The organism is Streptomyces sp. NPDC053560 (assembly GCF_044544605.1).
Taxonomy (GTDB): domain Bacteria; phylum Actinomycetota; class Actinomycetes; order Streptomycetales; family Streptomycetaceae; genus Streptomyces.
Map to the genome: position 1 here is coordinate 1 of NZ_JBITXI010000019.1, position 57,671 is coordinate 57,671.

The window sequence follows — 57,671 nt, forward strand, 5'->3', positions numbered from 1 at the left end:
CGCCCCCTGGTCCCCAAGCTCAAAGCGCTGAAGACCAAGGCGCAGAACTTCATCCGCGACCACAAGGATGATGAGGACGGGGACTACGACGAGGACCTGATCGCCGAGCACAATCGGATCCGCGATGACATCACCGCCACCGTGGCGGCGTTCTGGGCGGCGGAGCGGACCTGCCACAACAAGATCACTGCGTTGTGGCACGGCACGCAGATGGTGGCCGGCGATGGTTCGGACAAGAAGAACCAGTACGGCTTCAGCGCCGAGGACATGAAGAACGCCAAGCTTCCCTGGGGCGACCCGGTGGAGGAGAAGCACCACTGGTACGAGGTCGGCCACTGGGTGAAGTCCTTCGTCTGGGACGGCCTGATCGTCGACGGGATCTGGGGCACCATCAAGGGCCTGGGCACCCTGGTCGGCTTCGGCGGCTGGGACGCCATGGGCCAGGCCTGGAAGGGCCTGGCGCAGCTGGCCACCGGCCTGGCGATCTCCTCCATCCCCGGCGTCGGCGCCGCCTTCTGGACCCTCCCCGACGACAAGATGCCGTCCTGGCTGCGGGATTCGCGCACCGCGATGAAGGAGACCGGCAAGGCCCTGGTCGCCTGGGACGAATGGGGCAAGAACCCCGGCCGCGCCGCCGGAGCCGTCACCTTCAACGTCGTCACCACCGTCTTCACCGGCGGCGCGGGCGGCGCGGCGGCCGGCGCGGGCAAGGCCGGCGCCGTCGCCAAGGCCCTGTCCGTCGCGGGCAAGGCCGGCAAGGTCATCGACCCGATGACCTACGTGGCCAAGGGGGCGGGCGCGGGCCTGTCCAAGATCGGCGACATCGCCAAGAGCATCAAGGGCATCGGCAAGGTGGACCTGCCGACCATGCCCGACGGCTCACTGCACCTGCCCGACGGACAGCTCCCGCAGACCGGCGGCCACCTGCCCGCCGCGAACGGCATCCCCACGTCGCCCTCGGTCCCGCACCAGACGGTCCCCGGCACCGGTCTGCCCCAGTCCTGGACGATCGACCAGCCGGCGGCAGCGGCCGCGCACACGGGGAACGGCTTCCCCGGCGTCACGCACGCCAACGACTCGTTCCCGACGGGCGGCCACAACAACACCCCGGTCAACGCCGCGCACCACGCCCCGGCAGGCTCCTACGGCCCGCCCCCGAGCGGCTCGTACGGCCCCCCGCCGAGCGGTTCCTTCGGGCCCCCGCCCAGCGGTTCCTACGGCCCCCCGTCCGGCGGAGACTTCGGCCCGCACGGCGGCGGCTCGTACGGTCCCCACGGCGGTCCGTACAGCCCGCACGGCGGCTCGTTCGGACCCACGGGCGGCTCGTTCGACCAGGTCCCGGGCAACGCGGGCAACCACGTACCGGCCACCCACGTCGACCCGGCCGGCCACGTCCCGAGGGGCGCCGTCCCCGACCACGCCCCGACGGGCGGGCAGCACGTGCCCACCGGCGGTCAGCACGTACCCGGCGCCGCCGGTCACCCCGGTACGCCGAACGCCTGGTACCACCAGACCCCGACGAACTCCGTCACGCACGACGTCCCGACCACCCCGCACCCGGGCGGTCACGACGTACCCGGCACCGGCGGCCACGGCACCCCGGACGCCCCGCACCACGGCCCGGGCCACGACGGCCCCGGCGGGCACGGCGGGCACGGCGGGCACGGCCACGACGGCTCGCACGGCGGCGGCCACGCCGACGACGCGGCCCACGCGGGCGACGACGCGGCGCACGCCGGCGACCACCCGGACTTCGGGGACGGCGGCGCGCACCACGGCACCGACACCCCGACCGCCCCGGGCCACGGCGGCACGGACGTACCGGGCCACGGCGCCGGCGAACCGTTCGAGTACAAGCCGCACATGTCGGACGCCGAATTCGCCAAACTCTCCGCTGCGGAGAAGCACCGGGTGGCGCTTGCGGAACTGTCCGACGGCACGGTGGATTTCCCCAGTGACATGTCCGCCGAGAAGTACGGCCAGGGGCACTGGAACGACTACGCGGAGAACATGCCGCAGTCGCAGAAGGACGCGGTCTTCGACTACACGAAGGAGCCCCCGCAGCCGACGCCGACCTACAAGGAGATCAACGGCTACCTGCGCGGCAACTCGGACTTCGACACCCCGCAGGTGCGGCACGAGGTCGAAGAGATCGACAAGGCCCTGGCGGGAAGGACCATGCCCGAGGACATCATGGTCGTCCGCGGGACGGGTCTGGGGCACATCGACGTACCGAGCCCGGTGCGTATGGCGGGCAACACGTACCCGGACCACGGGTACATGTCGACCTCGCTCGGCAACCACCCGGTACCGAGCTTCGCCGGCAAGGAAGCCATCCTCCGCCTGCGCGTCCCCAAGGGGACCCCGAGCATGTGGGTGGAGAAGGTCAGCGCCTTCGGCAAGGGCGAGCGCGAACTGCTTCTCGGCCGCGGCACCGAGTACAAGGTGTCCCGTGTCTTCATGGATGACAGCGGCCGGTGGCAGATCTACGGTGAGGTCCTTCCCAGGACGTAAGCGAGAACAGGCACAGACATGAGCAACGAGGACCGTCTCAACCCGCGCTTGAACGAGGATCTGCACTTCGAGCGTAGCGCCGGGCCTCCCGACTACGGCTACCGGACGGACAAGCCCGTCCGCTACTTCGCCGTGGCGGACGAGACCGACACCGTACTGGGATACGTGTGGGCCAATGACGAGGACGACGCCGCGGCCTGGCAGCCGCGGCCCGCCGCCGGCCCCAAGGCGTTCAACGGCGGATTCCTGTGGGAGATGAAGCTGCGTGAGTTCAAGGCGCGCGGTATCGCTCCCACCGTGGCCCTGGACGAGCTGGTCAGGAACGCGAGCGACATCGAAACCGGTCATGTCGTCGCCGGCTCCCTGGCGGAGGCCCCCAGTCTCGCCGCGCTCAAGGAACTGGCCTCTGGTGGCTGAAGCCGATCCGGTCGAACGGCCCGAGGTCTCCGGTCCGGTGCAGTACGTCAGCGTCGCCGCCCCCGACGGGCAGGTGATGGGGTATGCCTGGTTCGGCGGCGACGGTGTCGGCTGGGCGGACCGCAAGGCGAGCAGTGCCGACGCCTACAAGGCGGGGCTGGAGTGGTACGAGACGCACGTGCGTGAGCCGCGGGAACGCGGCCTCGCCCCCGTGGACATCCTCGGCCGCCTCGGTCGCGTGCCCGGCGTCGGCCCCGTCACCGCGGCCCCCGATGCGGCCGCGGTCGAGGAGCTCGCCGGCACCGTCACCCCGGCCGACGACCGGCGTCTCATCGCCGCGCTCGAACGGGTCGACGCGGCGGCCTGGCGTACGCTCGCCGATGCCTTCGACGCGCTGACGGACGAGGACCGGAAGGTCGAGTGGGGTGGCGGGGAGAAGAACGCCAGAGGCGCCATCCAGATCTCGTATCCGCGGTACGGCAAGGCGCTGTTGCGGGCCGTCAGCGCGCTGCGCAACGTTGTCGTCACGACCGAGTACCGGTGGTCGGCCAACCCCCTCCCCCAGTTGTCGTCGGACGGCCGGCTGTCACCGGCCGACGCCGTCCGCGTGGCCATGGCGCTGGTGCTCGGGGAGCGGGTCAGCGAGGGAATGATCGACGAGGCGCTGCAGAGCGGCCTCCTGGACGCCGCCGTCGCGTCGCTCCGCACCTGGTACGCGACCGAGGGCGCGCGCTCCGCGCACGAGCCCGCCGCGCCTGGGGCCTCGGCAGCCCGCACGGCACCGCAGTACGCCACCCACCCACTTGCGCACCACACGGGGAACACCATCACCACGCCACCACCGCCCCGGCCCACACCCCCGTCGGCCAACCCCTACGCCCAGCAGCCCGCCCCGCCCCAGCCCGGCCAGCCGCAGTACGGCTATCCGCAACAGGCGCAGCCGCAGTACGGGATGCCGCCCGCGCCTCAGGGGATGACGCCGCAGCCGTACGGCTATCCGCAGCAGGCTCAGTTCCCGCAGCAGGGCCAGGCCCCCTACGGGCAGCCGCAGTACGGCCAGGCCCCGTACGGGATGGCGCCGCAGGCCGGGTACGAGCCGTGCAGGTTCTGTGGAGGAATGCCGACGGCGCGGGTCACGTTCCGGGCGCATCAGGGGTTTCTCATTCTGATGCGATTCCTCAAGTACGACGGTCCGATGTGCGGGACCTGCGGCATGGCCGTCTATCGCACGATGCTGACGGCCACCCTGTGGCAGGGCTGGTGGAGCCCGTTCTCGCTGTTCATTTTCACGCCGTTCACGGTGATCTGGAATCTCGTCGCACGCGGCAAGGTGAGCAGGCTGCAGCGGCCGGCGCCGGGGCAGCACGGTCAGCAGAAGGATCCGGGCAAGCCGATGTACCAGCGGCCGCTCGCGTACGTCGCGCTGATTCCCGTGCTGTGGATCTGTTTTCTGATCTTCCAGGGGATCGGCGGGTCCTGACCCTGGGCTGTACTGCTTCCTCGCGCATGCCATATGTTCCAGGGACCACGACCCACGCAACGGACGACTGAGGCAACGGACGACAAGACGGATGGCACGGGATTACGACAGCCAGCTTCTGGAGTCGGTGGCGGTACGCCGGCGCAGGATGCGGGACGCGCTGCTGTTCGGCGCCCAGCGGGCCCGGCGGACGGCGGACGAGCGGCTGGGCAAGGTGTTCGCCGGGATCGCCATCGCCGCCGTGCTGTGCGCGGGCTGCGTCGGCTGGTCCTTCCTCCAGCACACGCTGGCGAAGCAGAAGGCCGAGCAGGAGAAGCAGCAGCGCCAGGAACAGCAGTACCAGCAGCCGGCTCAGACGGCGAAACCGGAGGATTCCGGGAAGAACGCGAAGAATTCTCCGGATTCGTAGGCTCAACCGGATTCGTACTCGGATTCGCCGGCTACCCCCGGTTTCGGGGGCTTACGCGGGTCCGTGGGCATACGCGAGTTCGTAGGTTTCTCCGGGTTCGCAGCATTCACCGGATCTTCGACGGTCGGCAACTCGCTCGCACAAAGCGGGAATCCGGCGCTCGGATCAGTAATTCCACGCAAATGGGGAAAGGGCCCGGCACTAGTAACATGAACGCCGCACAGGCCCGACTCCTCAACGCCGCGACGATAGGTTCCCGTAAGTGGTGAGCACAGCAACGACATCCCGGGCGCAACTCAGCCGGGTGACTCTGGTCGGCGAGCGACGCCGGGCCGACATCGTCCTGCCCTCCGACACCCCGATCGGACAGCTGCTGCCGGACATCCTGCAGCTGCTCGACGACCGGGCGGCGTCGCGGCCGATGACCCGGCAGCTGATCACGTCGGACGGTTCCGCGCTGCCGCACGACAGCACGCTGGCGTCGGCGGAGGTCGCGGACGGCGCTGTGCTCCGGCTCGTCCGGGCGCACTCCGCGCCCCCGGCCCCCGTCGTGCACGACGTCACCGACCTGGTCGCCGACGACCTGGATCTCCAGGCCTGGCGCTGGCGGCCCGCCACCCGCCGGATCAGCGCGGGCGTGGCGACCGTCGCCTTCGCCCTCACCGCCGCGGTACTGGCCCGCCAGGAGTTCGCGCTCGGCTCGCTCGTGGGCGTGCTCATCGCGGTCACGCTCCTGCTGCTCGCGGCCGGTGCCCTGGTCTCGAAGATCGGGCAGGGCAACCGCGGGCTCGCCACGGCGCTGCTGCTCGCCTCCGGCGGCCTCGGCGTCCTCACCGCATGGACCGCTGCCGACGCGTACGACTGGTCGGGAACCACCCGGCTCGCGGCCGTCGCGGGCGCGCTCGTCGTGATGCTGCTGCTGCTCGGGTACTTCTCGCCGCTCGGCCGCGGCGGGCTCATCGGCGCCGCTGCCACCGCCGGCATCGGTGTGGTGTGGGAGGCCGTCGCCGCGATCCAGGACGATCCGGTCCGGCTCGGTGCCGTGATGGCCGTCTTCTCCGTGATCCTCCTCGGGCTGCTGCCACGGCTCGCCCTGATGGCGTCCGGGCTCACCGCGCTCGACGACCGCCGCTCCGGCGGCACCTCCGTCAGCCGCCACCAAGTGGCCAACGCGCTCGCGGCCACCCACCGCGGTCTCGCCCTCGCGACGATCGTCACGGCGGCGTCCGCCGCGGCCGGCAGCTGGCTGCTCACCCGGGCGGAGACGCCGACCGTGTGGACCGTAGCGCTGCCCGCGCTGGTGGCCCTGGTGCTGCTCTCCAGGGCGCGCGCCTTCCCGCTGGTGGCCGAGGTCGTGGCGCTGTTCGCCGCTGCGGCGGTCCTCGTCGTACGGCTGGTGATGGTGTGGATGGACCACGCCGGGGGCGCCGGTCCGCTCGTCGTACTGTGCGCGGCCGCGGTGCTGCCGCTGCTCGTGCTGGCGGTACGGCCGCCCGAGCACGTGCAGGTCCGGCTGCGCCGCGTGGCCGACCTGGTCGAGTCGATCGGCGTGGTGGGACTCTTCCCGCTGGCCGTGGGCGCGTTCGGCGTGTACGGACAGCTGCTCGACAAGTTCTGACGCTCGACAAACGCTCAACAGGTTCTGAGAACGACGCGCAGGCGCTCCGGGCGGGGCAGCAGGGCGGAAAAGAAGGGCTGACATGCCGAACGGAGACAACTGGCAGGGCGACGTGCTGCGTGACCTGCGGGGCGGTGCCACGCCGCAGGGCGGGCAGCAGCAGGGTGCCCAGGGCGCCCAGGGACCTGCCGGGCAGCAGCAGGGCGGGCAGGGGCGCGAAGCCGCGCCCCAGGCCACCCCCACCCCCGGCCACCCCGCACCCCCGCAACAGGCACAGCCGCAGCCGCAGCCTCAACCCCAGGCGCAGCCACAGGCACAGCCGCAGCCGGCCGGCTACCAGGCCGCGCCGAACCAGCAGTACCCGCAGCAGCCGTACCAGCAGGCCCAGCACCAGCAGGCTCAGTACCAGCAAGGTCAGTACCCGCAGGAAGCGCAGTATCCGCAGCAGGTGCCGGCCCAGGCCGGATACGCGCAGGCACCCGCGCGCCGTACCCCCGACTCCCGGCCCGTGGTCGACAAGAGCCTGGCCGTCGCCGGGCGCAAGCCGCGGCACGGCGAGTCGTTCGCCGCCCGCGCCACCCGCAACCTGCGTCGCACGGTCTCCTCCTCGGCCGCGCGCGAGGTGGCCGACACCACCGCCACCGCCGAGGTGCTCCAGCAGCCGGTGACCACCGGCCGGCAGATCGCCGTCACCTCCATCCGGGGCGGCTCCGGCAAGTCCACCGTGGCCGCCCTGCTCGGCACCGCGTACGCGCACTACCGGCAGGACCCCGTCCTGATGGTCGAGGCCGACCCCTCGCTCGGCTCGCTGCCGCTGCGGCTCGGCGCGGAGACCCTGCGCTGGACCACCGGCGACCTGGCGGGCATCGTCGAGCCGCAGATGTCGCTGCTGGACGTGACCGGTTACCTCGTCCAGCTGCCCAACAACGCCTGGCTGCTGCCCGGCAGCCAGGGCCAGATCGGCGCGATGCTGGAGACCAGGGCGTACGAGCGGGTCATGGTCTCGCTGCGCCGCTACTTCGGCGTGACCGTCGTGGACTGCGAGACGCTGCCCGCCGAGGTCGCTCGCGTCGCGCTCTCCGCCGCCCAGGCCCGGGTGCTCACCGCGCCCGCCACGCTGGAGGGCATCACCAGCACGTACTCGATCCTCCAGTGGATGCAGGGGCTGCCCCCGCACGTGATCGCCGGCACGGTCGTGGTGCTCAGCGAGCTCGTGCCGCACTCCGGGCTCGACCTCGACGAGGCCGTCGAGAAGCTGAAGTCCACCGGAGCGAGCGTCCTGATCATGCCGTACGACCGCCACCTCGCGGCCGGCGGCACGATCCGCACCGAACTCCTCGCCCACGCGACCAGGGAAGCCGCCACCCGCCTCGCAGCGGACGCGTTCCGGCTCTCCCAGCAGCGCCACTGATCCCCATGCCGAGCCCGACCGTGAGTGACGGACGCCGATGAGTACCCGACTGATCCACCGCCCGGCCCGTACCGCGCGGCCCCAGGCCGCGGCCGAGGCGCGCACCATCGAGGCCCCGCCCAACCTCCCCGAGGGGAAGTCGGGCAACATCGCGATGTCGCTGCTGCCCGTCGCCGGCGTGCTGTCGTCCGTGATCATGATGACGGTCGTCCGCAACAGCCAGTTCGCCGGGCTCGGCGCGATCATCGTCGTCGTCACCCTCATCGGCACCCTCGGCCTCGCCTTCTCGCAGCGCGGCAAGGCCCAGCGCACCCGCCGCACCCAGCGCGAGGCGTACCTCTCCTACCTGGAGGACCTGCGCGAGGAGCTGTCCGCCGAGGAGCGCGAGCGGCGCGAGCAGGCCGACGTGCTGAACCCGCCGCCGGACGCGCTGTACGACATAGTCCGTGACCCGGCCCGGCTGTGGGAGCGCCGCCGGATGGACGGGGACTTCCTGCGGGTACGCGTCGGCACCGGCGAGATGCCGGTCCGCGATCTGCAGGTCGCCCAGCAGGGCTCCTCGGTCCTCACCCCGCCCGACCGCTTCATGCTCAACGAGGCGTCGGCGCTGATGGACCGCTTCCGCACCGGCACGGAACTCCCGCTCACCGTCCCGCTCGACCGGGTCGGCAACATCAGCGTCGTCGGCCCGCGCGAGGACTGCCTGCGCGTCGCCCGCGCCCTGCTCGTGCAGACCGCCGCCACCCACGCGCCCGACGACGTGGCGATGGCGCTGGCCGTACCGGGCGCCCGGCTCCCCGACTGGGAGTGGGCCAAGTGGATGCCGCACCTGCTCGACACCGAGCAGTTCGACGGCCCGGTGGCGGCCCGCCGGATCGCCCCCTCAGCGCCCCAGCTCGCCCGGCAGATCGGCCCCGAGCTGCGCCGCCGCGCCTCGTACGCGGCCGAGGTGCGCCGCGGCCTGTCCAACCGGGACGCGCTGGCCATGAACTCCCGCCTGCTCGTCGTCACCGACGGACACGGCGAGGACGCCGTGGACCTGCCGCGCCCGGACGACGCGGTGGGCCTGCGGGACATGGGCGTTACCGTCCTGCACCTCCTGGAGCAGCGCATCCAGGAGCCGGGGCAGATCAGCGTACGGATCACCGTCGACGGCGACGAGGTCTTCATCGAGGACCTGCGCGAGCAGGAGCCGATCAGCGCGCACGGCACGGTGGACGAGGTCAGCGTCCCGTTCGCCGAGGGCCTGGCCCGGATGCTGGCGCCGATGCGGCTGTCCGCCGAATCGCTCGTCGACGCCCCGCTGTCCGGCCCCGTCGACTTCGCCGAGCTGCTCGGCATCGACGACGTGGCGCAGCTGGACCTGTCGCGGCTGTGGGCGCCGCGCGGCGAACGCGCCTTCCTCCGCGTACCGATCGGCATCAGCGACTCCCGCGAACCGGTGCTGCTGGATCTCAAGGAGTCCTCCGAGCTGGGCATGGGCCCGCACGGCCTGTGCGTCGGCGCGACCGGTTCCGGCAAGTCGGAGCTGCTGCGCACCCTCGTACTGGCGCTGGTCGCCACCCACCCGCCGGAGGACCTGGCGCTGGTCCTGGTCGACTACAAGGGTGGTGCGACCTTCGCGCCCTTCGCCGACCTGCCGCACGTCGCCGGCGTCATCACCAACCTGGAGAACCAGGCGGGCCTGGTGGAGCGCGTACACGCCTCGCTGGCCGGCGAGGTCAAGCGCCGCCAGCAGGTGCTGAAGGACGCGGGCAACGTCGCCGACATCGGCGACTACGCCCAGCTGCGGGCCGAGAAGCGCCCCGACCTGGACCCGCTGCCGCACCTCTTCGTGGTCATCGACGAGTTCGGCGAACTGCTCACCGCCAAGCCGGACTTCATCGACCTGTTCCTGTCCATCGGCCGGATCGGCCGGTCCATCGGCGTGCACCTGCTGCTCTCCAGCCAGCGCATCGAGGGCGGCAAGCTCAAGGGCCTGGACACCTACCTCTCGTACCGGCTCGGCCTGCGCACCTTCTCCGCCGACGAGTCCCGTACGGTCCTGGACACCACGGACGCCTTCCACCTGCCGCCGCTGCCCGGCTTCGGCTACCTCAAGGTCGACACCACGCACTACGAACGCTTCAAGGCGAGCTACGTGTCCGGTGCCTACCGCGGGCCCGTGCAGCGCCACGAGGAGGAGGACACCGGGCCGCTGGCCCTGGAGTACGAGGCGTTCAACACCCTCGCCGAGCCGGAGAACACCGGCGAGCAGGAGCCGACGGTGCGGCGCCGGGAGACCGGCCCGACCGAGATGGGCGTGATGGTCGGCCAGCTGGAAGGCGCGGCCGCACAGGTGCGCCGGATCTGGCTGCCGCCGCTGCCCGCCGCCATGCCCCTGGACAAGGCCGCGGGCCCGGTCGAGGTCGGCGCGCGCGGCATGCAGCTGGCCGCGCGCCGCGGGCCGCTGCAGATCCCGCTGGGTCTGCTGGACGACCCGACCAAGCAGTGGCAGGGCCAGTACGTCCTGGACCTCACCGTCGCGGGCGGCCACGCCGCGATCATCGGCGGCCCGGCCTCCGGCAAGACCACGCTGCTGCGCACCCTCGCGCTGTCGACCGCGCTGACCCACACGCCCCAGGAGGTCGGCATCTACGGCCTGGACCTGGTGGGCGGCGGCCTCCAGGCGCTGTCGGAACTGCCGCACGTGGGCGGTGTCGCGGGCCGCGCCGACCGCGAGCGCACGGGGCGCACCGTCGAAGAGGTGCGCAACATGCTCGGGCTGCGCGAGGAGCTGTTCCGCGAGCACGGCATCGACTCCGTCGAGCAGCTCCGCATGCTGCACGCCGCCGGCCGGCTGCCGCAGCTGGCGTCCGCCGAGATCGTGCTGGTCATCGACGGCTTCGGCGCGCTGCGCGACGACTTCGAGGAGCTGGACGAGGCGGTCGCCGACATCCTCAAGCGGGGCAGCGGCTACGGCATCCACGTCGTCGCGGGCATGCTCCGCTGGAACGACGTACGGATCGCCACCCAGTCGTACTTCGGCACCCGCGTCGAGCTGCGGCTGAACGACCCCAGCGAGTCCAGCATCGACCGCAAGCTCGCCCAGACCCTCTCGCCCGACGAGCCCGGCCGCGTCCTGACCGACGGCAAGCTCTTCGCGCAGATCGCGCTGCCCCGTACGGACGGCCTGGCCGACACCTCGGAGCTGGGCGCGGTCCTGGAGCGTACGGCCCGTACCGTGCGCGCCACCTGGAGCGGCGAAGTGGCCCAGCCCGTACGGGTCCTGCCGCGCGTCCTGGAGCCGCATCTGCTGCCAGGGCCGGCGGCCGAGCCGCAGCGGGTCCCGATCGGTCTGGACCAGACGGCGCTGGCGCCCGTCATGGTCGACCTGTTCCAGCACGACCAGCACCTGCTGATCCTCGGCGACAGCGAGTGCGGCAAGACCAACCTGCTCAAGACCGTCGCCAACGGTCTCATCGAGCGGTACGGCGAGGACGACCTGGTCTTCGCGGTCATGGACCCGCGGCGCGGGCTGCGCGGCGCGATCCCCGAGGAGTTCCGCGGCGGCTACGCGTACAACCCCAAGATGTGCGCGGGTCTCGCCCACGGCGTCGCCGGCCAGCTGGAGAAGCGGCTGCCGGGCGACGGCACGGACGTGGAGGACCTGGAGCCGGGCAGCTGGGGCGGCGGCCCGCGGATCGTCGTCCTCGTCGACGACTACGACGTCCTGACGACCGCCGGCCAGGCCCCCCTCGAACCCTTCCTCCCCTACATCCCCTCAGCGGCCGACATCGGACTCCACTTCGTCCTCACCCGCCGCGTGGCGGGCGCCTCGCGCGGCATGTACGAACCCCTGATGCTGAGCCTGCGCGAGTCGGGCGCCTCGGCGCTCCTGATGTCGGGCGACCGCAGCGAGGGCCAGCTGTTCCCCGGCACGTACGCCTCCCTCCAGCCCCCGGGCCGCGGCATCTTCATGCAGCGGGGCCGGCCCAACCGGCTGATCCAGACGGTGTACACGGAGGGGTGACGGGGGCGGCCCGCACCGGCCGTCCTTCGCCGAGAAGGGCCGGGCGGCCGCCCGCCGGCGCTGCCGTACGGAGCGGCCCCCGACCGGCACAGCCTTCCGACCACGACCACGACAATTGACCATGACCAGGAACCGGACGCGCTCATGACCAAGGACGTCATCACCCTCACCCCGAAGATGCCCGACCCGATGACCGTGCTCGCGGGTCTGCTGTCCGGTGGTCCCGACAAGCTCGTCGGGACGACGGGTGAGGACGCGGTCGTGCAGCTCTGCGACCCGGAGGGCCGCCCGCTGATGTCGGTCGAGGCCCCCCTGCTCGTACAGGTCGCGGGCGAGGCCGAGCGGCTGCTCGGGGCCACGCCGCCGCCGCTGCCCTTCTGGTGGACGGAGGCGCGCGCCACGACCGGCGTCGGGGAGGCCGAGCGGCTCGCGGGCACCTTCTCCGCGCGGCTCGCCTCCCTGGCCGGCGGCTCCGCCTGGCCCCCGGAGGCCGCGCGTTCGCTCGCCGTGGTGGAGACCGACGGGGTGAGCGTCGCGCCCACGCCCGCGGCCGCGCAGCCCGCCGTCGACGTGCTCACCGACAAGGTCGCCGTCGTCATCCAGGACCGCCCGGTGGTCGCCATGACGGCCTGGCTCTCGGACGCGTTCCGCGCCGTCGCCAACGCCGAACTGGGCCTCCAGATCGTCACGCCCGCCGGCACCACCCTCTCCCCCGCCGTACGCAACAGCCTGCCCGGCTGGCCGTCGCGCTGGGTCGTGCAGGACGAGCGGGACGGCTACTACGACGGCCTCTCCGGCGCCGTACTCCGCTTCCAGAACGGCCTGTTCGCCCCGGTCGAGGGCGAGGGCGCAACCCCGATGGACGCCCGTACCCCGCTGGCCGCCTCCTTCCAGGAGGTCACCGACACCGGTGAACGCCAGCTGGCCGTCTCCTTCCGTACGGTCCACCCCGCCGACGACCGCCTGGTGCTCGGCGGCGCGCTGGAGTCGGTCTGGCGCGAGCTGACCGGCGAGCCGCCGGCCGGCTGGGGCACCGCCGAACCCGCCAACCTCCCCTGGTCCCTGCGCCAGCTCACCGACCTCGCGCACGACCGCTCCCCCGAACCGACCTGGGTCGTGGTCGTCGGCTCCCCGGAGCGGCCGGGGCTCGCGACGGTCCGCATCACCCGCACCAAGGGCGGCGTCGAGGAGGACGTCACCCTCGCGTTCGGCTACGGCCCCGGCGAGGAACCTCCGGTGGACGCCCTCACCCGCACCGCCGAGGTACTGGCCACCCGCCACCACCTCCAGTCGATGCTGGTCCAGCTCCGCAAGGCCCGCCGCGACCTGGCCGTCCCGCCGCGCTTCGAGGGCCCCGGCGTCCCCCTGGCCTTCGTCCTCGGCGCCGAAGAGGTCCGCGAAATGCCCGGTGACCGCGCCCGCCACACCCCCCTCTCCGAGCCCCCCGTAGCACTCGGCCCCAAGACCCGTCCCGCTCTCTACTACCCCCTCCCCGGCGACCCCTCCGACCTCTCGGGCTGGCAGGACTTCGAACGGCTGATGAGGCACTTGAAGGGGGCGTGAACCCGGCGCCTCGGTGAAACCGAGGGAACCGACGGGGCGGGCGCGACTGTCAGTACCTCGTGATACAAAAAGTCATGTCCGTCACGCGGGGTGACCGCCGCGCCGGAGCGGCCGGTGGGGGCCGGTTCCGGGGGCGGACAGCGAGGCGAAACGTATCGGCATAGGGATATGCCACAGTCGGGGGGCGGTAGCGATGAAGATCGAGCTCAAGCCGGACCAGATTCCGCTGTACACCGGCGATCTGCCTCAGCTGGAGAAGGACCACGCCGCACTCAAGAAGGACGCCGGCCACATCCGCAAGACCGGCTCCGACGTCCACTCCCACTTCCAGGGCCTCTCCGCGTTCTACAAGGCCCCGGAGGCGGAGCAGCTCTTCGCCACCACCAAGCCGGTCCAGACCCGCGCCGACGAATTCGCCGACGACCTGGAAACGGTCTCCTCCGCCCTCTCCTCCTACGCCGACGAGATCCGCCCCCTCGTCCCGAAACTGGAGTCGCTGCAGCGGAAGGCCAGGGCCTTCATCCGCGACCACAAGGACGACGAGGACGGCGACTACGACGAGGACCTGATCGCCGAGCACAATCAGATCCGCGATGACATCACCGCCACCGTCGCCGCGTTCTGGGCGGCCGAACGCACCTGCTACAACAAGATCGTCGCCCTCTGGAACGGCCCCAAGATGGTCGCCGGCGACGGCTCCAAGAAGGAGCACCAGTACGGCTTCAGCGCCGAGGACATGAAGAACGCCAAGCTTCCCTGGGGCGACCCGGTGGAGGAGAAGCACCACTGGTACGAGGTCGGCCACTGGGTGAAGTCCTTCGTCTGGGACGGCCTGATCGTGGACGGGATCTGGGGCACCATCAAGGGCCTGGGCACCCTGGTCGGCTTCGGCGGCTGGGACGCCATGGGCCAGGCCTGGAAGGGCCTGGCGCAGCTGGCCACCGGCCTGGCGATCTCCTCCATCCCCGGCGTCGGCGCCGCCTTCTGGACCCTCCCCGACGACAAACTCCCCTCCTGGCTGCGCGACTCCCGCACCGCCATGAAGGAAACCGGCAAGGCCCTGGTCGCCTGGGACGAGTGGGGCAAGAACCCCGGCCGGGCCGCCGGAGCGGTCACCTTCAACGTCGTCACCACCGTCTTCACCGGCGGCGCGGGCGGCGCGGCGGCCGGCGCGGGCAAGGCCGGCGCCGTCGCCAAGGCCCTCTCGGTGGCCGGCAAGGCCGGCAAGATCATCGACCCCATGACCTACGTGGGCAAGGCCGCCGGCGCGGGCCTCTCCAAAATCGGCGACATAGCCAAGAGCCTCCGAGGCATCGGCAAGATCGACATGCCTCCCCTCCCCGAAAACGCCATCGAACTCCCGGAGGGCGCGATGGCACTGCCCGACGGCACGGTGCGCCTGCCCGAGGGCGCGGCGCTCCCCAAGGGCGCCGTCGAACTCCCCGACGGAGGCGTGCGGCTCCCCGAAGGCTCGGTCCCCCTCCCCGAAGGAACGGTCAAGCTCACCGACTTCGACGGCAACACCGTCTACGCCGACCCCAAGGGCAACCTCTACGACGACACCGGCGCCCTGAAGCAACACCACACCGAAGCCCCCCAGGACATCGTCGACAGCACGCCCCACGCCCCCGCCGACGCAAACACGCCCCGAGTGGAAACCCCGGCCAACGACCGCGTCCTGGTCGGCGCCAGCGCCACCCACACCGCGGACAACGCCGCCCACGTACGCCTGGGCAGCAGCCTGGACTCACAACTCGGCGACACGGGCCGCTTCGGCGACGACGCAGCCACGCCGGGCGGGCACGTCGGTGATCCCCCGGGGCACGGCCCCGGCCACGTCGGCGGCCACGCTCCCGGCGGCATGGCCGGCCACCTTCCCGACGGCCACGCCAACGACCTCGGCCACACCCCCTCAGCCAGCCACGAACCGCCCACGGGAAGCGGCGGCCACACCGGTGCCCACGGTGATGGGCCCACCAGCGCGCGCGGCGACGGTCCGGGCGGTGGCAGCGGTCACGGTGGCTCCGGTGGGGCGCACGCTCCCACGCCGCCTCGTCACAGCGACTCCACACCCGGCAATCACGCCGCCGACGGCATCCACCACGCCTCCGATGACGGCCCCGGACACAGTCATGAACCGCACACGGACCGCACTGATCACAACGAGATGCCCACGGACGACAGCCTCCCGCACCATGGCGACGCCGTGGACGGGCCGGACAGTGGGCCTTCCCACGACACGGCCGACGGGCCTCAAGGCACATCTCTGGAACCGCAGCCCGACTGGCACGGTCAGAGCGCCGACCAAATGCGCCACTACCGGCGCCCTGCGCTGGATGTGTCGCACCTGACCCCGGAGGAACGGCTGGCCGTCCTGGAGCGAGAGGCAGTAGAGCTGGCCGACGAGGCCCGCAAGGCACCGGCCGGAGAGGCGCCCCCAGGCCAGAATCATCTGGACACCGGATGTGCGGGGAGTTTGCTGCACGACAACGTGATCACCGTGCACACCAGCACGACTAAGATGCACGGTCAGACGTTGCCGCACACGCACAAGGTGCTGGACGACATGCTTCAGAAGATCGCGGACGACGCAAAGGCCGGCGTCATCGAGAAGAAGGGGAGCGGGCACGGGAAATGTGCGGAGATCTCCCTGATCAGTGACCGGCTGCGGCAGCTGGATCCGACCGGTACACAGGTCCGTACAATTGATGACGCCCGCCGCGTGTTCGACGGGAGTGTCATGCACACCAGGCGTATCGGAGACTTCGTCATCAAGAAGACCGGAGAGGTGCGAAACCGGCACGGTGACTATTTCCCGCCATGCGACACCTGCAAGCATATTCTTCCGCAACTTGGCATTCGCGCGCATGAGTGAGGGCACGCCCCCTGGAGGGAAAGAATGACTCCGACCACGCCACCCCCGGACGTGTTGGCATGGCTGACGCAGCACGGCTGGTTCGACGGGCGGGATATTGGGGACGAGGCGCAGCACCTCATCTCCGTACGTCTACAGGACGCCGCCGAGCAAGGCTTCCCACTAGAGGCCGTGGAAGCCGCAGTGCGCATCATCCGCACCTACGGGCTGCTGAAGCTGACGCATCCGAGGGCATCGGACTCGGCATTCGAAATGGAGCCGACAGGCGGGTACGAAGGCGACGCCCGGGAAATCGCCGAGATGGCGTCGGGATTGGGTAAGAAACTCTTTCCGGTCGGGTTCGAGTCGTCGGAGTACGGTCTACTCCTTGTCGATGAAACAGGGCGCTGGTTCCTGTTGCATCACACAGGAGGGTATTTCCTGGGAGAGGACGAATACGACGCTTTCTCTCGATTCATGACCGGGGACGACACTCCGGACGTGGAGGACTTCTTTGTCTGAGCAATTCCCCGCCGTCGCCTCATCCCTGCTGATCCATGGGACAGTGGTCAGCCACACCAGCATCGTCGGCAGCGAACGTCCGAACCTGCACCCCTCCATCTGGAAGTTCGCAGAGGAACTGTCACCGGAGCAACGCATGCCGTTCACCGCCCGCTGCGCTGAATCCGCCCTGGTGTCCGATCAGCTGTGGGCAATCGACAGCGCGCGAAATGATGGCCGGACAACGACCCTTCGTGAGGCGGCGCCGCACTTCGAGGGTTCCGTACTCATCTCGAAGATGGTTCGCGGCCAGGGCCACCCCGACCACGGCCGAACCACGGAACCGTGCGGATTCTGCACACTGCTTCTACAAGAGTTGGGCGTACGCGTCATGCTCTGAGCCCGCTCGGTGCGCGCCGCGCCTGATGCCGGTGCAACACTGACGGCCACCGTCGTTCGCGAGAGTTTCTGACTACGTGTTCCCACCTCTGTATAGCGCAGAGGGAGCTTCGTCACCTTCCCCGACCAATGGACCAGCAGTTCGGGACAGTCGTGAAGTCGCCCATGTTTCACCCCCACCTGGTCGGCCTCGTGAATTCGGAGGGTCATCAGCACAAGCGGCACATTCCACACGCTGAAATACCGAAGAAAAGAACCGGAGCCGCTCTCCAAGAGAACGACCCCGGTTCCAAGCATGGATCACACGTTGAAGCGGAACGTCGGGCGGCTGATTTTGACCTGTGGCGGGACTCCCTCTACAGGGCTGACCTGGGGTTTCGCCGTTTGGTTGCGTTGGTCATCGGCTGGCGTTTACGGGGGCCCTGCGGACTGTATGCGGACTGATCGAGGCTGCCGATCGCGGGCATCCATAGTGCGCTGATTCTCTATCGAATGCGCTGAGCGCGGCGTCGAGTGCCCTGTGGTGGCGGGCGCGCTCTTCGTCACTCGGGGCCGGGATCTGGAGGCACCGGCCTGCCTTCGTAGTCCGCGATCAAGGCTACGTCGATTCCAGTGCCTGGCCCTCTTCCCCGGCTCGGAGGAGGTCCGCGAGATGCCCGGCGACCGCACCCAAAACACCTCCTGTCCGAGCCCCCGTCCAGCTCGGCCCCAAGACCCGCCCGGCCATGTACTACCCGCTCCCCAGCAGCCCCCTCCGGCCTCTCGCCGGCGGGCAGGTCCGAACGCCTGATGCGGCATTTGAAACGGGTGAGGGGGCCACGTGGATGCTCCGGTGGTGCTGAGGGAACCGACTGGACGGGAGTGACTGTCAGTACCTCGTGATACAAAAAGTGATGTTCGTTCAGTACCGACACAGGTGACCGACACAACTGACACGGGTGCGAGAAGGCGCCTGCTGGACGCCGTGCTGACGTCCGGACCAAGACGCCAGCCGATCGGATGCTGGACGGACGGCGAGCGGAAAACGTATCGGCGGTAGGCCGCAGTCGGGGGCGGGGGCGAAAGCGTTGGACATCAAACTCAAGCCGGAGGAGATCCCGCAGTACACCGGCGACCTGGAACAGCTGGAAAAGGACCATGCGGCCCTGAAGAAGGACGCCGGCCACGTCCGCACCACCGGCGCGGACGTCCACTCCCACTTCCAGGGCCTGTCGGCGTTCTACAAGGCCCCCGAGGCGGAGAAGCTCTTCGCCACCACCAAGCCGGTCAAGGACCGCGCGGACGAATTCGCCGACGACCTGGAGACGGTTGCCTCGGCCCTGGCGGACTACGCGGATGAGGTCCGGCCGCTGAAGACCAAGCTGGAGGGCTTGAAGAAGAAGGCCCAGGCATTCATCCACGACCACAAGGACGATGACGACGCGGACTACGACGACGAGCTGACCGCCGAGCACAATCAGATCCGCGACGACATCAACGCCACCGTCGCCGCGTTCTGGGCCGCCGAACGCACCTGCTACAACAAGATCGTCGCTCTCTGGAACGGTCCCAAGATGGTGGCCGGGGACGGCTCCAAGAAGGAGCACCAGTACGGCTTCAAGGCGGAGGACCTCAAGAACGCGAAGGTGCCGTGGGGCGACCCGGTGGAGCAGAAGCACCACTGGTACGACGTCGGCCACTGGGTGAAGTCGTTCGCGTGGGACGGCATTGTCGTCGACGGCATCTGGGGCACGATCAAGGGCCTGGGCACCTTGGTGGGCGTCGACGGCTGGGATGCCGCCGGGCAGGCGTGGAAGGGTCTGGCGCAGCTGGGTACCGGCCTGGCCATCCTGACCATCGGTGGCCCCGGGGCAGCCGCCTTCATGGCCCTTCCGGACGACAAGCTGCCCTCCTGGCTGCGCGACTCCCGCAACACGATGAAGCAGACCGGCAAGGCCCTGGTCGCCTGGGACGAATGGGGCAAGAACCCCGGCCGCGCCGCGGGCGGCGTCACCTTCAACGTCCTGACCACCGTCTTCACCGGCGGCGCGGGCGGCGCCGCGGCAGGCGCGGGCAAGGCCGGCGCGGTCGTCAAGGCCCTGTCGGTGGCGGGCAAGGCAGGCAGGGTCATCGACCCCATGACGTACGTCGGAAAGGCCGCCGGCGCGGGCCTCTCCAAGATCGGCGACATCGCCAAGAGCATCAAGGGCATCGGCAAGGTCGACATGCCTCCACTTCCCGAGAACGCCGTCGAACTCCCGGAGGGCGCGGTAGCACTGTCCGACGGCACGGTCCACCTGCCCGAGGGCTCGGCGGTACCCGCCGGCGCGGTCGAGCTCCCGAACGGCAGCGTCAAGCTTCCTGAAGGCTCCGTCCCCCTCCCCGAAGGCACGGTCAAACTCACCGACTTCGACGGCAACACCGTCTTGGCCGACCCCAAGGGCAACCTGTACGACGAGACCGGCGCGCTCAAGCAGCATCACGCCGACGCGCCGCAGGAAGGCTCGCCGAACCCCCACCCGACCACCGATGCCGACACCCCACGGGTGGAGGCTCCCGCCCGCGAGCCCGCCCTGGTCGGTGCGGGCGCCGCCCACATGGCCGACGACGCCACACCCGTCCACCTGGGCAGCAGCGTCGACGACGTGGGCCGCTTGGGCGACGACACCGCCATACCGGGCGGGCACGTCGGAGACGCTGCGGGCGGCCACCGCCTCCCGGGCTCCGGCCCGGGCCACGACATGCCGACCGCCCACGCCGGCGACAACGTGCCAGGCAACGGCGCACACCACATTCCCAGCAGCCACGCCGCGAACCACCTACCCGGTGGTCATGCCGGCGATCTCGGGCGCAGCCCCTCAGGTGGCCATGAACCGCACACCGGGAACGGCAGCCATTCCGGTGGACATGGTGATGGCCCCAGCGGACCGCACGACCCTACGCACTCGCGTCCGCACCACGACGATGCGACGCCTCACAGCCATGGTGACGACGGGCCTCATCACACGAATCCTCACCACCACGAATCTGGCGCGGGTGGACACGGGGACGACGGAGCTTCGCCAGACACTCCTGCTGACGGCGACCACCAGGGCCACGGCCAGGGGCATCACTCATCCGATCCACACGGCGGCGAGGCTGCTGCCGACGACATCCAGGTCGGTGACCAACCCGCGCCCCCGCCGGGACCGGGCGAGAAGCTGCTCGGAGACCTGCCGGAGGACCGGGTCCGGCGCTCGGAAGACGGCCTCATTTCTCATGTCGACGACCAGCCGGTCAACGAGTTCCTGGACAAGTTGTCGCACGAACGCGCACTCAAGTACCTCGAAGCAAAGGAAAACGGCACTTTCCCTCGTGCCAAGACCGGCGCGTGCGTCGGCTCGGTCGTCGACCTGCGAACCGGCAAAGTGATCGAAGGAATCAACGGGCCGAAGGGCAGCCTCGGGGAGCTTCCCATGGACCGGCTGCATCCCACGCTGCTGGAGCGCTACGAGATGATCGCTGACGCACCCCCGCACAGGGCGCCGATCCTAGCTCATGCCGAGGTCAAGGCCACCAATGAACTGTTGTGGGCACGAAGGGAGGCCGGGCTTCCGGACGATGCCTCCGCGCTCACGGAATTGCGCGCCTCGGTACAGTTCCCGTTCATGCCCGACATGGCAACAGGCGTACGTCCACGCCCCGCACCGTTCTGCGGCAACTGCAACCATATGCTGGAAGGAGTGCCCAGTAGCTATGGGCGCTACCTCAAGGACCCACCCGGCCCGGAGAACTGGATTCCCTGATGACGCTGCAGCGGATCGATATCGATGACCCCGAAGTGGAAATGGACGCCGCCGAGACGCTTTTCTACGCGGGCGTTCCGTTCACAGGTGAAGTCGTCGAATACCAGCGAGGGGCACTCGTGAGCCTCATCACCTATAAGGACGGCGTCGAGGATGGCCCCGTCAAAGAGTGGTACACGGATGGAACTCTGGAATCCGAGGGAACCATGCGAGGCGGCTTCCCCGTGGGCGAGTCCAAGAAGTGGCACCCCAATGGCACTCTGGCCGCGCGAATGGTCATGAGCGCCGATGGCCTGCGGCAACTGGCTCGGACCGAATGGGACGAGGAAGGGAACTTGATCAAGGAGTGGCACGCCGAAGGTGCCTGACGCTGCCGGCGAACCCCATCCCGCATATCGGACGAGACCGAGTCGGGGCCGGCGGTACCTCGACGTGGTACATCTGTGCTCGAACGATGAGCGCTAAGCGCCGCGGACTGGGGGCGGTCCGGGTGGTGGCCATGCTCCACGTAGGAAGAGCCGTTTTCAGTGATCTCCTCCTGCCGCCTCCCACCATGTCTCGGCATGCTGATGAGGCCACGGCTCTTCAGGGCCCGGGCGACGACCATCGGTACGTGGTGACCGTCGTGCCGGTCCCGCCAAGTGCCGCGGGATGGTGACGTTCCACCCCGTTTGTCCGAGCACTCATGCCTCCGTCGCGTGCATCCCGGAGGCGCGCTTGCCCTCCCAACAGGCTATCGTCGGCACATACGCTGCGGCCATGAACGATCACGTGCTCACCGCCCGCGAACACTGGTGTGGGATCGATTTCCTGCCGCCCAGGCAGCCTTCCTCACCAGCAGCGTGCTGGCCGACCGCCGGACGCCTAGGTCCGCTCTTGACATCGTGGTCCTATTAAACGAGCCGCCCGCGCCCTACCGGGAGAACTTGCTGTACCGCAGCTGGCCAGTGGAATTGTTCGTGCAAACGGCTGCCGGGCACAGCTTCGCCGACCAGGAGAGCGCGTAGGGGAGTTCGCCGTTGCTCGCCATGTGTTCCGAGGGCATACTCCTGGTGGACAAGGCTGGGCTGGGCACTTCGTTCCAGGCCGAGGCACGAAAGCGTTGGGCTGCGGGCCCGCCGCCGCTCTCGGACCGTGAGCGGAACCGTCAGCGGTACGCCCTGACCGATCTGCTCGATGGCCTGCTTGGCTGCTCGGATGCTGCCGAGCACATGTATTTGGTTTCGCACATGCTGCAGCGTGCCTAGCCGGCTAGGCCGTTTCGTTTGGATCAGCGGGCTGACCAGAGGAAGATGCCTGCGACATGGAGGCCGGCAAGGTAGATGGTCGCAGTCTTCTCGTAGCGGGTGGCGATCCCTCGCCATTGCTTGAGGCGGTTGATGCACCGCTCGACGGTGTTGCGCTGCTTGTAGGTCTCACGGTCGAAGGCGGGAGGGCGCCCGCCTCGGCTGCCTCGCCGCAGCCGGTGGATGTTCTGGTCCGCCCGGACGGGGATGACTGCCCGGATACGACGGCTGCGCAGGCGCTCGCGGATCGCGCGGGAGGAATACGCCTTGTCTGCCAGGACCACGCCCGGCCGAGTGCGGGGCCTGCCCCGGTGACGGGGGACGCGCAGACGTGCCATCACTTCAGTGAAGGCAGGCGCGTCGTTGGCCTGCCCGCCGGTGAGGACGAACACCAGAGGACGGCAGCGGCCGTCGGCCGCAAGGGGGATCTTGGTGGTCAGTCCTCCGCGGGACCGACCGATGGCGTGGTCGGCCGGCTCGCCTGTCGGGGCCCCTTTTTGCGGGCCCCGGCAGCGTGCTGGTGAGCACGGACGATCGTGGAGTCGACCGACACCACCCAGTCGAGGTCGTCCTCGTCGTCGGCCTGGGCCATCAGCGCGGTGAACACGCGCTCCCAGATGCCGTCGGCCGCCCACATCCGCAGCCGGTTGTAGACGCCCCGCCAGTTGCCGAACTTCTCCGGCAGGTACATCCACTGCGTCCCGGTCTGGAACTTGTAGGCGATCGCGTCGATCACCTCACGGTGATCCCGCCACCGGCCACCCCGCTTCGGGGAGCGGTCCGGAAGTAACGGCTCGATCCGCGCCCACTGCGCGTCAGTCAACGGCACACCCGACCAACGATCAGACGATCGGAAGGGAGCGGCTATACGCCGGCCACGTCACCGGCCCTGCCGGTCGACGTCCACCAGTTGATCACGCGGACGGCCATCGCCTCTGGCCGCAGACCCAGAGGGTCGAGACCGAAATGATCTTCCAGCTCGTGCCGGAGGAACTCACCGATCTCGGTCCGGTCGGCACCGGACCGGAGCCGTTGGAGCAGAGGAGCGAGCATGCAGTCGTACTCGTCCTGCACATCGTCAGCCACGCCGATCGGATCCCACTCATTGAGCAGATGCCGCAGGTCGTCCTTGGCGGTGTTCCAGGGTCTCATCGCCCAAGACTGCCACCCACGAACGACCATCACCACCCGACCCCCTGATCCAAACGAAACCTCCTAGGCCGCTTCTGACGGCTCTTTTCGGGCGGAGTGGACCAAGCCGCGAGCCGGGCAGGCATCGGGCATAGTGCGACGACATGGCTGACCGACGCGCAGTGGCGGACGATCGAGCCGTTGTTGCCGACCAACAGCCGACTTGGCGGGCAGTGGTCGGACAGTGGTGAACGGCGTACTGTTCCGGGCTCGTACCGGGGTGCCCTGGCGAGATCTGCCGGAAGGGTGCGGCCCCTGGCAGACCGTCTACGATCGGCATCGCCGCTGGTAGAACGAGCGGCACCTGGCAACGAATCCTGGCCGAGCTGCAGATCGAGGCCGATGCCAGCGCCTCGGCGGCACCCTGGTCCGTAGCCCGGAGCAGGAGTGGGCGGTGAGCATCGACTCCGCCTCCTTCCGGGCCCACCAGCACGCGGCCGGCGCCGGCACCGACCGCCGCGGGACTTCCCGGAAAAGGGGCCGGGGGCGCGTGTGGAGGCCGAAGGGCGGGAGGCCCTGAGGCACTCAAGGGGCGGACTTACCACCAGATTTACCTGCTGGCCGACGACCGGGTTCGCCCGCTGACCTGGCTGACCACTCCAGGCCAACGCGGCGACAGCCCATGCTCAAGCCCTGCTGCAGGGCCTGCCTGCGCGTTCCGCGGCGCGGTCCGGCCGCCCACGCCGCCTACGCGGCGACAAGGCCTACCTCAGCCGCGTAAACCGGGCCCATTCACGACGTCGGTACATCGAAGCCACCATCACCGAGCCGGGCGACCAGCGAGGCAACCGCCGACGGCGAGGCCGATCCGGCGGGCGCCCGCCGGCCTTCGACAAGGTCCAGTACCGGCACCGCAGCGCGGTCGAGCGCTGCGTGAGCAAGTGGAAGCAGTTTCGGACTGTGGCCACCCGCTTCGACAAACGCGCTACCTGTTCACCGTCACGCTGACCGTCGCCGCCATCGTCATCTGGCTCCGCGACACCGTCCAAGAGTCCATCACAACCGACCTAACCCTGCTGGTCGGCGGACAGTGGCTCGACGGCGGCAAGTGGTTGTCGCGGCGGTTGGACGCTGCCGACCCCGGGCTGCACTAGGCGTTGATCGAGGCCGCAGAGCAAGCGATTGCCGGGCACACGGGCGTCTTCGCCGCGATCGCGGCAGGGTGTCGGACCAGGTCGGCGGCCCCCTGTGGGACGGGTACACCCTCCGATGGATAGCTGGGGCGCGACTAACGCTTCGGATCCCCTGTCGGCCTCGAACCGAAACCTTCGCTCTACAAGTGGCGGTGATTCACCGATCGAGGGTGTTCGTGCCTGCCGGGTGGTGCTGTCCTCGCAGGTCAGTACCACCCGGCCTAACGGGGCGCCTCTCAGTGCCTCATGTTCCGCCGTCCGCTCACGCACGGAAAGCTATCGGCGCGGCGGGATATGAACTCACGACCTCCGAACGAGGCCCGGTTGCTGATCCCGCCAGCCAGGATGACATTTCCGCGGGTCAGATGGGTGGGATCGGTTGGTGTCGCGGGAAGCTCGAAGAGGCTCGGAGGGCGGGTTGGCCCCCGGGGCGGCGCCGGCCCCACCGCAGCGTTGCATTCGAGGCCGGACGGTGGTGCACACGCCAACCGTTTACCTGATGCAGGTCAGCAGTGTGCGGCGTCCATATAACCACCGGGCGTCGCACACTGCTCGGTCATCCAAATTCCCATGGCTCGAACGGCCGGTCGGCCATCGCCTGCTCACCACTCGCAGCCGCGACTGGTGAGCAGCGAGTCGGCCTCAGCGGTTGAGGAACCGAGTGGCCAGGACCTGGATAATGACGCCACCGCCGGCGAACGCGGCACCCTTGAGGATCTGGAGCACCAGGGCCCAGCGGAGGAAGCGGAGTCGGCGGCACACCTTTCCCCACTGGAGCCCGAGACGCCTCCTGGGGCCAACGGCAGCGCGGAGCTGTCGACAGACAGCCTTGATTGTCCTGGCCAGTCGAGCCAGGAGGGCCTTACTATTCAAGACGAAACTCCTAGTTGGTCATCGTTCTAACGGGTGTTTCGGCAGGGGAGGTCGCGGTTATGGTTTTGCAGACCCTTCCGACCGGGCCTCCCCTGCACTGCCGGGCGGGGGTGCGCGACAGTTGCCATCAAGAAGGCCGCAGCATCCCCCGCAGCTGTTGCCGGGCATACATGCCCCTCTGTTTCTGATTCGACTGAGAACCAATCATTCGAGATGCTAACGGAGCCCGCCGAGAGCGATTGCAATCTCCATCGAATTCCTTCCAGCAGACCCCGCAGAGCGAATAAGGATTTCCATATCTCCTTTCATGCCTGCACGAGCGAGGGCATCTGCAGCGGCGCCGACCTCCGCCTCGCTCAGTGCCGCTGCCAAGCTCTGCAGAATATCGACGCGGTCGGCAACAGCCATCGCCGCCAGGCGCGCGGGGAAATCCGGTTTCGGCAGCAGCGCACTGCGCTCTCCGCACGGCGGCGCGGCGGTTGATGGACCGTTGCGCCGGTCCCTCTTGCCAGCAGGGGTACCGAGGGGGCCGTTGCGCCGGTCCCCCTCGTCGGCGGTGTCGGAAACGATATTGCGCCGGTCCCTCTTGGCTCCCGCCTCGTTGCAAGTGCGGGCCCCCGCCGTCCGCCGGGCTGCATGGAGGAGCGACTTGAGCACTGCAAACTCGCAGGCCAGTGCGGCGACATCCTGATCGTTCGTCACCTCCTCCAGCGCCAGCCTGGACAAATCCTCCACGGCCGCCAGACGCGGAAGCCGCCGCCCGTTGAGCCAGTGGGAGAGGAGCGGCGGCGAGACGTGCAGGGCCTTGGCCTTCTGCGCCATCGTCGTGCCGGGGCGAACATGGTGGATGAGGCGCTTGAGGGTGTTGGCGAAGTCCTGCACCTCCTCCGTGGCCCCGGGCGCGCAGGTGGTGCTAATCGATCCAAGTGACGGCATGCCAAACGAACCCTTCCGCTCGCCCGAAATCGCCTATGGAGAGAACCGGTGATCACCGGAAGCCTAGCCACCCCCGGGCTCCATGGCGTACGGTTCCGCGCTTTTTCCCTGACTACTTTTCACGAGGGGACTTTCAACTCCGATGACGACAAACGATGCCGAATCGGATCTTTACGGACTCCCCTTTTTCCCTCGTCCGAGTAAAGACCTCTAATCGCTGGAATGAGTGCGCAGGGCCGTGCTAGTAATGAATGCCCGCAGTCCACTACCCACCAGCGCCACCCCAAGGGTCTCCCGGCGGGAGGCCTCGCGAATGGAGATTTCATGCCGTCCTGGCAGGATGCCGGCCTCGGAACGATGAAGCGCGTGGCCTTGTGGTTGGTCTCCGTGGTCGGTGAAGGCAACACCTTCACCAAGGAGGACCTGCGTACGGCCTTTCCCGGGGTGTCCCAAGTCGACCGCCGCATGCGAGACCTCCGCAATTTCGGTTGGCTCATCGCCACCAACAGGGAAGACGAGGAGCTTGACTCTCACGAGCAGCGCTTCGTGAAGCCCGGCGATCCTGTCTGGGAGCCGGGCCGCGCGACCCGCAAGACAGGAACGATCGCGATCGGGGCAGCGCGCCGACGCGAGGTGCTGGCTAGGGACGGGAACATGTGCCGCTCCTGCGGCATCACCCCCGGCGAGATCTACGCCGGCACCTATGAGGCAGCCCAGCTCGACATCGCCCGTAGGGAAGTGGTGAAGCCGGACGGCACCGAGGCCACGGAATTGGTCACCGAGTGCAAGCGGTGCCGGGTGGGAGGCAGGTCGCTCGCCGCGGATCTCGACAAGGTACTCAAAGCAACCGACGCTCTTGACCCGGCCGAGCGCAGCGTACTGTCCAACTGGATGGCGGCCGACCAACGGGAGTTCAATCGCCTGGAGCAAATCTGGAGCGACTACCGCTCTCTGCCTGAGGCGTCGCGTGCGCAGCTCCGGGCGGAACTGGGAGTTAGCTGAGCAGTCCGGTTGCACGGAACAATCCTCGTAAGAACGCGAACGGAAGCAGGAGCAAGTACATGGTCAAGGGCTACGGTCTGCCGCCGAGTGCCGAGGAGAACCGCGCCCTCGTCCGGTCCCGGTTGGAGGAGATCGCGGCCGGCGGCGGCCCTCGGGAAACCTTCACTGTCGAGTGGCGGGGCGGGCCGGAGCATCTGGAAGTCATCCAGATGCCGGTGGGCAGCCTCTACTACAACCCGGCAACCCACCGCATCCGCGCACAGGCCGGCCACGACCCGAAGCAGGCGGCAGTGCTTGTGGACGACCCCTGGAGCAGCGACAGCCAGGCATACCTGGCCCGCCTCCTACAAGTGCTTCCGGCAGACCCCGCCCGGACTGATCCTGAGTTCGACGAGCTGACAGCGAGCCTGAAGGAGTACGGGCAGACCGAGCCTGGGCTGATCACTCACGAAGGCGTCCTCGTCAACGGCAATACCCGGCGTGCTGCTCTAATGCAGCTTTACGGCCCCAACCACGCCATGCGTGTGGCTGTACTGCCGCCTTCTTGCGACTGGCAGGACATCGCCGCAATCGAGCTATCGCTCCAGTTGCGCAAGGAACACCGGCGGGACTACTCGTACATCAACCGGTTGCTCGCGGTTCAGGAGCTGGTAGATCAAGGAACGCCCCTCGCAGTCATCGCCGCTACCTTTCGCACGACCGCGGAACGCTGTCGGCAGGATCAGTGGGTGCTCGCCCGGATCGAGTCGCTGATCGAGCGAAGCAAGACGGCCGGCGAGCAGCTGTCCTTGGTCGCTTTCGAGGACCAGGCCGAGAAGTTCCGAGAACTGCAACGCGCCTACGCCAAGCAGTATGCGGTCAATCCCGAGAAGGCAGATCTGCTGCTGGAGAACCGAATGGCGGCCATGCTCCTGGGTTTCGCCAAGACCGATGTCCGGTTCATCGACCACGACTTCCGCGACCGCTACCTCTCCCGGACACTGCCTAACGGTGAGACCCCGTCTATGGGGTCGGAGGGTGTGGCGATCCCCGGTCTGGGGCGGGCCGTGAAGGGTCCGTCCGCCTCTCTTAGCGCGGCCATAGCGCTGACAGACGCCGTCCTGCACGCACGAGTTGTCAGCCGACCGGACAGCACGGCCCCGCAAGAAGTCGCGGCTGAGGCACAAAAAGAGGTCAGGCGGTTGCAGGAGGCGATGGACCAGGCCATCAGCTTCGCCGGCCGAGACGCGCGTATCAAGAAGCGTAAGCAGGCTGCTCCTGCCCGCCTGGCTGAGGCCGGCCGCTGCATCGAGCTGTGCGTTACTGACCTGGCCCTGTCCCGGGCGCAGCGGAGCCTGGACGAGGAATCGTTCGACGACGCCGTCACTGACCTGCGGCAGAAGCTGGAGAAGCTCGCTGCTGAGGTGAAGCGCACCGTGCAGCAACCCGGAGACGCTGTGACGTGGTTTCTGGAGACGTTCGGTAAGGCGCAGTAGATGGCCGACGAACCCAGTCTGACGATCGGCTTCGACGTCACTCGCACCCAGGCAGCGTTGCGGACTGTGCCCGAGTGCCGTGGTGCGCTCGGGCAGTTGATCGCCAGCTTCCCCAGCGGCCGGATGACCGACAAACTTTCGGCATCTGTCCCCATCGACGGCTTTCTCGCCAGTATTAGCGCGCTCGGGACCTGGCCCCGTCCGGACAGCGTTGTCTGGGAGGGAGACTTCCGCCTCCTTGTAACCGAGATGCTCGACACGGCGGACACGGCGGAACGACTCCTCAGCGGCTCTCCCGAAGAGGACACCGTCGAGCTGGAGTCGGTGCCGACTTTGCTGGGCGACGACTGGACCGGTCCCCTCACCCCGTTCCAGCTCCGTGACGTAGCTCGACTGCTTTCGGTTGGCCACGGCGCCAACTTCAGCGTGCCTGGCGCCGGCAAGACTCGCGTCTCTCTCGCTGTGTTTTCTGCGCTCCGCGAGCGCGGAGCTGTGGATCGCATGCTCGTAGTGAGCCCCAAGTCCGCTTACGAGGCATGGGAAGGGGAGGCCGAGCAATGTTTTTCCACTCAGCTCGACGTGCAGGTGCTCGGCAAGTCGGCGCCAACTCTGGCGGACATCCTCCTTGTCAACTACGAGCGTCTGGACCGGGCTCTCGCCGGGCTGTCCCAGTGGTTGAAGGCAGCTCCGGCGATGCTCGTCCTCGATGAGGCGCACCGCATGAAGCTCGGGGGAGCTGGGGTGTACGGCGCCGCGTGCATGGCTCTGGGCCCTCTCAGTCGAGTCCGGATGATCCTCAGCGGTACCCCTGCGCCTAATGGCGCCAAGGACCTGGAGAACCTGCTTTCCTTCGTCTGGCCGGGGCACGGTCGGCGCGCGGTCACCCAGGCCGTCGACGGCGGGGACCTCGCCCATGCCAGCCGAGTACTGCGCCCGCTGTATACGCGAACGACCAAGGAGGAGCTGGGGCTGCCTCCCGTGGAGACGAGAACGCGCCGTCTCCCGATGCCGCCACTACACCGCGAGATCTACGACGCTCTGGTGGGCAGGCTCTCGGCCAGGGCGGCGGCGGACCGAACCGACTTCGAAGCGCTCGGCAAAACGGCGCTTCGCCTACTGATGGCGGCTACCAGCCCGGCTTTGATAGTGGCAGGCTCCACACGCCACGAGCCTCTGCACTTCCGCGTGCCACCGTTGCAGGTCGCCGAAGAGGACTCGCTTTCCATGCTCCTTCGCCAGCTCCCCGACTACGAGCTGCCGCCCAAGTACCAGGAGACTCTCTCCATCGTCTCCGCCAATGCTGCGGCGGGACGCAAGACTCTGGTATGGACGAGCTTCGTGCGCAGCATCACGTCGCTCCGAGTACTGCTGGCCCCGTTCCAGCCAGCAGCTGTGCACGGGGGCACCCCCGACCGGGAAGCTGAGTTGCGCCGCTTCCGGGAAGATCCGGGCTGTACGGTCCTGATCTCCAATCCGGCGACCCTCGGCGAGGGCATCAGCCTTCACCAGGTATGCCATGACGCGGTCTATGTGGACCGTGATTTCCAGGCCGGCCGGTTCCTGCAGAGCCTTGACCGCGTTCATCGCCTCGGCCTCGCCCCGGACACGGAGACACGGGTTACGATCCTCGCAGCCGAGGGCAGCGTCGATGAGGTAGTAGCTCTTCGACTGGCGGAGAAGCTGGACTTCATGGGGCGGATTCTCGACGATCCGGAGGTGCAGCAACTCGGCGACCCCGAGGAGGAGCTCCCGCTTGCCGCGGGGATGGATGTCGCCGACGTGCGAGCGCTTCTGGAGCACCTAGGGGCGGGAGCGGCTTAGCGTCGGCGGAATTTCGATTCAGAGAGTCCCGTATCGCAGCAGTGCCTCGACGGCATCCGCTTCTCGCTGCAGCACAATGCGCCCACGCCGTTGCTGAAGGCCGGAATCCGGCCGCCTGCGTCCAGCCCCGCCCCCGCCAGGTGCCCCAACGGCAGGGACGCTCGGCCCTCGTCACCGATCTGCAGTTCTGCTGGTTCGCGTATCGCAGCCAGAGTCCGCCGTTTCCCACCGCAGGCTGGGCTGCCGTGCCGCCAGGAGCCCGGATAGAGTCCCGCCGTGGACGGCGAAGCGATGAGCACGCAGGCGGCCCTGTGGCCTGTTGACGAATCCGACGACCCAGAACTGGATGCAGTTGTGCAGCAGGTCCTTGCCGCCGACCCGCACGGCAGGAGGCTTGCAGCGGCGATCCGGCGGAGCATCGACATGCTCCTGGACGGCCAGCACACTGGTCGCTTCCGGTGGGACCAGTTGTACAAGACCGAGAAGGCCCACTTGGGTACCCTGATCGAAATCAACGTCCAGCGCGAGTTCGGTTTTACGGACGGCCTCAAAATGGACTACTCGATCGCCGGCACCGATGTCGACTGCAAGTACTCGCAGACGCTCGGCGGGTGGATGATCCCGCCAGAGGCCCTCGGCCACCTACTGCTTGTCGTCTGGGCCAGCGACGAAGAGTCCAGTTGGTCCGCTGGTCTCGTGCGCGCCCTGCCCGAGAGGCTGAACAACGGCGGCAACCGGGACTCCAAGAAGACGCTGAACGCTGCAGGACGGACTGCCGTGCGGTGGTTGTTCCGCCGGGCTCGCCTCCAGGAGAACATGCTGCTGCGGCTCTCCGAAGCCGACATCAAAGCGATCTTCTCTCACAAGAGCGGCCAGCGCCGAGTAGATGATCTCTTTCTGCGAGCTCAGGGCCTGCGGATCAGCCGTACTGTCGTCGCTACTGTGGCGATGCAGGAGGACTACATGAAGCGCGTCCGCTACAACGGCGGAGCGCGCTCGCGACTTCAACCCCGGGGCATCGTTATCCTGGGTCATTACTCCAGCCACGGCCGGATCGCCGAAGCGCTCGGTCTGCCCGTACCGGGTTCGGGCGAGTCGGTGAGTGCACGACTTGCGGCTGCCCGCCCCCACCACGGGGAGGCGCCGAGAATAGAGCTGGGTGGACAAGAATGGGTCCTCGCCAAGCCGGATGACCCGGAGGAAGCCGTCCCTAAACTGCCGGAGATATGAGCAAGCAAGGACTACCAGAAGCGCAGAACGAGCAGTGGACGCCTCCCGAGGGATCCTGGGCGTCTTCGGCCGCGAACCGGCGGAGCATGCTCGGCAACCGGAATCGGGACACCGCACCCGAGCTACTCCTCCGCTCGCTCGTGCACGCTGCCGGACTGCGCTACCGGGTTGCTGCCAAACCGCTTCCGAAGATGCGCCGCACCGCTGACATCGTCTTCCGCCCAGTGAAGGTGGCCGTTTTCATCGACGGCTGCTTCTGGCACGGCTGTCCAGAGCACTTCGTGATGCCCAAGACCAACCGGCCGTACTGGGAGGACAAGATCGGCCGGAATATGCAGCGCGACCGTGATACAGATGACCGCCTCAGCGAGGCCGGCTGGCTGGTGCTCCGCTTCTGGGAGCACCTCGATCCGGACACGTGCGCCCGCACTGTCGTCGAAGCCGTCACCGCACGGCGGCAGGGGGCTGCGCCGCTGAAGCGCCAGGGCTAGCCGTCCCTGCCACCGGGTGGCTGCGGCAGCAGCGCAGCGATCAGCTGATCTTCGCCTGGTTCATTGCGAAGAGCTCGTGCCGCTGGTGGCCTTCTTGGCCCACAAATGCCTTGAATTCGCCGAGCTTGTATCCCAGGGCACCGCTTGAGCGCGGAACGCGGGTGATGACGAAATCCCGCTCCAGGTGGGCGAGGCGCCTCTCGACTTCCGGCTCGGACATGTGCTGCCCCTGCTTCTCCAGCCGCCGGATGATCTGATCGACGCCGAGAGGGCGTTCCAAGCCGCGAAGCAGCCTGTATACCGGGTCGTGGACGGCCTCCGTGGCTTCCACGAGTTCGTTCCGCTCGCCTTCCTTCCGCAGAGCCCGGGCGATGGACTGACCGACAGCCTCGGCGACGGGAGGCGGGAAGGCATTGCCCACCTGCCGGTACGTGGTGGTCTTGCGGCCTTCGAAGACCCACTTGTCTTCGGGCTTCCACCCCTGGATGCGTGCGACCATCTCGACGGTGAGTTTCGGCCCGGGCTTGCCAGCGGCTGGCTTCCAACCGGGTCCAGGGGCTTCGTCTTCAACGCCCATGGCATCTACGCCCAGCTTCGCCCACGCTGCCTTGGCTCGGGTCGGGCCAAGATCCGCTCCGCCATGCTTCTTCGATCCCCCCACGATAGTGGGCGCGATGTTGTTTGCGCTGTCTGCCCAGGCGCGGGCGCCTTCCCACCCCCGGGCTGCCATCAGGTCGTAGAGCGCCTCGCCCACAGTTGGCTGAAGGCCAGGGAGCTCCTCCGGCCAGGAGAAGTACTCTGCGTACTCGGGGAGTAGCGCTACGAGCACGAAGCGTGGTCGGAGCTGGGGGACGCCGAAGTCGGAAGCCTGCAGGAGCTTCCACTGGGCCGCGTAACCTGCACTCTGCAGGGTGTCCAGGACATTCTGGCGATATGCGGCGAAGCGGTTAGCGCTCAGGCCTCGGACGTTCTCCAGCAGGAGGGCCTTCGGCTGGACCCGCCCGGCCAGGTTGACTGCCCAGGCGAACAAGTCGCGTTCATCTGTGGCGCCGAGCTGCTTGCCTGCGATCGTAAACGGGGGGCAGGGCACACCGCCCGCGAGCAAGTCCAGCTGCTCGCCGTCCACGGTGCGGTAGTCCTCGGGGGTCCATGTTCCGGGATCTGCGACATCGCCTTCCACTACATGCCAGGCCGGACGATTCCGACGAAGCGTGGCAGCGGCATTTGCGTCAAGCTCTACCGCCAGGGCGTGCTCGAAGCCTGCGCGCTCCAAACCAAGGGCCTGCCCACCCGCTCCCGCACAGATTTCGACCACATGCAGATCCGTCATACGTCCTCCATACACGCGCACTGCCCACCGCCTACTCGGCTGCACTCGGCGGGCCGGACTCGAACGTGCGAACGGGTCCGTCTGTCGCACGAACATCCCAGCTGCGCGGCAGGAAGTCCATCGCGACTGAGACGTACAGCTGACCGCGAACGCGACCAGTGGGGATGACCAGTCTAAAGGGCCGGTCGCCTGCCGACCGGGGCCCACCGGGTGGCTGCGCAAGATTTTCAAGAAAGCCCGTCCAAATGCAGCTCACCTGCGAGTTTCTCCACTACCGCGCACTGGGGCAACCTGCCCCACGCCCATCTCAGCAGCTATGGCGTGGAAGCTGGAGCTGGATCGCAACCCGCCACCACGCCGTCTGACTGCTCTGTGTTGTCGCCTCGATGGAAGAACCTGGCGGCCGAGGCGCCTGCCGTCATGTGTTCAGCGGCGCGGAGCGCAAGACCGGTGAGTGACCTCGTTAGCTGCGGGTCGCGGTTGCGAGGGCAGCGTGGTGGGGCGCACCTGTGTCGCGTAGCCGCTGCGGGCCTGGGCGGCGAGGGCCTGGCGCTGGGTGCGGGACGGTGACCGAACCGCTGGATGCGCCAGGTCAGCGTCCTTGCAGGTGAGCGGGCGTCGTCCAGCGAGCGTTGGCGGGCAGCCTGCTCGATGAGCATACCTGGCCGGTGGCCGACGGTTTCACCGTCGGTGAGCACTGCGGTGAGGGCCGGCCAGGCGGGATCTTCGAGGATTACCTCCGCGCGCTGGGGCAAGATCGCGCGGATTTGCTGGGCGTGGTGTTCGGCGGTGTGAGCGGGTGGGGTGCGCTGAGAGAGGGCGGCCAGGGGTACGGCTGCGGCCTGGTCGTAGGCGGCCTGGATGTGCAGCAGGCTCTCGCGGGCGGCCAGGACCTGCTGGTCGTGGCGGCGAGCCTGGTGCCAGCGGGCGGCGGCGATGGCAACGAGGACGGCTGCGTCTAGGAACATCGCGAGGGTGGCTCCGTCCTTGGGGCGGGTTCTCGGAGCATGGAGCGGACGGCCCCGCGTAGTGCGCGTGCGTGGTGGTGTTCGGTGCGGATGCGGGAGCGGGTGGCGCGTTCGAAGGCTTGGGCGGCCTGGCCGAGGTGGGGCCGGACTTTCTTGGGTGCGAGGACGGGGAGGGCGTCGAGGGCTTCGCCGAAGGCGGCGAGGTGGGCCTGCGCGGCCGCATCGTTTCCCTGGTCGAGGAGGGCGGGGATGCGTTCGGCTGCGGCGGTGGCCTGGTGCCATGGGTCGGGCTGCCGTCGGCTTCCCGGCTGCTGGTCGGCGGGGTCTGCGTCGGTGGCGGTCAGGCGTTCGCGGATCTTGGGGAAGGACAGGTCGGGGGCGAGTTTGGAGCCGGAGAACCAGATGTGCTGGCCTGCGGCGTTGGTATCGCCGTCGAGGGCGACCTTGTAGCCGCGGATGTCACCGGAGGGGAAGCGTTGCACGTCGACGAGGACACCGGTGCCTGCGAGCACGGTGAGGAACTCCTCGGGATCGGTGGCCACCGCCACAGCGGTGCGGACGGTGGTGCGCAGGCGCTCACGGGAGGTGGCCTGGTGGCCGGCGCGGTGGGCCTTTTCCTGTTCGGCGCGGGTAGGGCGTCGGGCTGCGGTGCGGTCACCGCGAACGACGCGGTGAAGGTCGTATTCCTTCTCCACGGCGGCGAGCTCGCGGTCGGCGGTCAGGTAGTCGTTCCAGTGGCGGGCAGGGCGCAGGCCTGCTCGGACCTTGGTGGCGACGATGTGGATGTGGTCGGGAGCGTGCCGTACGGCGACCCACCGGCAGCCGTCGGGATCCGCGGCGGGGGCGATGCCGGTGGCCGCGACGACACGACGGGCGATCTGGTCCCAATCTTCGTCGCTGAGGATGCGGTCCTCGGGTGCGGCACGGAGCGAGCAGTGCCACACGTGCTGCTCGGGAGTCCGGCCGAGCCTCCTGGCCTGCTTGACGTGCAGGTCGAGGTCTTGGATGAGGAGCTTCTTGGTGGCGTCGAAGTCGGCGGCGCGGCCAGGGTCGGGGGCGAAGCCGTCCCAGGAGGCGACCAGGTGCGGGTCGGTGTGGTCCTTGGCCTTCTTGGTGTCGAACAGGTACCGGATCAGGCCGGTCGTGCTCTTGCCACTGCTGATCTTCGCGATCACGCGGCCGCCTTCGCAGAGACGGCTCGGTTTGCGGCCGCCGCGATGCCGCCGATGGTGCTCCGGACGGTGTTCAGGGTGCGTTCGGCCTGGGCCAGGGTGGCGGCATCCCCAGCGTGTGGATTGCCGCCGGAGTTGAGCACGCGGGCGATCTGGTTGACGTTGTTGCCGATCCTCGCGACCTGGGCGCGGAGGGCGTTGAGCTCGTCGATGTAGTCGTCGGTGGGGGTGCGCTGGCCGGGCACGGAGAGATCACCGTCGACGTAGGCCATGACGGCAGCACCTACGAGGTAGGCGCCAGTGATGTTCAGTGACTGGGCCTTGGCGCGGATCTTCGACTTCTCCTCGACGCTGTAGCGGGCGTCCACCCGCTCCTTGCGCTGCCCCTCGCCGTAGGGGCGGCGGCGGGCGATGCGATGCAGGGCTGCTACGTCGGCGGCGCGCGGCAGTGGCGGAGCGGCCGCATCGACGGGCTTGGCCTCCTCGGGCACCCCCTGGTGCCCGAGCCCGAGTGCCTGCGCCACCCCTGGGGCGCTGGCTTCCCCGTTGGCGCCGTCCGTGGACGGTCCAACGGGATACCTTGCTGGCGCGTGGATGGCGTGGTTGGTCAGTCGGCTGATGCGATGAGCTTGGGTCGTGTCGGAGTTGTCCGGGGCCGGGTCAGTGCTCTGATGAGGCTTGGGGAGGCCGGTGTGGCGGGGCATGGATCGCTCCTGAGAGAGGGAGGGGAATTTGGTAGGAGGAAGGCGTGCACGGAGGAGCGTTCACGCGTGCCCCCCTTTAAGAGGGGGCACGCGCGTGAACGGTCCGGGGCGTGAACGCCGTGTGCGGTGGCGTGATCGCCTGACCTGGGGTTTCTTGTGGTTCGTGAACGCCGTGATCGGTCCGTGCAGGGGGTCACGCACACGGTGGGCGTGAACGGTTCCGTGAACGCTTTTTGCGGTCCGGCAGGCGGTTGCGGGGGTGCCTCAGCGGGCGGTCGGTGCGTTGTCCGGCCGGTCACCGGAGTCCGGTCAGGTCCGGTCAGGCCACCGGAGCTGACCGGGGCTTTGACCGGGAGTGGCCGCGGTCGGAAGAGAGGCGACCGCAGGTGCGCCGGATGCGCGCCTGCGGCTCGGTGAGCGGTCGGTCAGATCAGGAGACGGCGACCAGGCGGCGGGCCCGGTAAGTGGCCTGCTGACCGCCGCTCGCTCCGCCGGCGGTGCCCTGGGACTTCTCCGCGTGTCCGGCCTGGGCGAGCTGGTCCAGCTTGCGGCGGGCCTTCTCCACGTCCGCGCGGCTGGGCTTTGCCTCCTCGGCCAGGTGGGCGGCCAGATCTCGCGGGGTCAGCCCCTCGGGACTGGCCTGCAGGAGGGCGAGCGGGTCGAGGGTCTGCTCGACGTAGGAGGTGCCGCGCTGGTGGTTGTGGATGACCGGCAGGGGACCGATCTCACCGGTCACCATCTTGAGGTGGTGGACCTTGACCGCCGGGTCGCCGGACTCTCCGGCGATGAACAGCACGCTGCCCGCGCCGGAGGTGAACCAGGTTGACCCGTAGACCCGGTCCAGGACAGGGCGCTGGTCGCGGGGTGTGTCACCGGTCCACTTGCGCTGGTGATGCAGCTCCAGGAGCTGGGCGCCTTCGCGCAGGGCGTGCTGGCGGGCGTTGTTGTAGGCAATGGCGGCCTCGTCCTCGGTCAGGCGGCTGACCGCGTCCTTCAGGCTGTCGATCACGACCGTGTCGGCCTGGTGGGCGGCGGCCAGTTCGGCGAGGAGGTGGGGATCCTTATCGAGAGTGGTGGGCAGCGGGCCGGACCACACCCGCAGCCGGTCGCGCAGCGTCGGCTCGTCCTTGGGGCCCAGGTGGCGTGCCAGGGCCTTGGCGATCTGCGGTGGTCGGTCCATGGCGAGGTAGAGGACGCGCCGGCTCTCGGCGACAGGGAGGTCCAGTACGGCGGCGTACACGCCGAGCCGGGCCAGGATGACCTGATGGGCGAGCGTGGTCTTGCCGACGCCCGGCGGCCCCACGATCATCAGGCTCTCGCCCGCTGCCCAGGCCGTCTGCTCCGGAGTGCCCCACAGCGGCTCGGTTTCCGCTCCGATGTCGGAGACGAACGCCCGGCCGTCCGAGACGTACCGGTCCAGACGCGAGGTACCGGCGTTCCGGACACGCTCACGCTCGGTGCGAAGCGTGTCCTCCAAGGCGGTCTGGAGCTCTTCCGGGTCACCGCCTGGATCGCTCGCAAGCTGGGCGGCGCGCAGACCGGCGCTCTCTACGCGGCGCAACCGTGCCGTGCGCGCCACGATGTCGGCGTAATAGCCGGCGCTGCCGGACGCCACGCTTGCGTGCGCCAGGCCGTGGACGGCGGTCGCGCCGCCGACCCGTTTGAGGTCGCCCTGGCGCTGAAGCAGGTCGGAGACGGCAATGGGGTCGGTCGAATTTCCCTGCTGATGGAGCTGGAGCAGAGCGCACCAGATCGTCTCGTGGGCAGGGCGGTAGAAGTCCGTGCCGTCGAGCAGTTCGCGCACTTCGGCGATGCTCTCGACGTGGTGCATGCAGGTTCCGAGCACGACCCGTTCGGCATCGGCGTCGTGCGGGGGTGCCTGCCCTCCGGCGTCTGCGGGCTCGGGTGACGGACCCGGGAGAGGGGCCGTAGGGTGGGGCACAACAGGTCCTCACCGGTGGTGCGATGCGGGCAAGGCCCCGCACCACCTCAGGTGTCGTTCAGCAGTGGGCGATCTCGTGGGACTTCGGACGGCCTTCGGTGTTGACGCGCCGGGGGCCGTTGCCGTGTCCGGGGCCGGGGCTTCTCATGCGGCCCATCCCCACTGCCGCGGGCCCTGCTCCAGAAGCTGCCGGTCGAAGCGGGCCAGCTCGGCCTCGCTGTACAGCACGCGGCGACCCACCTTCACTCCGCGCGGCCCGTACCCCTGGTGTCGCCAGTACCGCACGGTGCTGGCTGCGGTGCGGTAGGGCTCGGCGACCTCGGCGGTGGTCAGGTAGCGGTCCATCTTTCCCTTTCGGCTAGGCATCGAGTCGGTACGCATAGCTGTACCCGACGATCAGCGGTTAGGCAAAACGGAGAGGGTTTGATTCAATCGGGATAGCGACGGTGAGAGATGGAAGAGAGGGAGGCTGGCATGGCCACACCGCCTGTTGGCGAAGGGGTACCGCTGCTCTACAGCGAGGGGAACGCGGCCGAGCGGGTTGCGCTGGAGCGCGAGGTCAGAGGGTGGAGCACGACAGAGCTCGCCGCCCGGATGACCGAGGCCGGCGTCCCCATGAACCAGACCGCGGTCTGGCGCATCGAGAACGGCACGCCCCGACGGAAGATCACCCTCGACGAGGCCCTTGGCTTCGCCCGCGTCTTCGAGCTGCCCCTGGAAGAGCTGATGTCCCCGCCCCAGGAGGGACTCGACATCGAAGGAAGGCGGTGTGTCCAGGAAGCCGTGGATGCGTTCTACAAGGCTCGCGATGCGCAGGACCACCTGCACCAGGCGGTCGTCCTGGCCGCCGAATACATCCGGGCCCACCCCGACAGCTCGGGTGCCTTCCACAAGCAGTGTCTCCGCCTCGCGGGCGAGGAACGCGACGCTCGCGCTCTCACCCAGCACATCGAGGACGGTGGCTATTACCACCACAACTGACCCACCCCAAGGAGAACCACTTGGCGAACATTCAGAAGCGCCCTAACGGCAAATGGCGCGCCCGCTATCGCGACCTCGACGGCAAGGAGCACGCTCGTCACTTCGACCGCAAGGTCGACGCCCAGCGCTGGATCGATGAGGTTACGGCCAGCGTGATCACGGGTCAGTACGTCGATCCGCGGTCGGCCAAGACGCCGTTCAAGGAGTACGCGGAGAAGTGGCGGGCCAGTCAGCCGCACCGACCCTCGACGGCCAAGGCCGTGGCCCAGCACCTGCGTTGTTACGTCTACCCGATCTGGGACAAGCGGGCTCTCGGCGCCATCAAGCCCGGTGACATACAGACGTGGGTCACCAGCCTGACGACCAACCACAAGCTCGCGGCGAGCACCTCACGGACCGTCTTCAACACGGTCAACGCGGTCTTCCGCGCGGCGGTCCGCGACCGCATGATCCCCCACAACCCGTGTGCCGAGGCGAAGCTACCCGCCGTGCCTCGGAAGAAGGTGGCGCCCTTGGCGGTCGAGCAGGTGCGGACGCTGGCCGAGGCGGTGCCCGCCCGTTACAAGGGCCTTGTGCTGCTGGGCGCCGCCACCGGACTCCGGCCTGGCGAACTCTTCGGCCTCCAGCTCCGCCACATCGACCTGCTGCATGCGGCCGTCTCGGTCGAGCAGCAGATCCAGCAGACGGCGAAGCACGGGGTGTACGTCGGGCCGCCGAAGACCGCGCGTTCGTATCGCACCGTGCCGCTGCCGAGGGTGGCGGTCGATGCCGTTGAGGCCCACCTGCGGAAGTTCCCGGTCGACGGTCCGGAGAGCTGGGTCTTCACTGCACCGCAGGGCGGTCCCGTGGTCTACACGCACTTCATGGACGGGGCGTGGCGGCCTGCCTGTGCGAGGGCCGGCATCGCGAAGGGCACCGGGCCTCACGCCCTCCGGCATCACTACGCGAGCCTGCTGATCAAGCACGGTGAGTCGGTGAAGACCGTCTCCGAGCGCCTCGGCCACACCAACGCGGCCATGACGCTGAACATCTACACCCACCTGTGGCCCGACTCCGAGGAGCGGACGCGGGCCGCCGTCGACAAGGCGTACGCGGACCGATCCGACGCGGGCGCGGAGCAGGCCGCCGAAGCGGCGTAGCCACTCCCCCCACACGCCGACCGACGTCAGCACGCTGCGGACTATGCGCGGACCACAAAGGCCGCCCAACCCACTCCCCCGCAGGTCAGACGGCCTTTCGCCAAACGACTCAGACGTTGAAGCGGAACTCCACGACGTCGCCGTCCTGCATCACGTAGTCCTTGCCTTCCATGCGGGCCTTGCCTGCCGAGCGGGCTTCTGCGACCGAGCCGCATTCGACGAGGTCGTCGAAGGAGATGACCTCGGCCTTGATGAAGCCCTTCTGGAAGTCGGTGTGGATGACGCCGGCGGCCTCGGGGGCCGTGGCGTTCTTCTTGATGGTCCAGGCGCGGGATTCCTTGGGGCCGGCCGTGAGGTAGGTCTGCAGGCCGAGGGTGCGGAAGCCGACGTGGGCGAGGGTCGCGAGGCCGGGCTCTTCCTGGCCCACGGACTGGAGGAGCTCCAGGGCCTCCTCCTCGTCGAGCTCGGCGAGGTCGGCCTCCAGCTTGGCGTTCAGGAAGATCGCCTCGGCGGGGGCGACGAGCGCGCGCTGCTCGTTCTTGAAGTCCTCGTCGGTCAGCTCGTCCTCGTCGACGTTGAAGACGTAGAGGAAGGGCTTGGTGGTGAGGAGGTGCAGGTCGTGCAGGAGCTCCTCGTTGCCCGAGCCCTGGACGATGCCCGCGGAGAAGAGGGTGTCGCCCCGCTCCAGGATCTCCTTGGCCTCCTCGACGGCCTTGACCTTCGGGGCCACGTCCTTCTTGATGCGCGACTCCTTCTGGAGGCGCGGGAGGACCTTCTCGATGGTCTGGAGGTCGGCGAGGATCAGCTCGGTGTTGATCGTCTCGATGTCGTCCCGGGGCGAGACCTTGCCGTCGACGTGGACGACGTTCTCGTCCTTGAAAGCACGGATGACCTGGCAGATCGCGTCGGACTCGCGGATGTTCGCCAGGAACTTGTTGCCCAGTCCCTCGCCCTCGGAGGCGCCGCGCACGATGCCGGCGATGTCGACGAAGTCGACGGTGGCCGGGAGGACCTTCTGGGAGTCGAAGATCTCGGCCAGCTTGGTCAGGCGCGGGTCGGGGACGCCCACGACGCCGACGTTGGGCTCGATGGTGGCGAACGGGTAGTTGGCCGCCAGCACGTCGTTCTTGGTCAGGGCGTTGAACATGGTCGACTTGCCGACATTCGGCAGACCGACGATTCCGATCGTGAGCGACACGTTGGCGACTCGACTTCCGACGGGAGGTGGGGTGGGCGGGCATCGGCCCGGGGGCCGGCGCCCGGCTGCTGGGCAATGGCCCCGGTGGGGCACCGCCCCGGACGGGCAAGCAGTGCAGTGCCCAAGGGGGGCCGATCCACCAGTCTACGGGGCAGGGCGGGTGGCCATTGCGCGACGGTCCGACGGCCCGTCCCCATCCCCGCGCCTACGACGCCGCCCCGGTCCTGCGCCTCGCCCGCCCCCCGTACCTACGACGCAGCCCCGGTCCCGCGGCCCGCTCGCACCCCCGTACCTACGACGCGGCCCCGGTCCGGCGCCCCGGTGAACGTCGTACCGACACGCCCACACGTACGACGTTCGTACCGCTTCCGGATGGTGATCCGGCGGCATCGTCGCGGAAAGCGCGTGTCCTACGGGCTATTAATCCCACTTAGCGGCCTACCGTTGGCGAGTGGAGCAACACGAAGCGCGCGCACCTCAGCACACCCCGTCCCGGACCGGCCGTCCGGCCGCGGGGCGGGCCGTCGGGAACCGCCCCGCCGCGGCGCCCCCCGTCGCCCGCGGCAGCCGCCCCCCGGCGAAGGCCGTGCAGGGCGCGAAGGGCGCAAAGGGCGTGCAAGACGCTCAGGCCGTACAGAGCGCTCAGGCCGCCGTGCAGGGTGCGCAAAGCGCATCGGGCAGGTCGGCCAGGTCGAGCGCGGCGGACGGGGCAGACGGTGGTCCCGCCATCGCCGAGACCTCGACCGTTTACCGGGCGGGGGCCCGGCGCGTGCTGCCCGGGCCGGTCGCCGCGCTGGTGCGCAGGCTGCCCGCGGCCAAGCTGACCGGGCTGGGCTGTGCCCTGCTGACCACCCTCGCGCTGCTGGCCCTGGCGTTTCTGGACCGGCTGCTGGCGGGCGGCTCGCCCACCGTGTACGGCGTCTGCTTCGTGCTGGCGGGGGCCGCGGGCGCGCTGTGGGTACGTCCGTACGACCTGGTCGTCGCGCCGGTCACGCTGCCGATCGCGTACACCGTGGGCTGCCTCCCCATCGCCGGCGCCGGCGGCTCGGGCAGCCTGCTGATGGGCGTCTTCACCGTCCTCGCGGTGAACGCGGGCTGGCTCTACCTCGGTACGGCCCTGAGCGTGCTGCTCGTCGGCGTACGGAAGTGTCTGCTCATCCTCCGGCGGCGGGCGCAGCGTCCGGACGTCCGGCAGGACCGGGATCGGCGGCCCCGAGACCGGCGTCCCGCCCCGGAGCGGGAGCGGCGGCAGCCGGGGCGCAAGCCCGCCGGGCGGCCATTGCGGCCCCAACGATCCCCGCGTTGTTCTGAAGCTGCGCAGGCACGATCTCAGCCTTGACGCCCTTGATCAGGGGCAGGAACTTGTGGGCCTTGCGGCTCACCCCGCCGCCGATCACGAACAGCTGGGGCGTGAAGAGCATCTCGACGTGACGGAGGTACTTCTGGAGCCGGTGCGCCCAGTCGTGCCAGCTCAGGTCCTCCTCGTCCTTGACCCGGGTCGAGGCGCGGGTCTCGGCGTCGTGGCCGTCCAGTTCGAGGTGGCCCAGCTCGGTGTTGGCGACCAGCTGCCCGTCGGTGAAGAGGGCGCTGCCGATGCCGGTGCCCAGGGTCAGCATGATGACCGTGCCCGTACGGCCGCGCGCGGCGCCGAAGTGCACCTCGGCGAGGCCCGCGGCGTCGGCGTCGTTCAGCACGGTGACCGGGCAGGGTCCGGCTTCGCCGCCGAGCCGGGAGGTCAGCAGTTTCGCGGCGTCGGTGCCGATCCAGGACTTGTCGACATTGGCGGCCGAGCGGGTCACCCCGCCGGTGACCACGCCGGGGAACGTCACCCCGACCGGCCCCGACCAGTCGAAATGCTCCACGACCTGCTGGACGCCGTCGGCGACGGCTTCCGGGGTGGCCGGGTGCGGGGTGAGCACCTTGAAGCGCTCCTCCGCCGGCTCGCCGCGTTCCAGGTCCACGGGCGCGCCCTTGATGCCCGACCCGCCGATGTCCACACCGAATACGTTCATGGGGAAAAGGCTAGGCGCGGAGAGGCCGGCTCACCCGTCAAAAGGCGAACCGGCCCGGCGATGACGAGGGAGAAACCTCACGCCGCCGCGACGACGAGGGGAGACCTCACACCTCCGGCGCGGACTCACCCTCGGGCTTCGTCTCCGTCACCGGCTTCGCCTCCGTCGCCGACTTCGCCTCCGAGCGCAGGTCGCGGCGGAGCTCCTTGGGCAGCGAGAAGTGGATGGACTCCGTGGCGGAGGTGATGGTCTCCACGTCTTCGTACTCGCGCTGCGCCAGCCACTCCAGGACGCCTTCGACGAGGACCTCGGGGACCGAGGCGCCGGAGGTGACGCCGACCGTGCGGACACCCTCCAGCCAGGCCTCGTCGATCTCCTCGGCGCCGTCGACCAGATGCGCGTCCTTGGCGCCGGCGCCGAGCGCGACCTCGACGAGGCGGACGGAGTTGGAGGAGTTCTTGGAGCCGACGACGATGACGAGGTCGGACTCGGCGCCCATCTGCTTCACGGCCGTCTGGCGGTTCTGCGTGGCGTAGCAGATGTCGTCGCTGGGCGGGGAGAGGAGGTTGGGGTAGCGGCCCTTGATGGCGCCGACCGTCTCCATGGTCTCGTCGACCGAAAGGGTGGTCTGGGAGAGCCAGACGACCTTGTCCGGGTCGCGGACCTCGATGTTCTCCACGTCGTCGGGGCCGTCGACCAGGGTGATGTGCTCGGGGGCCTCGCCGCTGGTGCCGATGACCTCTTCGTGGCCCTCGTGACCGATCAGGAGGATGTCGTAGTCCTCCTTGGCGTACCGGACGGCTTCCTTGTGGACCTTGGTGACGAGCGGGCAGGTGGCGTCGATGGTGGCGAGCTGTCCGCGCTTGGCCTCGTCGTGGACGACCGGCGCGACACCGTGCGCGGAGAAGATCACGATGTTGCCCGGGGGCACCTCCGCCGTCTCTTCGACGAAGATCGCACCCTTCTTCTCCAGCGTCTTGACCACGTATTTGTTGTGGACGATCTCGTGGCGCACATAGACGGGGGCGCCGTACTGCTCCAGGGCCTTCTCGACGGCGATGACGGCTCGGTCCACGCCGGCGCAGTATCCACGAGGGGCGGCGAGGAGGACGCGGCGGGAAGTCGGGGTGGTCATGGTTCCCATCGTACGGGTCGGGGTGGTGTCCCACGGAAGGCCTGGCCAGGGGTGGGGACAGGCCGTTACCAGGCCATAACAAGGGCATATGTCCGCACGGCAGGGCGGCTTGCCCGAAACGACGGGACGGCCGACGATCATGTGAGGCCGGCGAGCGCCGCCGGACCGTTCGTCACGCAGAGGTGTCCGTCATGCCCCCAACGGCCGAGCCGCAGCCCCCGCACGGCGGCGTTCCCGATCCCGCCGGCCCCGCGGACCCCGCCGGGGCGACCGTGGCCGCCGGGGGCCGGCTGCGGCGGACCCTGTCCTTCCGGGACCTGATCGTCTACGGGCTGCTGTTCATCGCCCCCATGGCACCGGTCGGCATCTTCGGCACGCTGCAGGCGAAGTCGCACGGGGCGATCACGCTCGTGTACGTCGTCGCCACGATCGCGATGGCGTTCACGGCGTACTCGTACGCGCAGATGGTGCGGGTCGCCCCGCAGGCCGGCTCGGTCTACACGTACGCCCGGGTGGGCCTGGGCGAGGGCGCGGGCTTCGTCGCGGGCTGGATGGCGATGCTCGACTACCTGCTGATCCCGGCGGTGGCGTACCTCTTCTCGGGGATCGCGCTGCACTCCCTGGTGCCGTCGGTGCACCAGTGGATCTGGACGGCGGTGGCGGTCGTCGTCACGACGCTGCTGAATCTGTGGGGCGTACGGACGGCGGCCGTGGTGGGCTTCCTGGTGCTGGCGATGGAGATCGTCGTGCTGGTGGTCTTCGTCGTGGCGGCCGTGTGGGTGCTGGCGACGGACGGCGCGCAGCGCGGCTGGACGGTGCCGCTGACGGGTGAGGGCGGCTTCTCGGCGAGTGCGGTACTGGCGGCGGTGTCGGTGGCGGTGCTGTCGTACCTGGGGTTCGACGCCATCGCGGCGTTCGCGGAGGAGTCGGCCGGCGGGTCGAAGCGGGTGGCGCGGGCCGTGCTGACCTGCCTGGTGGTGGCCGGTGTGCTGTTCGCGGTGCAGACGTACCTCGCGGCGCTGCTCGCCCCGATGTCGGCGGCAGAGCTGGCGGCGAAGCCGGCCGAGCAGGGTGATGCCTTCTACACGACGGCGAACGCGGCGGCCGGCGAGTGGCTGCAGAAGCTGGTCGCGGCGAGCAAGGCGATCGGTGCGGCGTTCGCGGCGCTGGCCGGACAGGCGGCGGCCGGGCGGCTGCTCTTCGCGATGGCGCGGGACCGGCGGCTGCCGGGGGCGATGTCGAAGGTGGACGCGGGGAGCGGGGTGCCGCGCCGGGCGCTGCTGGGCGCGGCGGTGGTGACGCTGGTCGCGGCGGTGTGGGCGGCACGCCGGGACGACGGCCTGGACCAGCTGTCCTCGATCGTGAACGTCGGGGCGCTGACCGCCTTCGGGCTGCTGCACGCGTCGGTGATCGGCTACTTCTGGCTGCGCAAGCGGGCCGCCGCGCCGAAGGTGCTGAGCCATGTGGTGATCCCGCTGCTGGGGCTCGCGGTGGTGGTCGCGGTGATCGTCGAGGCCTCCCCGACGGCCCAGGTGGTCGGCGGCGTGTGGCTGGTGATCGGGCTGGCGGTGCTGGCGGTGCAGTACGCGAGGGGGCGGAGGGCCGACCTGCCGGGCGTGTGACTGCCGCCGCAGCTGTCGCCCGCCGCCGCGGGCGTCCACCGCGGCCCGCAGCGGAGCGTCGCCGGACTGTCGGTCCTCGCCGATACGCTCGTTCCCATGGCTCTACAGACGTCCGCAGAGACACCGATCCCGGTCGGTCAGGTGTCGCGGCTGATCGGCGGGTGGATCGACCGGCTCGGCGCGGTGTGGGTCGAGGGGCAGATCACCCAGCTGTCGCGGCGGCCCGGCGCGGGCGTCGTCTTCATGACGCTGCGCGACCCGTCGCACGACATCTCGGTGAGCGTGACGTGCTATCGCCAGGTCTTCGACAAGGTCGCCGACGTGATCAGCGAGGGCGCCCGGGTCGTGGTGCACGCGAAGCCGGAGTGGTACGCGCCCCGCGGCCAGCTCTCGCTGCGGGCCGCCGAGATCAAGCCGGTCGGCGTCGGCGAGCTGCTGGCGCGGCTGGAGATGCTGAAGAAGGCGCTGGCCGCCGAGGGGCTGTTCGCGGCTGAGCGCAAGCACCCGCTGCCGTTCCTGCCGCAGCTGATCGGGCTGGTCTGCGGCCGGGCGAGCGCGGCGGAGCGGGACGTACTGGAGAACGCCCGGCACCGCTGGCCGGCCGTCCGCTTCGAGGTGCGCAACGTCGCGGTGCAGGGCATACACGCCGTGCCGCAGGTGGTCGAGGCGGTGCGGGAGCTGGACGCCCGGCCGGACGTGGACGTGATCATCGTGGCGCGGGGCGGCGGCAGCGTGGAGGACCTGCTGCCGTTCTCCGACGAGCAGCTCGTACGGACCGTGAGCCAGGCCCGAACGCCCGTCGTGTCGGCCATCGGGCACGAGCCGGACAGCCCGCTGCTGGACCTGGTCGCCGACCTGCGCGCCTCGACGCCGACGGACGCGGCGAAGAAGGTCGTACCGGACGTGGGCGAGGAGCTGGCCCGCATCCAGCAGCTGCGGGAGCGCGCGCTGCGCGCGGTCACCGGCTTCCTGGACCGGGAGGAGCGCGGCCTCGCGGGCGCGCTGAACCGCCCCTGCATACGGGAGCCGCACCGCATGGTGGAGGCGCGCGAGGAGCAGGTCACCGCGGTGCTGGAGCGCGGCCGGCGCACGCTGGGCCATCTGCTGGACCGGGCCGACTCCGAGCTGACGCACACCCTCGCGCGGGTGGTGGCCCTCTCCCCCAAGGCCACGCTGGAGCGGGGGTACGCCGTGCTGCAGCGCGCCGACGGCCATGCGGTCCGCACGCCCGAGGAGGTCGGCGAGGGCGAGGAGCTGCGGGCCCGGGTCGCCGAGGGCGACTTCACGGTCCGTCGGACGGACGGCTCTGTCACACCCCCCGCTTAGGCTGGGGCCCATGGCCAAGGCGAAGACGGACACGGGCATGGAGACGGACGGCGCGGCGGGCGCCGGGGCGGCGGGCGCGCCGGACGTGACGTCCACGCTCGGGTACGAGCAGGCGCGGGACGAGCTGATCGAAGTGGTCCGCAGCCTGGAGGCGGGCGGCACGACGCTGGAGGAGTCGCTCGCGCTGTGGGAGCGCGGCGAGGAGCTGGCGAAGGTGTGCCGACGCTGGCTGGACGGCGCCCGCGCCCGGCTGGACGCGGCGCTGGCGGAGGACGAGGGCGAGGACGGGGCCGGGGAGTCCGAGGAGGACTGAGGTCGCCGCGCGGGCGCTGTCAGGAGCCCGCGCGACACTCTTCCCTTCGCTCGCGCAACGCGGCCATGTGAAACCGCTCACAACCCTCTCGCTTTAGTTGAAACTTAATCTATCGACGTTAGAGTGGAGGGTGTACAAACCGGACCGGCCCGGCCCGGAACCACCACGAATCACCGAGGTGCCCTTCATGACTCTCGCCCTTGACGCCGCCGCTGCTGACCTCCTCTTCCGTGAGGCCCAGACCGCCAACACGTTCACGGACGAGCCGGTCACCGACGAGCAGGTTCAGGCCGTCTACGACCTGGTGAAGTTCGCCCCGACCGCCTTCAACCAGTCGCCGCTGCGCCTGACGCTGGTCCGCTCCGAGGACGCCCGCAAGCGCCTCGTCGAGCACGCCATGGGCGCCAACGGCCCGAAGACGCTGTCGGCCCCGCTGACCGTCATCCTCTCCGTGGACCTGGACTTCCACGAGAAGCTGCCGGAGCTGTTCCCGCACGCGCCGGGCATCAAGGACACCTTCTTCTCCGAGGCCGCGGCGCGTGAGGTCGCCGGCACCCAGAACGCCACCCTCCAGGCGGGCTACTTCATCCTCGGCATCCGCGCCGCCGGCCTGGCCGCCGGCCCGATGACCGGCTTCGACTTCACCGCCATCGACAAGGAGTTCTTCGGCGACGGCAAGCAGAAGTCCTTCATGGTCATCAACGTCGGCAAGCCGGGCGCCGACGCCTTCTTCCCGCGTTCGCCGCGCCTGTCCTTCGAGGACGCCGCCGCCACCGTCTGAGCCACGGCGCCGGCCGGCACCCCGGCCGCCTCGCACAGCAAGAGGCCGCCGCACCCGCACCGGGTGCGGCGGCCTCGTCGTGCTCAAGGGTGGTCGTGCGTACGGGGCGAGGGCCGGGCCGCTGCTTCCTCCTCGGCCTTCGGCTGCTTCTGGCTCTCGGCCTTCGGCTGCTTCTCGCGCCTTCGGCTACTTCCCGTTCTCGGCCTTCAGCGCGCCCGCCAGCTCCGCGAGGCCGTCGTAGGACGCGGTGCCGGTGACGACCGTGGTGTGGCCGGACTCCTTGCGGACGAGGGCCTTGTACGTATCGCCCTTGTACCGGTCCCAGCGGGCGCCGTCGACCTCCTGGCCGCCGCCGGCCGGGGTGGCGTTCAGCGTGACCTTCTTGACGAAGTCGCGGGCCGGGGCGTCGCTCTGCTCGACCGCGGCGTACTGGTCCTTCGGGTCCAGGAAGCCCAGGTGCCAGGCGCCGCCCTTGCCGTCGCTGTCCGCCTTGTACGAGACGGAGGTGGCCCGCCAGCCCTTGGGCAGCCCCTCGGGCGCGGCGACCGGGTACGGGGCCGCGCGCCGGGCCGTCGCGAGTTCGACGCGGTAGCCGACGGTCTTCACCGCGGCCTTCTCCGCGTCCTTGCTGTCGTTGTGCGGGATGAAGAGATAGATCGCCGCGACGACGATGCCGATCACGGCCATCGACAGGACCATGTCCCGCACCGTTTGCTTGCCTCGCATACCAGCCACGCCCCCTATGGTCCCCCATGCCGGGAACGCATCGGACAAGACCCCCACTCCGGCCACGCACCGGGCCACGCGCACGGCTCTCCGGGGCCGGTGCGCACTGCTCATACGTGGGGCGCCCTGCTCATAATCTCGACATAGCGATAAGGTCAAGCGAACCCTCATCTAACCGGCCGTCGCCGTACAGAAAGGTGCGCTCCGATGACCGAGCATCATCTGCCGTCCCAGCTTGAGGTCAGCCCCGAGGCCCCCGACCGCAACCTCGCCCTGGAACTGGTCCGCGTCACCGAGGCGGGTGCGATGGCATCGGGCCGCTGGGTCGGCCGCGGTGACAAGAACGGCGCGGACGGCGCCGCGGTCAAGGCCATGCGGGCCCTGATCCACACCGTCTCGATGAACGGCGTCGTCGTCATCGGCGAAGGCGAGAAGGACCAGGCGCCGATGCTGTTCAACGGCGAGCGCGTGGGCGACGGGACCGGCCCCGAGTGCGACGTGGCCGTGGACCCCGTGGACGGCACGACGCTGACGGCCAAGGGCATGGCCAACGCCGTCTCCGTCATGGCCGTCGCCGACCGCGGCTCCATGTTCGACCCGTCCGCGGTCTTCTACATGGACAAGCTGGTCACCGGCCCCGAGGCCGCCGACTACGTCGACATCAACGCTCCGGTCGAGGCGAACATCCGCCGTATCGCCAAGGCGAAGAAGTCCAGCCCCGAGGACGTCACCGTCGTCGTCCTGGACCGCCCCCGCCACGAGGGCATCGTCAAGGAGATCCGCGAGGCCGGCGCCCGGATCAGGTTCATCGCCGACGGCGACGTGGCCGGCGCGATCATGGCCGTACGCGAAGGCACCGGCGTGGACCTGCTGCTGGGCGTCGGCGGTACGCCCGAGGGCATCATCACGGCCTGCGCGATCAAGTGCCTGGGCGGCACCATCCAGGCCAAGCTCTGGCCCAAGGACGACGAGGAGCGGCAGCGCGCGATCGACGCGGGCCACGACCTGGACCGCGTCCTGCACACCGACGACCTGGTCAGCGGCGAGAACGTGTTCTTCGTCGCCACCGGCATCACCGACGGCGAGCTGCTGCGCGGAGTGCGGTACCGCGCGGAGACCGCCACCACCCAGTCGCTGGTCATGCGCTCCAAGTCCGGCACGATCCGGCAGATCGACTCCGTGCACCGGCTCTCCAAGCTGCGCGCCTACAGCTCGGTCGACTTCGAGCGGCCCAGCTGAGACAGCGCTCCGTACGGCCGACGGCCCGGTGCCCCCCCGCTCTCGCGGAGGGGCACCGGGCCGTCGGGGATTCGTACCGGGTTCAGCCCGCGGCAGGCATACGGGCCGAGCGCTGGAGCTCGGCGTCGCGGCGCCGGCGGCGGGCCAGGACGACCCGGCGTTCGGCGGCGGTCAGGCCGCCCCAGACGCCGTACGGCTCGGGCTGGAGCAGCGCGTGCTCCCGGCACTCGATCATCACGGGGCAGCGGGCACAGACCCGCTTCGCGGCTTCCTCCCTGGCCAGGCGGGCCGCCGTCGGCTCTTTTGACGGTGCGAAGAAGAGTCCGGCCTCGTCCCGTCGGCACACCGCCTCGGAGTGCCAGGGGCCGGCCTCGTCCCGAGCGGGCACTCGCTGGGCGGGCACGACGGCGGCGTCCTGCAGGGGCTGATGCGGTAGCAGCACGGTCTACTCCTGACGACGGCTCGGCGATTTCAGTCACCACTTGCCCGTCTCGCTGCGCACGACGTTTCGCACACCCCGCAGCCGTACGAGAGACGATGCACCAGCCCTACCCGCTGTACGCGGCTCTATGCACACCGTGGCGTACGGTTTGAAAGCAGCGTCGGATTGCGGCGCGCCTTACAGGCGGGTCCCATCTGCGGACCGGCAGCGACTCAGTGCCCCAGGTGCCGGCGCCGGCGCTCGCGCAGCATGCTGTGCAGGTCCCGCACCCACTTGCCGCGCTTCGGCTTCGCCTCGACGCTGCCGAGCACGGCGAAGCCGCCCACGGTGATCACCGGGGCGGCCGGGTCGTCCGACTCGTCGGTCCGGATCTCGAAGGAGCCGAGCACGCCGGAACCGCTGCCGCGCAGCGTCACGTTCTCCGGCACCCGGATGTCCACGCTGCCGAAGATCGAGGTGGCGTTGATGTGCACGTGCTGCTGCGTGAAGATCGCCTCGGTCAGGTCGATCTCGACCGAGCCGAAGACCGATACCGCGATCAGCCGGCCCGGCACCCGCCAGCGGCCCGCGCGGACCGCGGCGCCGAAGACCCCGACGAGACGGGTGTCCCCGGGGCCGGCGGCGGACTCCGGGCCGTACGCCGCACCGGCCGCCGGAGGTGTGCCCGCCGCCTCCCGCGCCGCCGGCAGATCGCTGATCAGCGGCTCCAGCTCACCCATGGTCTTGGCCCGGTAGGCGCCGTCGATGCGCTCGGCGTGCTCCTCGGCGTCCAGCCGCCCCTCGGCCAGCGCCTCGCGCAGGATCCCGGCGATCCGGTCCCGGTCGGCGTCGGAGGCACGGAGCCCGGCGTCGGCGGGCGGGGCCGGCGCGGGCTTGGTGAGTTCCACGGGTGCGGGGCGCTGTCCCCCGTTGTCTGATGCGTCCACCTCAACAGCGTAGCGAAACGCGATAGATCGCGACCAGGGGACAGCGCAGGCCTCAGCTCTCCGGGCAGAACCGCTGGGGAGCGGGGTGCGCCCTGCTCGTGGCCTGGACGCAGCCGCCCGGCAGGCCGTGGTACGCCGTGCTGCCGAAGTTGGCGGTGATCTTCAGTCCGCCGCTGCCGCCGAAGGTGGTCCGCTGCACCTTCCGATCGGCGGTGAGCGTGCGGAAGTCCGTCATCGCCTCCGTGCCCGCGGCCTTCTGGAGGCCGGCGAAGAACCGCTGCATCGCCGCGATCTCCTTGCCGTGCGCGTCCAGCACCTTGCCGTCGAGCGCGAGGTTCACCGGGGTGTTGTAGAGCATGGCGAGCAGCGCGCGGTCCCGCTTCTGCTCGGGGAGCTTGTAGAGGGACAGCTCCCAGCGGTCGGTGCTGACCACCGAGTCGTGCAGCACCGTCTCGTACAGCGGCACCCGGTACGCGGGGTCGAACATGGCCTTGGCGACGGACGCGTCGAGCTCTGCCTCCTTGAAGAACATGCCGGGCCGCCCCTTGGGCCAGTAGCCGCCCCAGGTCTCCTTGTCCCGCTCGGCCTTCCACAGGCCGTCGTGGACCGGCGTGCTGGAGCCGTGGCTGAAGTCGAGCACCTGGTTCGCCCAGGAGCCCGCCGACTCGGAGCCGAGGACGAACGGACGGCCGCCGGCGAGGGAGCCGTCGGAGACCCCGCGCATCCGCTCAAGACGGTTCGCCCGGTCCCCGGCCTGCGTCATCGGGTGACCGGGCGTGTGGTCGCGGAACAGCTCGCCGGTGGCGTCCACGTCCAGGAAGTAGCTGTGCACGCCGTTCGCCGACATGTCCCGCACGCGGCCGGCGAGGTAGTGGTGGCCCGGCTCGGCGTCGGCGAGCGCCTGGGAGCTGAGGTAGCAGCCGCGGCCGCCGAAGCCGCCCTCCGGCTTGCCGTCGGCGTCGTGGACGCAGCCGTCGGGCCACAGCCGGTCCGGCCACTTCGCCACGCTGGTGTCGGCGCTCTTGGGGTCCTGGGCGTTGTCCCAGCTGTCGTACGGGCCGACCAGGTAGCCCGCCTGCTGCGCGGCGGCGACGGCCTCCTTGGTCATCGGCTCGCCGTCGGCGTCGTAGCCGAGCCACATCCGGGAGACGCCGAGCTTCTTGAGCCGCTCGACGGTCTCCTTGCTGCGGCCGTCGCCCCATACGTAGGCGTGCGGGGCGCCGATCAACTTGGCGGCCTCGGGGTTCTTGCGGATCTTCGCCTTCAGGCTGCCGAGCTGCCCCTTCGAGGCGAGGTACCGGCGGTAGTCCTTGGCCGCCGCGACCGGCGAGCCGTCGGTCAGGGAGAAGGCCACGGTGTAGTCGTCCGTGCCGTCCGCGCGGCGGAAGTCGTGGGAGGCGGCGGTGCGCAGCTTCCCGTCCCTGGAGACGAACCGCAGGTTGGTGCCCAGGTCGGTGGGGACGAGGGTGCTCACTCCGTGGCCGCCCGCCGTGGTGCCCCAGAAGGGCATCGTCAGGTCCTTGAGGTCGATGCCGTCCGCGCCGGTCAGCCCGGCCTTCCCGGAGTTCCAGAAGGTGTCGGCAGCGGGGATCCGCAGCCCCTCCCCGCGGGGCAGCTCGTAGGCCGTGCCCCGCGGCTGTGCGGCGCCTCCGGCGGGCCAGGCGATGCTGCCGTCCTTCTTGGCGTGCATGCGGACGACCAGCCGCCCGTCGCGGGCCGCCACCGAGACGTCGAGGCCGCGGTCGGGATAGGACCAGCGCGCGGTCGACCCGCTGCGGGTCACCCGGGAAACCGTGCCCAGCGACTCCCCCGCCGCCGCGGAGAGCTCGGACTCGGCACCGCTCGCCGTACGGGCGGTGATCCGCAGGGTGCGGGGGTCCACGTGCGCCTCGCCGCCCTTGATCCGCAGCGCGACCGCGCCGCCGTCGTCACCGGGCTCCGCGGGCCCGGCGTACGCCTGGAGGGCCGTGAACGTGCTCGCGGTCAGCGCGGTCCCGGCCAGCGCGGCGAGCACGGCCCGCCGCTTCCGGGAGCCTGTCGCAGCTTTCAGGAAACGTGTCATGCGACGGCACTGTGCGCGGGGTTTCTAAGGGAGATCTAAGAAGCGCCCCGGAGGCGGGCTCGGCACCGGAACGGCCGCGAGTGGGCCCGGGTGAGCCTTACCTCACAGCCGCGACGCCCGTAAGGGGTTCTAAGGTGTTGAGGCTGCCGTTGATGACAGCGAAGTCACCGTCCAGTGAGGATTATCCGTAATGCCGGAATTCGCCTATACCGACCTCCTGCCCACGGGCGAGGACAAGACCGAGTACCGCCTCGTCACGTCGGAGGGTGTCAGCACCTTCGAGGCCGACGGTCGGACGTTCCTCAAGGTCGAGCCGGAGGCGCTGCGCAAGCTCGCCGCCGAGGCGATGCACGACATCGCGCACTACCTGCGCCCGGACCACCTCGCGCAGCTGCGGAAGATCCTGGACGATCCGGAGGCCTCGGCCAACGACCGCTTCGTCGCGCTGGACCTGCTGAAGAACGCGAACATCGCGGCGGCGGGCGTGCTCCCGATGTGCCAGGACACCGGCACCGCGATCGTCATGGGCAAGCGCGGCCAGAACGTGCTCACCCAGGGCGGCGACGAGGAGGCCCTCTCCCGCGGCATCTACGACGCGTACACGCAGCTGAACCTGCGCTACTCGCAGATGGCCCCGCTGACCATGTGGGACGAGAAGAACACCGGCTCGAACCTGCCGGCCCAGATCGAGCTGTACGCGAACGACGGTGACGCGTACAAGTTCCTCTTCATGGCCAAGGGCGGCGGCTCGGCCAACAAGTCCTTCCTCTTCCAGGAGACCAAGGCGGTCCTCAACGAGGCCTCCATGATGAAGTTCCTGGAGCAGAAGATCCGCTCGCTCGGCACGGCCGCCTGCCCGCCCTACCACCTCGCGATCGTGGTCGGCGGCACCTCCGCCGAGTACGCCATGAAGACCGCGAAGTACGCCTCCGCGCACTACCTCGACGAGCTGCCCGCCGAGGGCTCGCCGACCGGTCACGGCTTCCGCGACAAGGAGCTGGAGGACAAGGTCTTCGAGCTGACGCAGAAGATCGGGATCGGCGCGCAGTTCGGCGGCAAGTACTTCTGCCACGACGTGCGCGTGGTGCGTCTCCCCCGGCACGGCGCGTCCTGCCCGGTCGCCATCGCGGTGTCCTGCTCCGCCGACCGCCAGGCCGTCGCGAAGATCACCGCCGAGGGCGTCTTCCTGGAGCAGCTGGAGACCGACCCGGCGCGCTTCCTCCCGGAGACCACGGAGGAGCAGCTGACCGAGGGCGCGGGCCCCGACCTGGACGCGGTGAAGATCGACCTGAACCGCCCGATGGACGACGTGCTCGCCGAGCTGACCAAGCACCCCGTAAAGACCCGCCTCTCGCTCACCGGCACCCTCGTCGTGGCCCGCGACATCGCGCACGCGAAGATCAAGGAGCGCCTCGACGCCGGCGAGGAGATGCCGGAGTACCTGAAGAACCACCCGGTGTACTACGCGGGCCCGGCCAAGACCCCCGAGGGCTACGCCTCCGGCTCCTTCGGCCCGACGACGGCCGGCCGGATGGACGCGTACGTCGAGCAGTTCCAGTCGGCCGGCGGCTCGAAGGTCATGCTGGCCAAGGGCAACCGCTCCAAGCAGGTCACCGACGCCTGCCACGCGCACGGCGGCTTCTACCTCGGCTCCATCGGCGGCCCGGCGGCCCGCCTCGCCCAGGACTGCATCAAGAAGGTCGAGGTCCTGGAGTACGAGGAGCTGGGCATGGAGGCGGTCTGGCGCATCGAGGTCGAGGACTTCCCGGCCTTCATCGTCGTGGACGACAAGGGCAACGACTTCTTCCAGGACCCGGCCCCCGCCCCGACCTTCACCAGCATTCCGGTCCGCGCTGGAAGCTGACCGCCCCGCACCACGCCTCACACCGAGGGCCCGGCCGGACATGGCCGGGCCCTCAGCGCATCAACCACCGGCTTCCCCGTACGGGTGAGTTCCTGGCATACGCCTTCCCGTAGGCATATGCCAGCGGCTTGACTTCAGTGCCTGAGCCTTCGATCTGCTGGGACTGCCCGGCCCCGGGCCAACCTCGGTGACTGTCCGCAGAGTAGGCGACGAACGACGACGCCCTCACTGTCTACGCCGACCTCATCACCAACGGCATGAGCGGCAGCCCCGCGGCCGAACTCTGGAGGGAACTCATGGGAACCCAGCTCTTCGATCTCCCGAACAGCCGGTCCTGGGTCGCGGAGGGATTCCGCGATCAGGGCCGCGAGGAAGGCCGTCAGGAGGGAGCGGTGAAGGGGAAGGCCGAGGACCTTCTCCAAGTGCTGCACACGCGGGGGCTCGTGATCTCCGCCGAGGAGCACGCACGCGTCGCGGACTGCCGCGACCTGGAGCTCCTCAACCGCTGGTTCCTCCGGGCCATCACCGCCGCCGACGTCCACGAGGTCTTCGCCGAGGAAGCGGGCGACGTCACGGATCAGGCGGAATGACCGAGCTGCGAGACGTGCCGCTGGCCCCCGCGGAACGGCAGCGCGTCGCCGAGTGCGACGACTCTGTACCGCTGGCTCGGCCGCGCAGCCTTCGGTGGTGGGCCCGCCGATGTCTTCCGTGACGACGACGAGTACGTCGCCGGAGCGCCGGTGCCGGAATAGGGAAGATCCGCGCGATGCTGGCCGTCATGGAGGTGCACCCACGATGACCGACAGCACTACCGAGTACAGGACCGAGCACGACTCCATGGGCGAGGTACGGGTCCCGGCCGGCGCCAAGTGGCGGGCGCAGACTCAGCGCGCGGTGGAGAACTTTCCGATCTCCGGGCAACGGCTGGAGCGGGCGCACATCGAGGCGCTGGCCCGGATCAAGGCCGCGGCGGCCAAGGTCAACGCCGAGCTGGGGGTGGTGGACGAGGACGTCGCCCGGGCGATCCAGGAGGCCGCGGCCGAGGTCGCCGACGGCCGCTGGGACGACCACTTCCCCGTCGATGTCTTCCAGACCGGCTCCGGCACGTCCTCCAACATGAACACCAACGAGGTGCTGGCGACCCTCGCGACGGAGCGGCTGGGCCGGGACGTGCATCCCAACGATCACGTCAACGCCAGCCAGTCGTCCAACGACGTCTTTCCCTCCTCGATTCATATCGCCGCCACCGCCGCGGTGACCGCCGACCTGATCCCGGCCCTGGACCATCTGACGGCCGCGCTGGAGCGCAAGGCGGAGGAGTTCAAGGACGTCGTGAAGTCGGGGCGTACGCATCTGATGGATGCCACGCCCGTGACGCTGGGCCAGGAGTTCGGCGGGTACGCGGCGCA

The 57,671-nt window shown here is 69.5% G+C and carries 43 protein-coding genes and 3 pseudogenes (1 of these 46 running past the window's edge); 30 read left to right on the forward strand and 16 right to left on the reverse strand.

Annotation, left to right across the window (positions count from 1 at the left end):
- The 13 genes from ACIGQF_RS34550 to ACIGQF_RS34610 form a co-directional block, all read left to right on the forward strand.
- A partial coding sequence (locus ACIGQF_RS34550) for an ADP-ribosyltransferase (protein WP_399718784.1) occupies positions 1-2,514 on the forward strand: 2,514 nt, incomplete at its 5' end.
- An 18-nt stretch (positions 2,515-2,532) separates the two neighbouring features.
- Positions 2,533-2,931 carry a hypothetical protein gene (locus tag ACIGQF_RS34555; RefSeq protein WP_399718786.1) on the forward strand — a complete coding sequence of 133 codons (399 nt, stop codon included), beginning with the start codon at positions 2,533-2,535 and terminating at the stop codon, positions 2,929-2,931.
- The gene (locus ACIGQF_RS34560; RefSeq protein WP_399718789.1) at positions 2,924-4,411 is read left to right on the forward strand and encodes a DUF6508 domain-containing protein; all 1,488 of its coding nucleotides are present in this window, start codon (positions 2,924-2,926) and stop codon (positions 4,409-4,411) included. Before ACIGQF_RS34555 ends, ACIGQF_RS34560 begins: the two co-directional genes overlap by 8 nt.
- Before the next feature lie 91 nt (positions 4,412-4,502).
- Positions 4,503-4,820 carry a hypothetical protein gene (locus ACIGQF_RS34565; protein ID WP_399718792.1) on the forward strand — a complete coding sequence of 106 codons (318 nt, stop codon included), beginning with the start codon at positions 4,503-4,505 and terminating at the stop codon, positions 4,818-4,820.
- A 262-nt stretch (positions 4,821-5,082) separates the two neighbouring features.
- On the forward strand, positions 5,083-6,438 hold the full coding sequence (gene eccD / locus ACIGQF_RS34570; RefSeq protein ID WP_399718794.1) for a type VII secretion integral membrane protein EccD: 1,356 nt from the start codon (positions 5,083-5,085) through the stop codon (positions 6,436-6,438).
- A gap of 82 nt (positions 6,439-6,520) precedes the next feature.
- Complete coding sequence (locus ACIGQF_RS34575; protein ID WP_399718796.1) at positions 6,521-7,849, forward strand: MinD/ParA family protein; 1,329 nt, start codon at positions 6,521-6,523, stop codon at positions 7,847-7,849.
- Positions 7,850-7,886: 37 nt separating this feature from the next.
- Positions 7,887-11,861: a type VII secretion protein EccCa gene (gene eccCa / locus ACIGQF_RS34580; protein ID WP_399718799.1), complete on the forward strand. Its 3,975-nt coding sequence runs from the start codon at positions 7,887-7,889 to the stop codon at positions 11,859-11,861.
- 144 nt (positions 11,862-12,005) lie between these two features.
- Complete coding sequence (locus ACIGQF_RS34585; RefSeq protein ID WP_399718802.1) at positions 12,006-13,424, forward strand: DUF6177 family protein; 1,419 nt, start codon at positions 12,006-12,008, stop codon at positions 13,422-13,424.
- 193 nt (positions 13,425-13,617) lie between these two features.
- Positions 13,618-16,299, forward strand: a complete 2,682-nt coding sequence (locus ACIGQF_RS34590) for a YwqJ-related putative deaminase (protein WP_399718804.1) — start codon at positions 13,618-13,620, stop codon at positions 16,297-16,299.
- Positions 16,300-16,323: 24 nt separating this feature from the next.
- Complete coding sequence (locus tag ACIGQF_RS34595; RefSeq protein WP_361566791.1) at positions 16,324-16,800, forward strand: SUKH-3 domain-containing protein; 477 nt, start codon at positions 16,324-16,326, stop codon at positions 16,798-16,800.
- Complete coding sequence (locus ACIGQF_RS34600) at positions 16,793-17,179, forward strand: YwqJ-related putative deaminase (protein WP_399718808.1); 387 nt, start codon at positions 16,793-16,795, stop codon at positions 17,177-17,179. Before ACIGQF_RS34595 ends, ACIGQF_RS34600 begins: the two co-directional genes overlap by 8 nt.
- A gap of 1,066 nt (positions 17,180-18,245) precedes the next feature.
- Complete coding sequence (locus ACIGQF_RS34605; RefSeq protein WP_399718811.1) at positions 18,246-20,942, forward strand: hypothetical protein; 2,697 nt, start codon at positions 18,246-18,248, stop codon at positions 20,940-20,942.
- Positions 20,942-21,310, forward strand: coding sequence for a toxin-antitoxin system YwqK family antitoxin (locus ACIGQF_RS34610; protein WP_399718813.1), 369 nt, complete (start codon positions 20,942-20,944; stop codon positions 21,308-21,310). Before ACIGQF_RS34605 ends, ACIGQF_RS34610 begins: the two co-directional genes overlap by 1 nt.
- Positions 21,311-21,855: 545 nt before the next feature.
- Here the strand turns inward: ACIGQF_RS34610 and ACIGQF_RS34615 are convergent.
- The 3 genes from ACIGQF_RS34615 to ACIGQF_RS34625 form a co-directional block, all read right to left on the reverse strand.
- Positions 21,856-21,987: a hypothetical protein gene (locus tag ACIGQF_RS34615; RefSeq protein WP_399718816.1), complete on the reverse strand. Its 132-nt coding sequence runs from the start codon at positions 21,985-21,987 to the stop codon at positions 21,856-21,858.
- 225 nt (positions 21,988-22,212) lie between these two features.
- A protein-coding gene (locus tag ACIGQF_RS34620) for an IS5 family transposase (protein WP_399718819.1) occupies positions 22,213-23,057 on the reverse strand; the annotation gives its coding sequence in 2 pieces (ribosomal slippage) (positions 22,213-22,701 and positions 22,704-23,057; 843 coding nt in all).
- Positions 23,058-23,092: 35 nt separating this feature from the next.
- Entirely contained in the window at positions 23,093-23,380 is a 288-nt protein-coding gene (locus ACIGQF_RS34625) for a hypothetical protein (protein ID WP_399718821.1), read from the reverse strand.
- Between the two features lie 147 nt (positions 23,381-23,527).
- Here ACIGQF_RS34625 and ACIGQF_RS34630 point away from each other — a divergent pair.
- A pseudogene (locus tag ACIGQF_RS34630) lies at positions 23,528-24,420 on the forward strand (IS5 family transposase); the annotation flags it as partial.
- Between the two features lie 1,221 nt (positions 24,421-25,641).
- On the opposite strand, the gene ACIGQF_RS34635 reads toward ACIGQF_RS34630, so the two are convergent.
- Positions 25,642-26,307, reverse strand: coding sequence for a helix-turn-helix domain-containing protein (locus tag ACIGQF_RS34635; RefSeq protein WP_399718823.1), 666 nt, complete (start codon positions 26,305-26,307; stop codon positions 25,642-25,644).
- A gap of 378 nt (positions 26,308-26,685) precedes the next feature.
- On the opposite strand from ACIGQF_RS34635, the gene ACIGQF_RS34640 reads away from it, so the two are divergent.
- From ACIGQF_RS34640 to ACIGQF_RS34660, 5 genes are all read left to right on the forward strand, one after another.
- Positions 26,686-27,363, forward strand: a complete 678-nt coding sequence (locus ACIGQF_RS34640) for a hypothetical protein (RefSeq protein WP_399718826.1) — start codon at positions 26,686-26,688, stop codon at positions 27,361-27,363.
- Between the two features lie 59 nt (positions 27,364-27,422).
- Complete coding sequence (locus ACIGQF_RS34645; RefSeq protein ID WP_399718828.1) at positions 27,423-28,838, forward strand: transcriptional regulator; 1,416 nt, start codon at positions 27,423-27,425, stop codon at positions 28,836-28,838.
- Complete coding sequence (locus ACIGQF_RS34650) at positions 28,839-30,659, forward strand: DEAD/DEAH box helicase (protein WP_399718830.1); 1,821 nt, start codon at positions 28,839-28,841, stop codon at positions 30,657-30,659.
- A 276-nt stretch (positions 30,660-30,935) separates the two neighbouring features.
- Positions 30,936-31,889: a NaeI family type II restriction endonuclease gene (locus ACIGQF_RS34655; RefSeq protein WP_399718832.1), complete on the forward strand. Its 954-nt coding sequence runs from the start codon at positions 30,936-30,938 to the stop codon at positions 31,887-31,889.
- Complete coding sequence (locus ACIGQF_RS34660; RefSeq protein WP_399718835.1) at positions 31,886-32,380, forward strand: very short patch repair endonuclease; 495 nt, start codon at positions 31,886-31,888, stop codon at positions 32,378-32,380. The genes ACIGQF_RS34655 and ACIGQF_RS34660 overlap by 4 nt, the downstream gene beginning before the upstream one ends.
- A gap of 40 nt (positions 32,381-32,420) precedes the next feature.
- On the opposite strand, the gene ACIGQF_RS34665 is transcribed toward ACIGQF_RS34660, so the two are convergent.
- From ACIGQF_RS34665 to ACIGQF_RS34685, 5 genes and pseudogenes are all read right to left on the reverse strand, one after another.
- Entirely contained in the window at positions 32,421-33,710 is a 1,290-nt protein-coding gene (locus ACIGQF_RS34665) for a DNA cytosine methyltransferase (protein ID WP_399718838.1), read from the reverse strand.
- A gap of 497 nt (positions 33,711-34,207) precedes the next feature.
- Positions 34,208-35,853, reverse strand: a pseudogene (locus ACIGQF_RS34670) (relaxase/mobilization nuclease domain-containing protein); the annotation flags it as partial.
- On the reverse strand, positions 35,850-36,374 hold the full coding sequence (mobC, locus tag ACIGQF_RS34675; RefSeq protein ID WP_399718841.1) for a plasmid mobilization relaxosome protein MobC: 525 nt from the start codon (positions 36,372-36,374) through the stop codon (positions 35,850-35,852). The pseudogene ACIGQF_RS34670 and the gene mobC, both read right to left, overlap by 4 nt.
- Positions 36,375-36,984: 610 nt before the next feature.
- Positions 36,985-38,496, reverse strand: a complete 1,512-nt coding sequence (locus ACIGQF_RS34680) for a DnaB-like helicase N-terminal domain-containing protein (protein WP_399718844.1) — start codon at positions 38,494-38,496, stop codon at positions 36,985-36,987.
- A 144-nt stretch (positions 38,497-38,640) separates the two neighbouring features.
- Positions 38,641-38,862 carry a helix-turn-helix domain-containing protein gene (locus ACIGQF_RS34685; RefSeq protein WP_399718846.1) on the reverse strand — a complete coding sequence of 74 codons (222 nt, stop codon included), beginning with the start codon at positions 38,860-38,862 and terminating at the stop codon, positions 38,641-38,643.
- A 108-nt stretch (positions 38,863-38,970) separates the two neighbouring features.
- Here ACIGQF_RS34685 and ACIGQF_RS34690 point away from each other — a divergent pair, with 108 nt between their 5' ends.
- On the forward strand, positions 38,971-39,477 hold the full coding sequence (locus tag ACIGQF_RS34690) for a helix-turn-helix domain-containing protein (protein ID WP_399718849.1): 507 nt from the start codon (positions 38,971-38,973) through the stop codon (positions 39,475-39,477).
- Between the two features lie 20 nt (positions 39,478-39,497).
- Positions 39,498-40,616: a tyrosine-type recombinase/integrase gene (locus tag ACIGQF_RS34695; protein ID WP_399718851.1), complete on the forward strand. Its 1,119-nt coding sequence runs from the start codon at positions 39,498-39,500 to the stop codon at positions 40,614-40,616.
- 109 nt (positions 40,617-40,725) lie between these two features.
- Here the strand turns inward: ACIGQF_RS34695 and ychF are convergent, their stop codons facing one another.
- Positions 40,726-41,814, reverse strand: coding sequence for a redox-regulated ATPase YchF (gene ychF / locus ACIGQF_RS34700; protein ID WP_362219331.1), 1,089 nt, complete (start codon positions 41,812-41,814; stop codon positions 40,726-40,728).
- A gap of 796 nt (positions 41,815-42,610) precedes the next feature.
- Here ychF and ACIGQF_RS34705 point away from each other — a divergent pair.
- Positions 42,611-42,907 (forward strand): annotated as a pseudogene (locus ACIGQF_RS34705) (DUF6542 domain-containing protein); the annotation flags it as partial.
- A 61-nt stretch (positions 42,908-42,968) separates the two neighbouring features.
- Here ACIGQF_RS34705 and ppgK read toward each other — a convergent pair.
- Positions 42,969-43,826 (reverse strand): polyphosphate--glucose phosphotransferase, encoded by an 858-nt coding sequence (ppgK, locus tag ACIGQF_RS34710; protein ID WP_399718855.1) that lies wholly within the window; start codon positions 43,824-43,826, stop codon positions 42,969-42,971.
- Positions 43,827-43,932: 106 nt separating this feature from the next.
- Complete coding sequence (locus ACIGQF_RS34715; protein ID WP_399718858.1) at positions 43,933-44,970, reverse strand: 4-hydroxy-3-methylbut-2-enyl diphosphate reductase; 1,038 nt, start codon at positions 44,968-44,970, stop codon at positions 43,933-43,935.
- A gap of 182 nt (positions 44,971-45,152) precedes the next feature.
- Between ACIGQF_RS34715 and ACIGQF_RS34720 the strand changes: the two genes are divergently transcribed.
- From ACIGQF_RS34720 to ACIGQF_RS34735, 4 genes are all read left to right on the forward strand, one after another.
- Positions 45,153-46,583 carry an APC family permease gene (locus ACIGQF_RS34720; protein ID WP_399718861.1) on the forward strand — a complete coding sequence of 477 codons (1,431 nt, stop codon included), beginning with the start codon at positions 45,153-45,155 and terminating at the stop codon, positions 46,581-46,583.
- Between the two features lie 96 nt (positions 46,584-46,679).
- Complete coding sequence (gene xseA / locus ACIGQF_RS34725; protein WP_399718863.1) at positions 46,680-47,909, forward strand: exodeoxyribonuclease VII large subunit; 1,230 nt, start codon at positions 46,680-46,682, stop codon at positions 47,907-47,909.
- A gap of 10 nt (positions 47,910-47,919) precedes the next feature.
- Positions 47,920-48,222 (forward strand): exodeoxyribonuclease VII small subunit, encoded by a 303-nt coding sequence (locus ACIGQF_RS34730; protein WP_399718866.1) that lies wholly within the window; start codon positions 47,920-47,922, stop codon positions 48,220-48,222.
- 187 nt (positions 48,223-48,409) lie between these two features.
- On the forward strand, positions 48,410-49,003 hold the full coding sequence (locus ACIGQF_RS34735) for a malonic semialdehyde reductase (RefSeq protein WP_399718869.1): 594 nt from the start codon (positions 48,410-48,412) through the stop codon (positions 49,001-49,003).
- A gap of 186 nt (positions 49,004-49,189) precedes the next feature.
- On the opposite strand, the gene ACIGQF_RS34740 is transcribed toward ACIGQF_RS34735, so the two are convergent.
- Positions 49,190-49,729, reverse strand: a complete 540-nt coding sequence (locus tag ACIGQF_RS34740) for a DUF4245 domain-containing protein (RefSeq protein WP_399719080.1) — start codon at positions 49,727-49,729, stop codon at positions 49,190-49,192.
- Between the two features lie 207 nt (positions 49,730-49,936).
- On the opposite strand from ACIGQF_RS34740, the gene glpX reads away from it, so the two are divergent.
- Positions 49,937-50,968 (forward strand): class II fructose-bisphosphatase, encoded by a 1,032-nt coding sequence (gene glpX / locus ACIGQF_RS34745; protein WP_399718873.1) that lies wholly within the window; start codon positions 49,937-49,939, stop codon positions 50,966-50,968.
- Between the two features lie 82 nt (positions 50,969-51,050).
- On the opposite strand, the gene ACIGQF_RS34750 is transcribed toward glpX, so the two are convergent.
- From ACIGQF_RS34750 to ACIGQF_RS34760, 3 genes are all read right to left on the reverse strand, one after another.
- Positions 51,051-51,410 (reverse strand): WhiB family transcriptional regulator, encoded by a 360-nt coding sequence (locus ACIGQF_RS34750; protein WP_030265320.1) that lies wholly within the window; start codon positions 51,408-51,410, stop codon positions 51,051-51,053.
- A gap of 212 nt (positions 51,411-51,622) precedes the next feature.
- Positions 51,623-52,336 (reverse strand): DUF1707 domain-containing protein, encoded by a 714-nt coding sequence (locus ACIGQF_RS34755; RefSeq protein WP_399718876.1) that lies wholly within the window; start codon positions 52,334-52,336, stop codon positions 51,623-51,625.
- Between the two features lie 52 nt (positions 52,337-52,388).
- Positions 52,389-54,398 carry a glycoside hydrolase gene (locus ACIGQF_RS34760; RefSeq protein WP_399718879.1) on the reverse strand — a complete coding sequence of 670 codons (2,010 nt, stop codon included), beginning with the start codon at positions 54,396-54,398 and terminating at the stop codon, positions 52,389-52,391.
- A 190-nt stretch (positions 54,399-54,588) separates the two neighbouring features.
- On the opposite strand from ACIGQF_RS34760, the gene ACIGQF_RS34765 reads away from it, so the two are divergent.
- The 3 genes from ACIGQF_RS34765 to ACIGQF_RS34775 all read left to right on the forward strand — a co-directional run.
- Complete coding sequence (locus tag ACIGQF_RS34765) at positions 54,589-56,262, forward strand: fumarate hydratase (protein WP_399718882.1); 1,674 nt, start codon at positions 54,589-54,591, stop codon at positions 56,260-56,262.
- Positions 56,263-56,558: 296 nt separating this feature from the next.
- Positions 56,559-56,852 carry a hypothetical protein gene (locus tag ACIGQF_RS34770; protein ID WP_399718885.1) on the forward strand — a complete coding sequence of 98 codons (294 nt, stop codon included), beginning with the start codon at positions 56,559-56,561 and terminating at the stop codon, positions 56,850-56,852.
- Between the two features lie 205 nt (positions 56,853-57,057).
- Positions 57,058-57,671 carry the 5' end (the start) of a class II fumarate hydratase gene (locus ACIGQF_RS34775; protein WP_399718888.1) on the forward strand. The gene runs 784 nt beyond the window's last position, so 614 of the gene's 1,398 nt are visible here — the first part of the coding sequence; it begins with the start codon at positions 57,058-57,060; the stop codon falls past the right edge of the window.

Coding starts and splice junctions, on each gene's coding strand:
- ACIGQF_RS34555 (WP_399718786.1), top strand. CDS start 2,533: ATGAGCAACGAGGACCGTCTCAACCCGCGCTTGAACGAGGATCTGCAC.
- ACIGQF_RS34565 (WP_399718792.1), top strand. CDS start 4,503: ATGGCACGGGATTACGACAGCCAGCTTCTGGAGTCGGTGGCGGTACGC.
- ACIGQF_RS34575 (WP_399718796.1), top strand. CDS start 6,521: ATGCCGAACGGAGACAACTGGCAGGGCGACGTGCTGCGTGACCTGCGG.
- eccCa (WP_399718799.1), top strand. CDS start 7,887: ATGAGTACCCGACTGATCCACCGCCCGGCCCGTACCGCGCGGCCCCAG.
- ACIGQF_RS34585 (WP_399718802.1), top strand. CDS start 12,006: ATGACCAAGGACGTCATCACCCTCACCCCGAAGATGCCCGACCCGATG.
- ACIGQF_RS34590 (WP_399718804.1), top strand. CDS start 13,618: ATGAAGATCGAGCTCAAGCCGGACCAGATTCCGCTGTACACCGGCGAT.
- ACIGQF_RS34595 (WP_361566791.1), top strand. CDS start 16,324: ATGACTCCGACCACGCCACCCCCGGACGTGTTGGCATGGCTGACGCAG.
- ACIGQF_RS34610 (WP_399718813.1), top strand. CDS start 20,942: ATGACGCTGCAGCGGATCGATATCGATGACCCCGAAGTGGAAATGGAC.
- ACIGQF_RS34615 (WP_399718816.1), bottom strand. CDS start 21,987: ATGCCCTCGGAACACATGGCGAGCAACGGCGAACTCCCCTACGCGCTC.
- ACIGQF_RS34625 (WP_399718821.1), bottom strand. CDS start 23,380: ATGAGACCCTGGAACACCGCCAAGGACGACCTGCGGCATCTGCTCAAT.
- ACIGQF_RS34640 (WP_399718826.1), top strand. CDS start 26,686: ATGCCGTCCTGGCAGGATGCCGGCCTCGGAACGATGAAGCGCGTGGCC.
- ACIGQF_RS34645 (WP_399718828.1), top strand. CDS start 27,423: ATGGTCAAGGGCTACGGTCTGCCGCCGAGTGCCGAGGAGAACCGCGCC.
- ACIGQF_RS34650 (WP_399718830.1), top strand. CDS start 28,839: ATGGCCGACGAACCCAGTCTGACGATCGGCTTCGACGTCACTCGCACC.
- ACIGQF_RS34660 (WP_399718835.1), top strand. CDS start 31,886: ATGAGCAAGCAAGGACTACCAGAAGCGCAGAACGAGCAGTGGACGCCT.
- ACIGQF_RS34665 (WP_399718838.1), bottom strand. CDS start 33,710: ATGACGGATCTGCATGTGGTCGAAATCTGTGCGGGAGCGGGTGGGCAG.
- ACIGQF_RS34685 (WP_399718846.1), bottom strand. CDS start 38,862: ATGCCTAGCCGAAAGGGAAAGATGGACCGCTACCTGACCACCGCCGAG.
- ACIGQF_RS34690 (WP_399718849.1), top strand. CDS start 38,971: ATGGCCACACCGCCTGTTGGCGAAGGGGTACCGCTGCTCTACAGCGAG.
- ppgK (WP_399718855.1), bottom strand. CDS start 43,826: ATGAACGTATTCGGTGTGGACATCGGCGGGTCGGGCATCAAGGGCGCG.
- ACIGQF_RS34715 (WP_399718858.1), bottom strand. CDS start 44,970: ATGGGAACCATGACCACCCCGACTTCCCGCCGCGTCCTCCTCGCCGCC.
- ACIGQF_RS34720 (WP_399718861.1), top strand. CDS start 45,153: ATGCCCCCAACGGCCGAGCCGCAGCCCCCGCACGGCGGCGTTCCCGAT.
- xseA (WP_399718863.1), top strand. CDS start 46,680: ATGGCTCTACAGACGTCCGCAGAGACACCGATCCCGGTCGGTCAGGTG.
- ACIGQF_RS34730 (WP_399718866.1), top strand. CDS start 47,920: ATGGCCAAGGCGAAGACGGACACGGGCATGGAGACGGACGGCGCGGCG.
- ACIGQF_RS34735 (WP_399718869.1), top strand. CDS start 48,410: ATGACTCTCGCCCTTGACGCCGCCGCTGCTGACCTCCTCTTCCGTGAG.
- ACIGQF_RS34740 (WP_399719080.1), bottom strand. CDS start 49,729: ATGCGAGGCAAGCAAACGGTGCGGGACATGGTCCTGTCGATGGCCGTG.
- glpX (WP_399718873.1), top strand. CDS start 49,937: ATGACCGAGCATCATCTGCCGTCCCAGCTTGAGGTCAGCCCCGAGGCC.
- ACIGQF_RS34760 (WP_399718879.1), bottom strand. CDS start 54,398: ATGACACGTTTCCTGAAAGCTGCGACAGGCTCCCGGAAGCGGCGGGCC.
- ACIGQF_RS34765 (WP_399718882.1), top strand. CDS start 54,589: ATGCCGGAATTCGCCTATACCGACCTCCTGCCCACGGGCGAGGACAAG.
- ACIGQF_RS34770 (WP_399718885.1), top strand. CDS start 56,559: ATGGGAACCCAGCTCTTCGATCTCCCGAACAGCCGGTCCTGGGTCGCG.